This window comes from Paraeggerthella hominis (assembly GCF_021044775.1).
In the GTDB taxonomy this organism is placed as follows: Bacteria; Actinomycetota; Coriobacteriia; order Coriobacteriales; family Eggerthellaceae; genus Paraeggerthella; species Paraeggerthella hominis.
This window is the reverse complement of record NZ_JAJNOQ010000001.1, coordinates 1-57,671: the sequence shown is the minus strand read 5'-3', so window position 1 is coordinate 57,671 and position 57,671 is coordinate 1. Positions and strand designations below refer to the sequence as shown.

At 62.4% G+C, this 57,671-nt stretch carries 44 protein-coding genes and 1 pseudogene (1 of these 45 running past the window's edge); 22 read left to right on the top strand and 23 right to left on the bottom strand.

Annotated elements, in window-relative coordinates:
• Together LQE90_RS00225 and LQE90_RS00220 are read right to left on the bottom strand one after the other, a co-directional pair.
• On the bottom strand, window positions 1–17 hold the 5' portion of the coding sequence (locus LQE90_RS00225; RefSeq protein WP_225749106.1) for an MFS transporter. Its footprint begins 1,249 nt before the window's first position; 17 of the gene's 1,266 nt are visible here — the first part of the coding sequence; the start codon lies at window positions 15–17; its stop codon lies off the left edge, out of view.
• A 309-nt stretch (window positions 18–326) separates the two neighbouring features.
• On the bottom strand, window positions 327–1,481 hold the full coding sequence (locus tag LQE90_RS00220) for an acyl-CoA dehydrogenase family protein (protein WP_114566018.1): 1,155 nt from the start codon (window positions 1,479–1,481) through the stop codon (window positions 327–329).
• A gap of 485 nt (window positions 1,482–1,966) precedes the next feature.
• On the opposite strand from LQE90_RS00220, the gene LQE90_RS00215 reads away from it, so the two are divergent.
• Entirely contained in the window at window positions 1,967–3,277 is a 1,311-nt protein-coding gene (locus LQE90_RS00215; protein WP_216528455.1) for a CaiB/BaiF CoA transferase family protein, read from the top strand.
• A 287-nt stretch (window positions 3,278–3,564) separates the two neighbouring features.
• Here the strand turns inward: LQE90_RS00215 and LQE90_RS00210 are convergent, their stop codons facing one another.
• Complete coding sequence (locus LQE90_RS00210; RefSeq protein ID WP_216528454.1) at window positions 3,565–4,188, bottom strand: flavodoxin family protein; 624 nt, start codon at window positions 4,186–4,188, stop codon at window positions 3,565–3,567.
• Window positions 4,189–4,283: 95 nt separating this feature from the next.
• Window positions 4,284–5,162: an enoyl-CoA hydratase/isomerase family protein gene (locus LQE90_RS00205; RefSeq protein WP_114566015.1), complete on the bottom strand. Its 879-nt coding sequence runs from the start codon at window positions 5,160–5,162 to the stop codon at window positions 4,284–4,286.
• 640 nt (window positions 5,163–5,802) lie between these two features.
• Between LQE90_RS00205 and fadK the strand changes: the two genes are divergently transcribed.
• The gene (gene fadK, locus LQE90_RS00200; RefSeq protein ID WP_216528453.1) at window positions 5,803–7,431 is read left to right on the top strand and encodes a medium-chain fatty-acid--CoA ligase; all 1,629 of its coding nucleotides are present in this window, start codon (window positions 5,803–5,805) and stop codon (window positions 7,429–7,431) included.
• A 159-nt stretch (window positions 7,432–7,590) separates the two neighbouring features.
• Here fadK and LQE90_RS00195 read toward each other — a convergent pair whose 3' ends face one another.
• The 6 genes from LQE90_RS00195 to LQE90_RS00170 all read right to left on the bottom strand — a co-directional run bounded on the left by LQE90_RS00195 (window position 7,591) and on the right by LQE90_RS00170 (window position 14,454).
• Window positions 7,591–8,457 carry an MBL fold metallo-hydrolase gene (locus LQE90_RS00195; RefSeq protein ID WP_216528452.1) on the bottom strand — a complete coding sequence of 289 codons (867 nt, stop codon included), beginning with the start codon at window positions 8,455–8,457 and terminating at the stop codon, window positions 7,591–7,593.
• Window positions 8,442–9,278 (bottom strand): NUDIX hydrolase, encoded by an 837-nt coding sequence (locus LQE90_RS00190; protein WP_216528451.1) that lies wholly within the window; start codon window positions 9,276–9,278, stop codon window positions 8,442–8,444. Before LQE90_RS00190 ends, LQE90_RS00195 begins: the two co-directional genes overlap by 16 nt.
• Window positions 9,279–9,344: 66 nt before the next feature.
• The gene (locus LQE90_RS00185; RefSeq protein WP_216528450.1) at window positions 9,345–11,459 is read right to left on the bottom strand and encodes a heterodisulfide reductase-related iron-sulfur binding cluster; all 2,115 of its coding nucleotides are present in this window, start codon (window positions 11,457–11,459) and stop codon (window positions 9,345–9,347) included.
• A gap of 1 nt (window position 11,460) precedes the next feature.
• Window positions 11,461–12,453: an electron transfer flavoprotein subunit alpha/FixB family protein gene (locus LQE90_RS00180; protein ID WP_216528449.1), complete on the bottom strand. Its 993-nt coding sequence runs from the start codon at window positions 12,451–12,453 to the stop codon at window positions 11,461–11,463.
• An 18-nt stretch (window positions 12,454–12,471) separates the two neighbouring features.
• Window positions 12,472–13,263, bottom strand: coding sequence for an electron transfer flavoprotein subunit beta/FixA family protein (locus tag LQE90_RS00175; protein ID WP_216528448.1), 792 nt, complete (start codon window positions 13,261–13,263; stop codon window positions 12,472–12,474).
• A 51-nt stretch (window positions 13,264–13,314) separates the two neighbouring features.
• Window positions 13,315–14,454: an acyl-CoA dehydrogenase family protein gene (locus LQE90_RS00170; RefSeq protein ID WP_216528447.1), complete on the bottom strand. Its 1,140-nt coding sequence runs from the start codon at window positions 14,452–14,454 to the stop codon at window positions 13,315–13,317.
• Window positions 14,455–14,850: 396 nt separating this feature from the next.
• Between LQE90_RS00170 and LQE90_RS00165 the strand changes: the two genes are divergently transcribed.
• On the top strand, window positions 14,851–15,705 hold the full coding sequence (locus LQE90_RS00165; protein ID WP_216528446.1) for a phage tail protein: 855 nt from the start codon (window positions 14,851–14,853) through the stop codon (window positions 15,703–15,705).
• Between the two features lie 204 nt (window positions 15,706–15,909).
• Here LQE90_RS00165 and LQE90_RS00160 read toward each other — a convergent pair whose 3' ends face one another.
• Together LQE90_RS00160 and LQE90_RS00155 are read right to left on the bottom strand one after the other, a co-directional pair.
• Complete coding sequence (locus LQE90_RS00160) at window positions 15,910–17,094, bottom strand: acyl-CoA dehydrogenase family protein (protein WP_114566007.1); 1,185 nt, start codon at window positions 17,092–17,094, stop codon at window positions 15,910–15,912.
• Window positions 17,095–17,232: 138 nt separating this feature from the next.
• Window positions 17,233–19,314, bottom strand: coding sequence for an oxidoreductase (locus LQE90_RS00155; RefSeq protein WP_114566006.1), 2,082 nt, complete (start codon window positions 19,312–19,314; stop codon window positions 17,233–17,235).
• Window positions 19,315–19,659: 345 nt separating this feature from the next.
• On the opposite strand from LQE90_RS00155, the gene LQE90_RS00150 reads away from it, so the two are divergent.
• A complete protein-coding gene (locus LQE90_RS00150; protein WP_114566005.1) occupies window positions 19,660–20,313 on the top strand; it encodes a TetR/AcrR family transcriptional regulator C-terminal domain-containing protein in 654 nt (217 codons plus the stop codon).
• Between the two features lie 62 nt (window positions 20,314–20,375).
• On the opposite strand, the gene LQE90_RS00145 is transcribed toward LQE90_RS00150, so the two are convergent.
• The 6 genes from LQE90_RS00145 to LQE90_RS00120 all read right to left on the bottom strand — a co-directional run bounded on the left by LQE90_RS00145 (window position 20,376) and on the right by LQE90_RS00120 (window position 29,082).
• Entirely contained in the window at window positions 20,376–20,861 is a 486-nt protein-coding gene (locus LQE90_RS00145) for a PaaI family thioesterase (RefSeq protein ID WP_216528445.1), read from the bottom strand.
• A 518-nt stretch (window positions 20,862–21,379) separates the two neighbouring features.
• A complete protein-coding gene (locus LQE90_RS00140) occupies window positions 21,380–22,864 on the bottom strand; it encodes an aldehyde dehydrogenase family protein (RefSeq protein WP_114566003.1) in 1,485 nt (494 codons plus the stop codon).
• Window positions 22,865–23,226: 362 nt separating this feature from the next.
• A complete protein-coding gene (locus tag LQE90_RS00135; RefSeq protein ID WP_216528444.1) occupies window positions 23,227–24,756 on the bottom strand; it encodes a 2-isopropylmalate synthase in 1,530 nt (509 codons plus the stop codon).
• Between the two features lie 213 nt (window positions 24,757–24,969).
• Window positions 24,970–26,550 (bottom strand): phosphoglycerate dehydrogenase, encoded by a 1,581-nt coding sequence (serA, locus tag LQE90_RS00130; protein ID WP_216528443.1) that lies wholly within the window; start codon window positions 26,548–26,550, stop codon window positions 24,970–24,972.
• A 206-nt stretch (window positions 26,551–26,756) separates the two neighbouring features.
• A complete protein-coding gene (locus tag LQE90_RS00125) occupies window positions 26,757–27,197 on the bottom strand; it encodes a hypothetical protein (protein ID WP_216528442.1) in 441 nt (146 codons plus the stop codon).
• 76 nt (window positions 27,198–27,273) lie between these two features.
• The gene (locus LQE90_RS00120) at window positions 27,274–29,082 is read right to left on the bottom strand and encodes an InlB B-repeat-containing protein (RefSeq protein WP_216528441.1); all 1,809 of its coding nucleotides are present in this window, start codon (window positions 29,080–29,082) and stop codon (window positions 27,274–27,276) included.
• A 99-nt stretch (window positions 29,083–29,181) separates the two neighbouring features.
• Between LQE90_RS00120 and LQE90_RS00115 the strand changes: the two genes are divergently transcribed.
• The 3 genes from LQE90_RS00115 to LQE90_RS00105 all read left to right on the top strand — a co-directional run bounded on the left by LQE90_RS00115 (window position 29,182) and on the right by LQE90_RS00105 (window position 31,686).
• A complete protein-coding gene (locus LQE90_RS00115) occupies window positions 29,182–29,994 on the top strand; it encodes a LytR/AlgR family response regulator transcription factor (RefSeq protein WP_216528440.1) in 813 nt (270 codons plus the stop codon).
• 4 nt (window positions 29,995–29,998) lie between these two features.
• Window positions 29,999–31,294: a sensor histidine kinase gene (locus LQE90_RS00110; RefSeq protein ID WP_216528439.1), complete on the top strand. Its 1,296-nt coding sequence runs from the start codon at window positions 29,999–30,001 to the stop codon at window positions 31,292–31,294.
• 143 nt (window positions 31,295–31,437) lie between these two features.
• On the top strand, window positions 31,438–31,686 hold the full coding sequence (locus LQE90_RS00105; RefSeq protein ID WP_216528438.1) for a hypothetical protein: 249 nt from the start codon (window positions 31,438–31,440) through the stop codon (window positions 31,684–31,686).
• Between the two features lie 11 nt (window positions 31,687–31,697).
• Here the strand turns inward: LQE90_RS00105 and LQE90_RS00100 are convergent, their stop codons facing one another.
• Together LQE90_RS00100 and LQE90_RS00095 are read right to left on the bottom strand one after the other, a co-directional pair.
• The gene (locus tag LQE90_RS00100; protein WP_216528437.1) at window positions 31,698–32,039 is read right to left on the bottom strand and encodes an arsenate reductase family protein; all 342 of its coding nucleotides are present in this window, start codon (window positions 32,037–32,039) and stop codon (window positions 31,698–31,700) included.
• 5 nt (window positions 32,040–32,044) lie between these two features.
• Entirely contained in the window at window positions 32,045–34,000 is a 1,956-nt protein-coding gene (locus LQE90_RS00095) for a fructose-1,6-bisphosphatase (protein ID WP_216528436.1), read from the bottom strand.
• A 246-nt stretch (window positions 34,001–34,246) separates the two neighbouring features.
• Here LQE90_RS00095 and LQE90_RS00090 point away from each other — a divergent pair, with 246 nt between their 5' ends.
• The 5 genes from LQE90_RS00090 (at window position 34,247) to LQE90_RS00070 (ending at window position 43,240) form a co-directional block, all read left to right on the top strand.
• Window positions 34,247–34,621: an Hpt domain-containing protein gene (locus tag LQE90_RS00090; RefSeq protein ID WP_216528435.1), complete on the top strand. Its 375-nt coding sequence runs from the start codon at window positions 34,247–34,249 to the stop codon at window positions 34,619–34,621.
• Window positions 34,618–36,708, top strand: a complete 2,091-nt coding sequence (locus LQE90_RS00085) for a diguanylate cyclase (RefSeq protein ID WP_216528434.1) — start codon at window positions 34,618–34,620, stop codon at window positions 36,706–36,708. Before LQE90_RS00090 ends, LQE90_RS00085 begins: the two co-directional genes overlap by 4 nt.
• On the top strand, window positions 36,705–38,837 hold the full coding sequence (locus tag LQE90_RS00080) for an ATP-binding response regulator (RefSeq protein WP_216528433.1): 2,133 nt from the start codon (window positions 36,705–36,707) through the stop codon (window positions 38,835–38,837). The genes LQE90_RS00085 and LQE90_RS00080 overlap by 4 nt, the downstream gene beginning before the upstream one ends.
• Window positions 38,838–38,850: 13 nt before the next feature.
• Entirely contained in the window at window positions 38,851–40,698 is a 1,848-nt protein-coding gene (locus LQE90_RS00075; RefSeq protein ID WP_216528432.1) for an extracellular solute-binding protein, read from the top strand.
• A gap of 385 nt (window positions 40,699–41,083) precedes the next feature.
• Window positions 41,084–43,240, top strand: coding sequence for a Tex family protein (locus LQE90_RS00070; protein WP_216528431.1), 2,157 nt, complete (start codon window positions 41,084–41,086; stop codon window positions 43,238–43,240).
• 129 nt (window positions 43,241–43,369) lie between these two features.
• Here LQE90_RS00070 and LQE90_RS00065 read toward each other — a convergent pair whose 3' ends face one another.
• Window positions 43,370–45,283, bottom strand: a complete 1,914-nt coding sequence (locus LQE90_RS00065) for an SHIRT domain-containing protein (protein WP_216528430.1) — start codon at window positions 45,281–45,283, stop codon at window positions 43,370–43,372.
• Window positions 45,284–45,701: 418 nt separating this feature from the next.
• Here LQE90_RS00065 and LQE90_RS00060 point away from each other — a divergent pair, with 418 nt between their 5' ends.
• The 4 genes from LQE90_RS00060 (at window position 45,702) to LQE90_RS00045 (ending at window position 49,148) form a co-directional block, all read left to right on the top strand.
• On the top strand, window positions 45,702–46,484 hold the full coding sequence (locus tag LQE90_RS00060) for a ParA family protein (RefSeq protein WP_216528429.1): 783 nt from the start codon (window positions 45,702–45,704) through the stop codon (window positions 46,482–46,484).
• Entirely contained in the window at window positions 46,477–47,439 is a 963-nt protein-coding gene (locus LQE90_RS00055) for a ParB/RepB/Spo0J family partition protein (protein WP_231088139.1), read from the top strand. The genes LQE90_RS00060 and LQE90_RS00055 overlap by 8 nt, the downstream gene beginning before the upstream one ends.
• Window positions 47,427–48,617, top strand: coding sequence for a helix-turn-helix domain-containing protein (locus LQE90_RS00050; protein ID WP_216528427.1), 1,191 nt, complete (start codon window positions 47,427–47,429; stop codon window positions 48,615–48,617). Before LQE90_RS00055 ends, LQE90_RS00050 begins: the two co-directional genes overlap by 13 nt.
• A 321-nt stretch (window positions 48,618–48,938) precedes the next feature.
• On the top strand, window positions 48,939–49,148 hold the full coding sequence (locus tag LQE90_RS00045; RefSeq protein WP_176878425.1) for a hypothetical protein: 210 nt from the start codon (window positions 48,939–48,941) through the stop codon (window positions 49,146–49,148).
• A gap of 200 nt (window positions 49,149–49,348) precedes the next feature.
• On the opposite strand, the gene LQE90_RS00040 is transcribed toward LQE90_RS00045, so the two are convergent.
• Window positions 49,349–51,016, bottom strand: a complete 1,668-nt coding sequence (locus LQE90_RS00040; RefSeq protein ID WP_231088137.1) for an RNA-binding domain-containing protein — start codon at window positions 51,014–51,016, stop codon at window positions 49,349–49,351.
• A 673-nt stretch (window positions 51,017–51,689) separates the two neighbouring features.
• On the opposite strand from LQE90_RS00040, the gene LQE90_RS00035 reads away from it, so the two are divergent.
• The 6 genes from LQE90_RS00035 to LQE90_RS00010 all read left to right on the top strand — a co-directional run bounded on the left by LQE90_RS00035 (window position 51,690) and on the right by LQE90_RS00010 (window position 56,823).
• Window positions 51,690–52,403, top strand: coding sequence for a hypothetical protein (locus LQE90_RS00035; protein WP_216528425.1), 714 nt, complete (start codon window positions 51,690–51,692; stop codon window positions 52,401–52,403).
• Between the two features lie 312 nt (window positions 52,404–52,715).
• Complete coding sequence (locus LQE90_RS00030) at window positions 52,716–53,108, top strand: YraN family protein (RefSeq protein ID WP_216528424.1); 393 nt, start codon at window positions 52,716–52,718, stop codon at window positions 53,106–53,108.
• Between the two features lie 147 nt (window positions 53,109–53,255).
• Window positions 53,256–54,416 (top strand): hypothetical protein, encoded by a 1,161-nt coding sequence (locus LQE90_RS00025; RefSeq protein ID WP_216528423.1) that lies wholly within the window; start codon window positions 53,256–53,258, stop codon window positions 54,414–54,416.
• 267 nt (window positions 54,417–54,683) lie between these two features.
• Window positions 54,684–55,094 carry a hypothetical protein gene (locus LQE90_RS00020; protein ID WP_216528422.1) on the top strand — a complete coding sequence of 137 codons (411 nt, stop codon included), beginning with the start codon at window positions 54,684–54,686 and terminating at the stop codon, window positions 55,092–55,094.
• 11 nt (window positions 55,095–55,105) lie between these two features.
• Window positions 55,106–56,302 carry a relaxase/mobilization nuclease domain-containing protein gene (locus LQE90_RS00015; protein ID WP_216528421.1) on the top strand — a complete coding sequence of 399 codons (1,197 nt, stop codon included), beginning with the start codon at window positions 55,106–55,108 and terminating at the stop codon, window positions 56,300–56,302.
• On the top strand, window positions 56,299–56,823 hold the full coding sequence (locus LQE90_RS00010; protein WP_231088135.1) for a hypothetical protein: 525 nt from the start codon (window positions 56,299–56,301) through the stop codon (window positions 56,821–56,823). The genes LQE90_RS00015 and LQE90_RS00010 overlap by 4 nt, the downstream gene beginning before the upstream one ends.
• On the opposite strand, the pseudogene LQE90_RS00005 reads toward LQE90_RS00010, so the two are convergent.
• Window positions 56,820–57,542 (bottom strand): annotated as a pseudogene (locus LQE90_RS00005) (AAA family ATPase); the annotation flags it as partial. The gene LQE90_RS00010 and the pseudogene LQE90_RS00005 sit on opposite strands and share 4 nt — an antisense overlap.
• Between the last annotated feature and the right edge of the window lie 129 nt (window positions 57,543–57,671).

Below are 57,671 nucleotides of genomic sequence, written 5' to 3'. Positions count from 1 at the left end.
GTTGCTGTTGTACTCAATTTGATCCTCCTAAGAATGTCTGTCGCCCCTTTTCGTGAAATTGAGTCACACGAAAAGGAACGGCGCCCCTGAACCGATACTACACAGAGCTGGCTCTCTGGGCAGCATTGTCCCCCGTTCGCCGAAACGTGAGAATGGTCATACTTGAGAAACTGACCGAGGAAATGCTTCCTCAATGGACAATTGCCTATATTTGAGTAGATATTACATACAAAAAAGACCTGCAGAATCGAAAACGCATTCTGCAGGTCATTAAAACACAGGACAGGGATGCTCTTTGCGCCGCATCCCAACGCAAGAAATTTCCCTTAGTATTTGTCCAGAACAAGCGGTGCGGCAATGTACACCATGATCTGGTCCGTACCCTCTGCAATCTGGTTGCCGCGACAATCCTGCCAAATTTGACTGACGCGCGCATGCTCGGTATAGCCCATGCCGCCGAGTATCTGCATGGCGGAACTGGCCACGTCGGTTGCAGCCGCCGGGACGTAGCGCTTCATGAGCGCCACGGACAGCCGCTCGTCGTCTTCCCCGTTGTCCACGGCAAGACAGGCGCGATACAGCATGGAGCGCATGTTGTAGATGCTCACCTCCATGTCCACGAGCATCTGCTCGATCTGCTGGAACCGCCCGATCTGCACGCCGAACGCCTTGCGGCTGCGCGCGTGCTTGACCGCGTCCTCCATAGCCGCGCGCGCCATGCCCAAAGAGCCCGCGCACGTTGTCACGCGCCCGAACTCCAGCATGCGGAACAGCTGACGGAAGCCGGCGTGGCGTCCCGTCAGACGATATTCCGGCTGTAACTCGACGTTCTCGAACACCACCGTGGAAAACGGCAGCATCGACTGTCCTATCTTGTTCACCGGATATGCGCGGATGCCCTTCAGATCGCGCGGCACCAGCCAGAATGTAAGCGCAGGGTACTTGTCCGAGCCCTCCGCATCGCGGTCGATGGCCGCAACAAGGATGTAGGGCGCGTACTCCCCGTTGTTCACGAACGTCTTGCACCCGTTCAAAATCAAACGCCCGTCGACCGTGCGGTTGTACGTCTGCATGTTCATGGAGTCCGAACCGGCTTCCGGCTCGGAGATGGCAAGCGCGAACATAAGGCGGCCCGTCTTGCGGTAGTCGTCGACGATAGCGTCGAACTCGCTTTGCGCGGCGAACTCGCCCATGAGCGCCAAATTGAACAAGTCGATCTGGAACGGCAGCGTCGCGCCCGAGCAGCGCGAAAGCTCCTCGATGATAAGAGCTTGGGAGCACAAGCTGAACGCGCCGGGGCCGTCGCCGTCCGCAAGATCCTCCAACCCGAAATACAGGTCGACGAATCCCTTGACCACCTCATCGGGCAGTCCTTGGTCGCGGCGCCACTGATGCACCAGCTCGGGCTTGAAGCGCTCTTCGCCGAACGTCCGAAACGCCTCGACGAGCTTGCGCTGACCTTCCGTCAGGCTGAAGTCCACGATGGGATCCTTTCTCCTATATATAGGCAAGACGCTTTCGTGCGCCCTCGTTTCAAGGACACGTTTTGGCTCAAGCGCCCGATCTTCTCTAAAAAGTATAGCGGGCATCTGCCCCGCCGTTACCCCCAGTTTAGCGAATTCAACCATGTCAAACGGCAAAACGCTTCCTAACCGACAAAAACCCATGCCGTTTGCGATCATGGAGCAGTCCAAGACCGCAGTCGCTCGGCCCGTCGCAAACCGAAGCAGGCTAGCTTCGGGCTGAAGCATATAGAAGCACATCGCCCGGACGAATCAATAGATCTGTGTACGCAGAAGGCGCATCTGGTAAACAAATAGCGTTGCATGTGAGTATTTCCGGCAAATTTAATATTAATTGCAAAAGTCCATCAAGTATTAGCAATTGTCCATAGCAACAAAAACAAGAACATGTGAGTATAACGACAGGAGAAATCACCGACCGCAAAAGAAAGGAGAACCGTCGTATGACCGTCACTGAGAAACTCAATGGCTACGGCCCGCTCGCGGGCATCAAAGTGGTCGAGATGTGCACGTACGTCGCGGCTCCCGCAACTGTTCGAGTTCTGTCCGAAATGGGTGCCGAGATCATGAAGATCGAGTCGTTCGATGGCGACATCCAGCGCACTCAGGGCCCGGGCTTCGGCTGCGAGCTCACCGACACCGAGGATCCCACGATCGACCTCAACAACACGAACAAGAACTGGATCTCCCTCAACCTGAAGTCCGAGGAAGGCCTGGCCATCGCAAAGAAGATGATCGGCGAAGCTGACATCTTCATGAACAACATGCGCACGGCCGCCCTGGAGAAACTGGGCTTGGACTATCCCACGCTTTCCGAGCAGTTCCCGGGCCTGATCTGGGCTCAGATGCGCGGCTACGGCGAGCACGGCGAGTTCGCGCACGCTCCCGGATACGACGCGGTCTGCTGGGCTGCACGCGGCGGCGTTGCCGGTACCTTCTGCGAGAAGGGCACCTCTCCCGCCATCCCGCCTCAAGCGTTCGGCGATTACAACACGGCTATCATGATGGCCGCAGGCATCCTGGGCGCGCTTGTCAACAAGCTGCGCACCGGCAAGGGCGACAAGGTCGTCGTCAACCTGTACCACGCAGCCATCTGGGGCGGCAGCATCGGTATCTGCGCCCAGCAGTTCGGCGCCGACTATCCGAAGTCGCGCACGAACGTCCCCAACCCGTTCAACAACACGTACAAGACCGCTGACGACAAGTGGATCTACATCTGCCAGCCGCAGCACAACCGCTACTACAACGACATGATGAAGATCATTGGTCGCGACGACCTGGTCGACAGCCCGGACTTCGCCACCATCGAGAACATCAAGGCCAACAACCTGCAGCCCGATCTCATCAAGATCCTCGAAGAGGGCTTTGCGAAGAAGGAACTGGACGAGTGGCTGCCCATCCTGTCCGAGTGGCAGGTGCCGAGCCAGAAGGTCTTCCGCTTCACCGACATCATCAAGGACGAGGAAGCCTACGTCAACGACGCTATCCGCAAGGTCGAGTACAAGGCGTTCGGCGAGCATGCGCTGCCCACCACCCCGATTCGCTATGCGAGCTTCGGCGATCCCCCGGTAGTGCTGTCCAAGCCCATCGGCTACCACACCGCCGAGTACCTGCAGAAGTACGGCTACACCGACGAGCAGATCGCGGAACTGGAAGCAAACGGCGCTGTCAAGTGCTACCACGGCGAAGAGGTTCCCGACGTGGTCTTCAAGTCCCAGCGTCAGGTCGAGGGCAAGGTCGAGTGCAAGTTCTAAATCCTTGAATAGGGCATTGATTCAGAAAAAGGAGCCTTCGGGCTCCTTTTTCGCATTCGGGTGCGCAGATGCCATGATGTCAACGCATGGCCAGCTCCGTCGCATCGCTTGATCTCAACGCCAGTGTATTGTCGATCCAAAAACACGTTCTTCGGGCTGAAAACGTGTTTTTGGATCGACAATGACCGCCGCAGGCACGCAAAAGGGAGCCAACCGGGCTCCCTTTCAACCACTTGCGCCAAACTGCGCAGATCGCAGCCTGACGCAGGTTCGAACACCTGGCAGCGCTACGCTCCCAAGCGCTCCAGCAGCTCTACCATATCGCGTCCCAGCTGACGAGCGACATCGAAGGCCACCTGGTCGTCCTCGACGCGACGCCACTGAACGCGCCCCTTCTCGGCGTTGAAGCCAGCGTACTGGGTGGCGGCAGCTCCGGACCCAAGCACCGGACCTTCCGGGCGAGGATGCACCACGAGCATCTCCTGCGTAGCGAACCAGCGGTCCATGGTGGCAAGCGTCTCCTCCACGCCGCAATCGCTCAACCCGGCCGTAGCCACCATGCCGCCCACCTTGCCCTTGAAGGCGTTGGCCACCATGTGCTGAGGGCGCGTGCGCTCCATGAACGTCTTCATGCGAGCCGAAACGCTCGAGAAGTAGTCGGGAGAGGCCAGCACGATACCGTCCGCAGCCAAGAGCTTTTCCACAAGCGCCGCCATGTCGTCCCCCGAGAGCGCGCAAGCAGGCTTCGCAAGGCACGCGTTGCATCCCACGCAGTACTGAATATCCAAATCGGCAAGCTCCACAAGCTCAACCTGCGCGCCTGCCGCCGACGCCTCGTCAAGAACCGCCGCCAAGAGATGCGACGTGCCCTTTCCGCTTCGATGGCTTCCGTTTACACCGATGATTTTCATGCGATTCCCTTCTCCGCCTCGGTATAGGACAGTGCCCCCGCGCCAAAGGGCACGAGGGCACTGCAAAGCACTCGAACGTTGCGCTTGACGCGTTCTTACATGTTGTGGAACGCGTACTTGTCCGGGTTGTCCTTGACGTCCTGCTTGTTCTTCGGGTTCATCTTGAGGGTGCCCATGATGCCGTCGTTGGTGTTGGAGGCCAGCACCTGGTTGCGGTTCTCCATCTTGATGACGTTCTCGAAGCTGGTGCCGTCCAAGGAAGCCTGCAGGCATTCCTTCGTCAGACGCAGGCCGAACGGAGCCGTGGCATCGCACATCTGCTGAGCGAAGGCAACAGCCTCTTCAACCACGTCGTCGTCGGCAACGACCTTGTTCGCGAAGCCCCACTCGAGCAGCTTCTCGGCGCCGAAGCGGTTGGGGTTCATGAGGATCTCGCAAGCGCGAGCATAGCCCACGATCTTGGGCAGGAAGAACGCGCCGCCCATGTCGGTGCCGGTGTAGCCGATGGACAGGTAGCCAGCGTTCATCTTGTAGGACTCGCCCAGGAAGCGCATGTCGCATGCGCAGGAGATGGACAGGCCGCCGCCCACAGCGTAGCCCTTGAGCGCGCCGATGATGGGCTGCTCGCAACGACGCATGTTGATGATCTGGTCGGAGCACATGCGCTGCATGATGTAGAAGTCGCGCTGGATGCGGCCCATGTCCTCGGGCGGATCAAGAGCCAGGTCGTTGAGGTTGAAGCCGGCGCAGAAGGACTTGCCTTCGCCCGTCAAAACGATAGCGCGGCAATCCTTGTCCAGGCGAACCTTGATAAGGAAGTCGTTGAACTCGCTCATCTGCTTGTACGACATGGCATTGAGGTTGCCCGCGTCATTGAACGAGCAGATGTAAACCGGACCGCGCTTCTCGATCAGCAGTTTTTCGTACTCGTAGTCGAACTCCGGCAGATGATAGCTTTCCTGATATACGCTCATTGGTTTCAAGCCCCTTTCCCTGTGTTCCTCATTTTTACGTTTTGATCCATACGATTTTTTTAACGCACACAGGCTGGTACTATAGTCACATGCTACCCCGGCATACACCACGGACAATTCAATAGTATTGTTGATTTTGGAAGCCCTATTGGTAACACATTTCAAATAATGACCGGAATCTAAAGGGGATCTGCCGACGAAAGCGGTCGGGCGCCTGCTCTTCCCGCATTGCCACAGCACGCATCACGTCGGCCGAATCGGGCTCGTTCTCAATCGCGGGCGCGTCCATGCCGCCCGCCGCCCTGCTGGCAGGCCCCGCCGCTAACCGGACGCTCGCACCGCTCGCCTGGGATTATAGGCGCTCCCTATCGTTTCATAGGAACTACCGATAGGTCCCGAAGCATTTCACCGACAAATCATACCTTCAGCATCATACAATGGCCGCAACGCACATGATCCATGCAAAAGGCCGCACAAGCGCGGCATCGCAGTCCGCATCTCGAACACGAGGAGGCCACCCCGCACAGGCAAGTCATACACCATCGGCACTGAACCAGCTTCAACCCGCTTTGCTGCAAAACGCATCGACAGTTCAAGGGCATAGGCGGGCAAAAGTCGATCAGGAGAGGACATCAGGGGCATGATAACCGATCTAAAAATCAACGAGGATCGCAAGCGGCACTACTACGAGCAGGGGTATTGGACCGAGAAGACACTGGGGGATCTTTGGAGCGAGCGGGTGGCCAGCCATCCGGAACGCGAATACGTGTGCGACGACCAGGGCTCGCGCTACACGTACGGGGAGATTGACGACAAAGCATCGCGTCTGGCCGCATGGCTGGTCGAACAGGGTGTGCAGCCCGGAGACGTCGTGACGTTCCAAATGCCCACCTGGGCGGAATTCTGCATCGTCTACGTAGCGGCGCTCAAGGCAGGTGCGGTCATGCATCCGCTGCCCCGCAACTTCAACGACGCCGACCTGGTGTACGGCATGAACCTTGTCGAATCGAAGGCGTTCATCTGCCCGACGAGGGCCGGCAAGGTTGATTTCGAGCAGCAGATCCTGAGCATCGTCGACCAGATCCCCTCGCTCGGCCCGGTGGCGCTTGTCGACAAAGTGGAGCCCAAGCATTCCGATCTGCCTGCCTTGAGCGAGATCTGCTCGCAGTACGAGCCTTTGTCGAAGCGGCCGGCCATCACGTCCGACGACATCGCGTGCATCCTGTCCACCTCGGGGACCACGGGCAAGCCCAAAGCGGTTCTGTTCACGCACAACAACCTTATCTTCTCGGAAAGCTCTTTCGTGAAGGGCACCGAGCGCACTTCGGACGACGTCATGTTCATGGCCTCCCCGCTCAACCACGCCACCGGCTTCTACCACGGCCTTATCTCCCCCATGATCCTGGGCGGGCGCACGGTGCTGCAGCAGGATTTCCGCCCTGCTCAGGCCATCGAGCAGATGAACCGCGAGAAGTGTACGTGGTCGATGGGCGCAACGCCGTTCATCTACGACATGCTCAAGTGCATCGAGCACGAAGGCGGCCCGCAGATCGAAACGCTCGAGCTGTTCCTGTGCGGAGGCGCTCCGGTTCCCGGTTCGCTCGTGCAGTGCGCCGCCAACCACGGCGTCATGCTCTGCGAGGTCTACGGTTCCACGGAAAGCTGCCCGCACATCTTCGTTCCGCCTGCGGCTTGCCGCGAATGGAACGGGTCGTGGTCGGGAACGCCCTTCCCCGGCATCGAAGTGCGCATCGTGGACATGGACCGCAACGACGTGCCCTTGGGAGAGCAAGGCGAGGAGATTTCGCGTGGGCCCCATCAGTTCGTCGGCTACCTCAACGCGCCCGAGCGCACCGCCCGCGCCTTGGACGACGACGGCTGGTTCTACAGCGGCGATTTGGGATACATGGACGAACAGGGACGCATCCGCATCAACGGTCGCAAGAAGGAGATCATCATCCGCGGCGGCGAGAACATTTGCGCTCGCGAGATCGACGACGACCTGATCGGCTGCCCCGGCATCGGCGAAACGGCCACCATCGGCATGCCCGACGAACGCCTTGGCGAACGCATCTGCACCTTTGCCGTGCCCACCGACGACCGCCGTCCCACCGTGGCAGACGTGACGGCCTACCTGGCCGAGCGCCATGTCGCAAAGCGCCTGTGGCCCGAGCGCATGGAGTACATCGACGCCATCCCGAAGACGGCGACCGGCAAGGTGAAGCGCTTCGAGCTGGCACAGGAGCTTGCCAAGCGAATGCAAGCGTAAAGGTCGTTCGAAAACGGCTCTAAAGGCAGCTAAAAGGCCCCCGTACCAAGGAGCGCACAACGTGCGAGCTCCACGGTACGGGGCCTTTCGCGCTATCGAAGACCGAAGCGCGCGTCAACCGTTACGAACCTGATCGCATGACGGCGATGCGGGGCGCCCTCAAACACGGGTCGAGGAAGCAGCCTCTTCCTGCAAGTACGCGATCTGCGCTTGAACGTTGACGCGCGCAGCGGGATTCAGACGCGCGTCAACGTCGTCGTACACCGTTTCCAGAATACGATCGACATCGAACCCCGCTCCCTCCGCGACGATCCTCCTCACGCGATCGAGACGGCTCAGGCGGTGCGCCGTCTGCCGGTCGATCAAGCCCAAGGGATCGTCGATCGGCAATCCGTGAGCAGTCAGCAGCACGCGTATGCGCCGCGTTCGAACGATGCGCCTCAAGCACTCCAGGCTGGCCAGGTAGTCGGACAGCGTGCCGTCCGGCCAGCAGATGAGCGTGGAGCTCTGACGGAACACGTGATCGCCCGTCACAACGGACCCATCCTTGGGAAACACGAGCCCGATGGAGTCCTTCGAATGGCCCGGCAAAAACACCGCTTCGAGCGCAGGAGCATCTGCCCCCAGGTCAAGAGGCCCTTCCGAAAGTGTCTGGGCACGACGCCCGAGCAGGGGCGCCTTCGCCCGCCGAGCGAACTGCTGCGCGCCTTCGGCATGGTCGTAATGGTCGTGCGTAAGGACCACCGCCGCAACACGCAGCCCGTCCTCTTCACACGCGGCATGAACGGCATCGAGGTGCGCGGGCAGCGCAGGACCGGGATCGACCACGACGCACCCCGTGCAACCCGGTTCCGAAAGCACCCAGGTGTTGGTTCCCACGTACGTGAGCGGCGAAGGATTGTCGGCTAAAATGCAGCGCGCCCGCGCAGAGAAGCGCCCGCCGCGCCACGTAGCCCGATCGGCAGGCACGGTGCCCGGAGCGGGCCGGGGAAGCTCGCGCTCGCACGCAGCTACGGAAGCACGCATCGCAGCACCGCCCCTTCGGGTTCGCGCTTGCACGGCTCGAGCATGATGCGCCGAGCGCCATCGACGCCCGCCACGAAAGACTCGGGGCTTTCGGCGTACGCAAGATGGGATAAGTTGTACACCGTCGGAGGCACAAGGCGCATCTCGCCCCGAGCGCCTTTCTCCAGCGCGTCGACCGGATCAATCCAACCAGCGCCGTTCGCTTCGCTTGTACGGTCATCGGGAACCTGCCCCTGCGGAGCAAGCGCGGCGAAAAAGTACGTATCGTAGCGACGCGGCTCGAATTCGGGCGTCAGCCAATGGGAACGCAACCCTAGAAGATCGGCGCGCAGCACAAGTCCATGGCGAAGCAGAACCTCCGCGAACGACGACTCGTGCTCGGCAAGACGCTGCCGCTCTTCAGCCCATTCGGAGGTGCCCACCTGCTCCACCACGGCGCCGTGATCCCGTCCCGCCAGCAGCACGCCGCACTCCTCGAACACCTCGCGGGCCGCCGCCGTCACCACCCGCCGCGCCGTTTCCTCGTCTACGCCCATGCGCCGAGACCAGACGGCAGGCGAAGGACCCGCCCAAGGAAGGCGCTCGTCGGCATCGCGAGGGTCCACTCCCCCGCCGGGAAACACCACCGCATCGGGAACGAACGCCATGGTTTTCGCGCGGCGCAACATGAACACTTCGCGCGGGCCGCGCACCAGCATCACCGTGGCGGCAAGGCGCGGGGACGCGGGGTCAGCGCCCGACGCGACGTACGAGCGAAGCATCTCCGAAAGCGCTTCGCCCATCGGCACTTCCAGCAGTTCTCCTGAGCGCCACGCATTCACCGCGAACTCCTTCCCGCATACGCCCCGACGCCGCCGCAAGCAGAATGCGGCGGCGTCGACGACACGCTATATCAATCGAAGAGCCTCGGCAAGAAGCTCCGCCACGTCTCTTGCGGGAACGTCGGCGTCGCGTGCCGCCAACCCGTCCTCGAACATGGCAAGGCAGAACGGGCACGCCGTTGCCACCGCATCCGCGCCCGTAGCAAGCGCCTGGTCGGTTCGCATGGCGTTGATGCGCTGGCCCTCGCGTTCCTCGAGCCACATGCGCCCGCCGCCCGCGCCGCAGCAGAAGCTCTGTTCGCGTGTGCGCTCCATCTCCACCACACGCGCGCCGCTGGCGGTCACCAAGGCACGCGGCTCTTCGTACACGTCCGCATAGCGACCCAGATAGCACGAGTCGTGATAGGTGACGTACTCGAACGGCAGTCGCGAGCTCATGCCGGCGGTGCAGCCCAGCTTGCCCTCTCTCACCAGGCGCTCCAGCAGCTCGACGTGCCGCACCACCTCGAACGAGCCGCCCAGCTGCGGGTAGTCCCGCTCGATCACGTGCGCGCAGTGAGGGCACTGCACGATGATCTTCTTCGCTCCGTACGCCTTGAGCGTTTCGATGTTCTCGGTAGCCAGCTGATAGTACACGAACTCGTTGCCCAGGCGCCGCGCGGCATCGCCGCAGCATTTCTCTTCGTTTCCGATGACGGCGAAGCTCACGCCGGCATGCTGCAAGAGCGCCACCAGAGCGCGCGACACCTTGCGGTTGCGCGCATCGTACGCCCCAGCGCAACCGGGCCAGTACACGTACTCGGCATCCGGTACGTCGGCCAACGTCGGCACGTCCAGCCCCTCGGCCCAGGACAAGCGGCTCTGCCATCCCAAGCCCCACGGGTTTCCGTTGGTCTCCAAGCTGCGGAACGTCGAAGTCGCCTCGCTGGGAAACGCGCTTTCCATCGACACCTGGTACGTACGCATGCCGACCGTCTTCGGAACGTGTTCCAGAAGCGCCGGGCAAGCCTCCATGCACGCGCCGCACGTCGTGCACGACCAAAGCGCTTCAGGAGAAATCACATCGCCCACCAGCACCTTGTCCAGCACCGCCTGCTGCTGCTCGGTCGGCTCGAACGCGACCGCCGGAGCGCCGCCCTCCTTCGACCCCGATTCGGAACCCGCCACCTTCGCCTGCGCCGCCTCGGCTTTGCGCTGGGCGAGCACGATCGGCCCGCGTTCGCTCAGATGAGCATCGAGCGATTGCATGAGATCTTTCGGAGACAGCGGCTTTCCGCTTGCATGGGCGGGACACATAAGCTCGCAGCGCCCGCACCTGACGCACGCCTGCGCATCGAGCAGATCCTTCCAGGTAAAGTCCTCCAGCTTTCCAACGCCGAATTCCTCCAGGTCCTCGTCCTCCAGGTCGACGTAAGGCAGCGTGCCCTTCGGCTCCAAGGAACGGCAGTATACCGTGGCGGGCACCAGCAGCACGTGCGCCAGTTTGGAATACACCCAGTACGCCAGGATGCCGAAAGCCACGGCCATGTGGCCCCACCAGAGAACCCGGTGGACAAACGAGATCTGCTCTGCGCTCCAGGTGGCGAACAGCTGCGCGAACAGGTTTCCTATCGGCGAGAACGCCGCCCAAGGATCGCTCGTCCCCACGATGCGCAGACCTTCGACGAAGAAGCCCGATACGCCGATGACCAAAAGCCACACCAACACGACGATATCGGCCGGCTTCGTATCCAGCGAAGGGTTCGATCCTGAGACGCGGCGAACGATGCAGGCGACCATCGCGATGCAGAACGCAAGCCCTGCGACGTCGGTGGCGAAGGCCAGAAAGTACAGGTAGTAATCCCCTTTTGCTATATCAAGCCCCAGGTCAACCTGAGCTGCATAGGTAACGGTGGACACCGCCATAACGGCCATGCCCACGTACATCCCCAGGTGAGCCAGCTTGATGCCCGCCCCGCGCCCCTTGAGCACCGAAGCCTGCAGGACCGCATCGACGAACGCGCCTTTCAAGCGCTCGCGCGGATTGTCCGTCCGATCAGCCGGAAGCCCCACCTTCCATAAGCGGTAGCGCCGCCAGAAACAGTAAGCGGCTACGGCCAGCACCAGCAAAAAGCACGGGTACATGATCCATGGACCCTCGATGTTCCACAAAGCCTCGCGAGAGGGAACCGCCGCGTCCACGCTACGATGCCTTGCTGGCGCGGAACGCCTCGGTCAAAAGCGGAACGGCTTCGAACAGGTCGGCCACGATACCGTAATCGGCCACCTTGAAGATGTCCGCTTCGGGATCGCGGTTCACCGCCACGATGCACTTCGAACCCGCAGCTCCTGCCATGTGCTGGATGGAACCCGAAATGCCGCACGCGATGTAGAGCGAAGGCGCAACGGTCTTGCCCGTCTGCCCAACCTGGAACTGGATGTCGGTCCACCCCTCGTCGACCGCAGGCCGCGATGCGCCGACCGCGGCGCCCAGCACGTCGGCAAGCTCTTCGATCAGCGCGAATCCCTCTGCGCCCTTCGTGCCGCGCCCGCCCGACACCACCGTATCGGCCTCGGTCAGCTCCACGCGGCCCGACGCCCGGCGCACCACATCGGCCACCGTCTGGCGCACGTCGCCGAAGCCGTCCACCTGCTGCATGACAACGGAAGCCGTCCGCTGCTCGTCTGCCTCAAGGGGCTCGAACGCCTTCGGGCGCACGGTGGCCAGCATGGGGCGCGCATCGGCTGCGAAAACGACGTCGGCCTGTACCTTTCCCGAGTACGGCTCGCGCGTGAACGCGAAGCCCGCTTCCTCGTCGCGCGCGATCGCCACCACATCGGCCACAAAGCCGGTATTGAGCCGCTGAGCAAGCACGGGAGCCAGATCAAGTCCCGTCGCCCCCTCCGCGAACAGCACGGCATCGGGGCGTTGCTGCTCCGCCAACGCTTGAAGCGCCGACGCGTACGCATCGGTGGTGTACGTCGCCAACGCCGCATCGTCCAGCACGGCAATCGCATCGGCACCCGCATGGGCAAGGCAATCGAGCGAAGCATCGGCAAGCCCGCTGCCCAGAACCACGGCGGTCACGCTGCCATCGCCCTCGGCGGCCATCGAGCGCGCAGCTGCCAGCATTTCAAACGTCACGCGCGGAAACGAACCGTCTTTCGGCTCCGCGTAAACCCAGATTCCTGCCATCGGTGATCCCCTTTCGTCCTACAAGACCTTGGCTTCGCTAGCCAGCAAATCCATCGTGGCGCGAACCACCTCGGCAGTCGTTTCGCCTTCGACGATGCGCCCTCCCTGACGAGCGGGCTTCTCGCGATAGCGCAGCACGCGGGTCCGGGGCTCCACCTCAACCACTTCCGCCTGATCAACGCCTATATCGGCAAGCGTCCACACCGTGACGGGCTTCTTCTTCGACTGCATGATCGACCGAACGTTAGGATAGCGCGGCTCGGCCAGGCCCTGCTGCGCCGTCACCACGGCGGGCAAGGCAACGTCGACCAAGGCAACGCCGTCGTCGATCTCGCGCGTGGCGCGCACCGTTGCTCCCGCTACGTCAACCGTCAGCTCCGTGACCACCTGCACGCACGGCAGGCCGCGAAGCTCGGCAACGCGCGGCATGGTCTGTGCGCTCGACGTATCGGCCGACTTGCACCCGCCCAAGACCAGATCCACGGACAGGCGTTCAAGGGCGGCGGACAGCACGCGCGCCTTCGCCGCACCGTCCACGCCGGAAAGAGCCGGGTCGTCGATGAGGTACCCCGCATCCGCGCCCATGGACAGCGCATGGCGAACGGCGGGCATCGACTCGTCCCCGCCTACGCACACGACGAAGACCTCCCCGCCGTGCTCCTCTTTCAACTGCACCGCCCGCTCGACCGCGAACTCGCTATACGGATCGATAACGAGCGTCTGGCCCTCAGTCGACACGCGTCCCTCGGAATCGACACGCACCTCTGCCTCGGTGTCGACGGTTTGCTTGATGCAGACTGCAACGTTCATGGGCAGCCCCCCTTCGTAGTCATCGCGCTGCATGCGGCGGCGCAACGCTTCCTAATACTCCTTCAGAACCGATTTCGCAATAAGGGAACGCTGAACCTGGCTGGTTCCCTCGACGATGGTGAACGATTTTGCATCGCGGTAATAGCGCTCGACCGGGTAGTCCTTGCACAGGCCGTAGCCGCCGAAGATCTGCACCGCCGTTTCCGACGCCTTCACCGCCGCCTCGGAGCAGTACACCTTGGCCACCGAAGCGGTTTTCATCATGGTCTGGATGTCGCCGCCGAACGCGGACGACGCCTGGTCGAGCAGCAGACGCGAAGCCTCCAAGGATATTTCCATATCGGCCAGCATGAAGCGGATGGCCTGTAGATCGGCGATATGCTTGCCGAATTGGATGCGGTCCTTCGCGTACGCTGCCGCCGCCGCAAGCGATGCGGCCGTCACGCCCGTGGCAAGCGCGGCAACGGCCAAGCGACCGCGGTTGAGCGTGTGGTGAGCGATCTCGAAGCCGTCGCCCACGTTGCCCACCACGGTTTCGGGGCCCACGTGCATGTTCTCGAAGAACAGCTGCGACGTCACGGAACCGCGCAGCCCCATCTTGTCTTCTTTGCGGCCGATGATCAGGCCCGGCGTGTCCTTATGCACGATGAAGCACGAAGGCTTCGATTCGCCGTCCTCGTTGACGCGCGCGAACACGGTGAAGTAATCCCCCACGGCGCCGTTGGTGATGAATATCTTGCTGCCGTTGATCACGTAGCCGTCCCCGTCGGGCAGAGCCGTTGTCGCGATGGAGGAAATATCGGAGCCGGCATTGGGCTCGGTCAGCGCAAAGCAGATCTTGGCTTCGCCTGCGGCCAGCGCGGGAAGGATGGACTCCTTCTGCTCGTCGGTGCCGGAAAACACCAACGCGTCGGACCCGATAGCCGAGATAAGGATCATCAGCGCCACGGCCGGAGACTCCCGTGCAATGCGCTCGATCACCCGCACCCAGCAGTGCATGCTCACCTCGACGCCGCCGTGCTCCTCGCCGTACGCAAGCGCGAAAAGCCCCTGCTCCACGAACAGCTCGTAGATGTCCTCGGGGAACTCGTCCTCCTCGTCAATATCGGCAGCACGCTGCGACACGACGTCGACGCACAGATCGTCCACCATCGCGAGGATCATGCGCTCCTCTTGCGTTAGTTCGTACATGGGACCCCTTCCCTTATCGTGCTTTGATCGAGGATTGATAGCAGGAGGCCGCCGCATACAGGTCGAATCGCCCACAAGCGATTGCAACGGCGTATTCCTTTCCCACTGATTACTTTCATGATAGAGCGTCACCAAGGTATGCCTACGGTCAAAACAAACGGAATGAGCATCATTGCTGGCCAAAGATTTGGTTCTGTTCCTTCCTTGCGCATGCGCAGTCAAGTCCGATTGGGTAAGCTGCGAATTCTGCCCCGCTACGCATGCGCGAAAACTGCACACAGGAAAGTAAATGACCGGGTCGCATCAACCTCCGACGCGCTATCATCACACTGAGAGATCATTTGAATTGCGCCCGGAGAACGCAAGGCGCAAGCAAGCCCGCAAAGGAGAACCACTATGGCCGTCCAGCTTCGGCAGATCATCGAAGTGCCGTGCGAGATAGACGCGCTTTCTCGTCTTGACGTACTGCGCCAGCTGGACGACGACGCGTTGGCTGCGCTCAACGTCGATCCGTCCGAACTCGACGAACCCTCAACCGAGGAAGAGCCCGCATCGGGCGATCCGGACGAGGTGGCCGACGAGCCGTACGAGCCCGCGCTTTCCGAAGATGCCGCGCATCGCATCGACCGCGCCATCGCCGCCTGCCTAGCCGCATACGAACCGCGCGGAGCCTACAAGGTGTTCAACCCCGCTATCTGCACGCTGCCTCCCAAATACGTCGAGCCTGCCATCAAGCTGGTCGGCACCATGATGGTGTTCCACGGGCAAAGCTCCTACGAGAAGCTGCGTCGCGCCACGCACTGCGCGCTCATGGCCGCAACCATCGGGCCCGAACAGCCCGAAGCGCTGCCCGCAAACGCGGACGACCTCGATCGCGCCATCGCACGCGCATGCGCGCTGGCCTTGGTGGAGAGCACGGCCGACCACGTGAACGCCGACATCGTGAAAACCGCCCTGGACGAAGAGCTCTACACCGACGACCGGCTCTGCCCCGGCGTCGGCGACTTCCCGCTGGAATCCCGTTCGCAGTTCGTGTTCTACACGCAGTCCGAGCAGCGCCTGGGCTTGAAGCTGAACGCCGACGGAGCGTTCGACCCTCCCTTCAGCACGGTTGGCGTCGTGGGCATGTACGACCCCACGCAAAAGGGCCGCAGGCGCGCGTGCGGACGCTGCAAGTACCGCTCCTTTTGCTCCATTCGCGCCATCGGCATGAACTGCCACGGAAGCAAGGGATCTTTCAAGAACCTCTAAGCTCCTCTTCTTGCAACAACGAACGCCTCCCGCAAAGCCCTGCGCATGCAACGCGCAGGGCTTTGACGTCGCACCCCCCCCCATTCGCGCCCGCAATCGATCCGGAGCGCCCCTGTAAACGGCGAGAAGCCCCAGCTTGCACCGGGGCTTCCGCATCGCTTTCGGAAACGTCCCAGAAAAGACGATCCGACGGGTAGGTGGGACTTAGATCGTGTACAGGTGATCCGGATCCTCCACGGCCTTCGCGTACTCCTTGAGGATACCGCGACCGGAGATGTGCACCATGATCTCGACGGTGCCGCCACCGATCTGGAAGCCGCGGCAGTCGAGCATGAGGCGGGACACGCGGGTCTCGTCGGTGTAGCCCAGGCCGCCCATCAGCTGCAGAGCGCGCGAGCAGCAGTCGGTCATCGCGGGAGCACCGTAGCGCTTGAGCATGGCGGCGTCGTTGTTGACGGGGATGCCGTTGTCAAGCTTCCAGCAGGTGCGATACAGGAAGTTACGGGTGTTGGAGAGCTCGATCTGCATCTCGACGATGTGCTCCTGAACCAGCTGGAACGTCTTGATGCCCTTGCCGAACTGCAGACGCTCGTTGGTCCATGCGCAGGCGTCGTCCATGGCAGCCTGAGCCTCGCCCAGAAGCTCGGCCAGAAGCACGCAGCGCTCCCACTCGAAGTTCTTCATGAGCTGGTAGAAGCCCTTGCCCTTGATGCCCAGCAGCGCGCTTTCCTCGACCACGACGTCGTCGAAGTGGATCATCGAGAACGGCATGATCTGCATGCCGATCTTGTTGAGCGGCTCGATGGTCACGCCGGGAGCGTCGGAAGCCACCAGGTACATGGACATTTCCTTGTTGTCGCGGGACGGATCCTCGTCCTTGCAGACAACGATGAAGCCGCCGGAGTTCTCGCCCGAGGTCACCCAGGTCTTCGTGCCGTTGATGTGGATCTTGCCGTCGGCATCCTTGGTGGCGCAGGTTTCCATGCCCTGGTTGTCGGAACCGGCACCGGGCTCGGAGATGGCCAGGCAGTACGGAGGATAGCCGTTCTCCTTGTAGTAGTCGATAGCGTACTTGACCTGCTCGGGGTTACCGAACTCGCACATGTCGAACATGATGAGCAGGTTGGGAGCCATGGGGATATTGCCGCCAGCATGGTTGAGCTCTTCGATGATCATGGCCATGGTCACATGGTCGACCGGCTTTCCGCCGTACTCCGCGGGCAGGCCGTACATGCCCCAGCCGTCGTCAACCCAAGCCTTGGCAACCTCGGGAGCGATGCCGCGGTTCTTGTAACCGGCAGCGATGACTTCCTCGGTCAGGTGCTCCTTGCACCACTCGCGAATACCCTTCTTGATCTCGAGCTGTTCCGGGGTGTAGCTGAAATCCATGTTTCCTCCTTCAAAGGACGGTCTCTATTCAAAACACTTGCGTGCTTGAACCTTGGTAATCGGATGCCGCCGTTGCAGCAGACGGCATCCGCTTCCGGAGGCGCAGCGTCACCGCGCCTCCGGGTCGCGCCATAAGAACTACAGGGTCATCGACGCTGCGTAGCCGCCCTTGACAGCCTCGAGCGTACGGTAGACCTTGCCGGCCGGCGTGGTAGCGTCGCCGATGAGCTTGGCGTTCGGGAACACCTTGGCGATCTCGTCGTAGAGCTTGGTGTTCTGCTCGACGCCGAGCGACGTCAGAACGGTATCGCACTCGATAAGCTGCTCTTCGCCGGTCTCGACGTTCTGAACCTTCGCGCCCTTCTTCGTAACCTCGACCAGGCGGGTCAGCGGCATGAGCTTCACGCCCTTGGACTTCACCAAGTTGATGGTGGGGTTCTTGTCGATGATGCCGATGCCGTTGCCCATCTTCTTGGCTTCTTCGATGACCGTGATCTCACGGTTCTCGCACATCGCCTCGGCAACTTCCAAGCCGGCGAATCCGCCGCCCACGACCACGACGCGCTTGCCCACGATAGCGGTGGGGCCGGACGCCATGTTCAGGCCCATGCGCATGAAGCCCACGGTACCGCCCTGCGCCTTGATGGCCGCGACGGCAGCCTTCCACAGCATGCCCTTGCCCTCGGGAACCTTGCCGGAGCACATCTCTTTGATGTCCTCGGACTTCACGACGTTCTTGCCGTCGATGCCGGGAACGTCAAGGCTGATGATGCCGCCGCCGGGAGATACGATGACCTCGTCGGGGTTGAGAGCCTTCACCGTGTCGGCGTCCACGTAGGTGTTGAGCTTGACCTCGATGTTCGGATGCAGCTTCATCTCTTCGTTCCAGTAGGACACCAGCGGCTCGATCTTGGCGTTGAGCACCTGCGCCATGCCCAGCAGGCCGGCAACGCGATCGGACTTGTCGAGCACGGTCACCTTGTGGCCGCGGACGGCCGCAACGCGAGCAGCTTCCAGGCCACCGGGGCCAGCGCCAACGACGACAACGTGCTTCTGAGCCTCGGCCGGCTTCTCCTCGGGCAGGCCCACCTTGACGCCTTCCCACACGTTGGCATTGACGGAGCACTGGCACGGCTTGCCGATGAAGATGTTGTCAAGGCAGCGGCTGCACACGATGCAGGGGCGAACCTGCTCGGGATGGCCGGCGGCAACCTTGGCAGCCGTATCGGGATCGGCGATGAACTGGCGCGCCATGCCCACGGCGTCGCCGTAGCCCTGCGTGACAACCTTGTCGCACATGTCGAGCGTGTTGATGCGGGTGCCGGGGAAGACGGGCTTGTTCGTAACGGTCTTCACCTGCTTGGCAAGGTCGATGAACTCGCCTTCGGGAACGATCTGGTTCGCGACCGGGCGCGGAGCCTCGTGGAAGCCAGCCTGCACGCTCCAGGCGTCCACGCCGTGCTTCTCGACGATCGGGATGATCTCGAGGGTGTCCTCGATGCGGTTGCCGTTCGGCATCAAGTCGTCGGCGGAGATGCGCACCAGGATGGGCATGTCGTCGCCGCAGGTCTTGTGGATCTCGTCGACGATCTCGCAGAGGAAGCGAGCGCGGTTCTCGGCGCTTCCGCCGTACTCGTCGGTACGATGGTTGGAGTACTTGGACAAAAAGCGCATGACCATGTAGCCGATGCCGGCATGGATCTCGATGATGTCGATGCCGCTGTCCTTGGCGCGCTTGGCAGCTTCGCCGTACTGCTTCACCACGATGGCGATCTCTTCTTTGGTGTACTCGCGCTCGGGCATGCCCACGAACGGACCGCTGGGAACGTCCTTGGAGGGAGCGTAGGACAGCAGCGGATCGTCGCCGGAGGCGCGCCACTCGTAGCACAGCTGCAGCTGAGCGGCCACCTTGGAACCGTGCTTGTGGCAAACCTCGGCGATGCGCTGCCAACCGGGATTGAACTCGTCGGCCCAGATGCCGCATGCGCCCGTCGTGGTGTGGTACTTCGGCTCCGTGTTGAAGCAATCGCAGATGTACGCGCTGCCCACTTCGATCAGGCCCACGCCGCCCTTAGCGCGCTGCTCGTAGAAGTCCACCAAATCGTCCGAAATGTGATAGTTGTCGACCTTCTCGATCGTCATCGGCAGCATGACGAACCGGTTCCTCAGCTCGACGTTGCCGATCGAGAACGGCTCGAGCAGCTTCTGATACTTTGCCACGTTACAACCCCTTTCCGCTTTGCGTTTGCCAAGCGTTCATTCACGTGATACGCCAAGAGGGCGACTCGTCTTGCCCGACCTCTTGATCGTCATTGTACGCGCTGACTTTTAGGCTGACGATGGACAGATAGATTAGATTGTTGGTTATTCGGGGTGTTTAACCCAACATTGCTGGTACAAATTGCCCATTTAGTGGGCTTTTTAGGGCATAGTTATTCCAATTCTGGGGGTTTGCAAACTGCAAGCATGCACATTTTTTTTATTTTGTCCTAGAAATAGCCGGCAGCACACGCTATACTGCAAGCGTTCACCGCAGGCCGTACAATCCGAGAGCGAGGCAGCCCTATGAACGCGCTAAGCACGATGCTCCTCATCGCCGACACCTTCGTGGCGCTTTGCGACGAAATGCCCTTGAAGAAAGTGTCGATCAGCGACATCATCGAGCGCACTGGGAAGAACCGCAAAACGTTCTACTACCATTTCGAAAACAAAGAATGCCTCATCACGTGGATATTCCGCTACGATTTAGGCCAGGAGCTCAAGAAGCGCTTCCCCGAAAGCGCGCTGGTGTACGAAGAGAACTCGAACGACTCCATCTCCCGCTTCCCCTACTACATCCTGCAGAAATCCGGCGTTCGCTCGCTCGACCATTCCGAGTTCTTCGAATGCTTCGGCAACGTGCTGGAGGCCAAGCGACGCTTCTACACGCAAGCGCTCGTGGACAACAGCCCTTATTCGCTGCGCAACTACCTGTACAACCTGTACTTGCCCGCATTGCGCACGGACATCGACACCATTTTGTCGAACCGCTACCTTCCCAACGAGAACATCCAGTTCCTTGCCGAGTTCTACACCTGCGCGTTTCTGTACTACTACATCCGCAAGTGCGACCAGCCCACTGTCGAGCATTTAACCGGTCAGGCAGGCCCCTTCGCCAACATCATCCACAGCTCGCTTGAAATGCAGATCAAGGAAGCGCAGCTGCGACGCAACCTGTAGGCTTTCAGCGCCCCGAAGGAAGGCTGCGGATTGCGCGGCCTTCCTTCGGGGCGCTGTGCTTCTCATGCGAGAAACTTCGGCGGCAACGCGGCAGATTCCAGTTCGCGCACGGCCGCGCTCATAGGCTGAAGATGAGGTTCTACCAGAAGCTTCGAAGTTGCATGCGCCAGCAGCGCACCCTGCCCGTTGCGCACTTCAGCCTCGCAGAAGCACATGGTGCGACCTCGCTTGATAACGCGACCCGTCGCCGTAACGGGACCGACGCTCGAAGCCTTGAGGTTCGATACGTTGATGTCCATCGTCGTGCAGCCCTCGTCCTCTTCGAGCCATCCGTACACCGCCCAATACGCAGCGCAATCGAGCAGCGAGGCGTACGCGCCGCCATGGGCTCCGCCGAATGCGTTCATGTGCTTGCGCTGAAGGTCGCACGACGCGACGCACGACCCCTCGCCCAGCTCCACCAGCTTCACGTCAAGCAGCTCGAAGTAAGGAGAGCGGTTGATCAGCTCGATCACCGCGCTCGCGTGTTCCGGATTCATGGTAGCCATCGTTTTCGCCCTTCCCTTCCCATTGCCTGCGTTTCATGGTAGCGGCCCGCACCTACCGGCGACACGGACAAATCGCACACACCGTGAACGTTTGCGGAACCCCGCGAACAGAAGACGGCAAGCCAGCAACGGCGCCGCCGCCGCAGACCACGTGCGCACGAAAAATCGCGTTCGCTGGCAGGTTTTGACGGTTTGGGGTCGTCGAACCGGGCAAGACGCGCGCCCGCGAAAGGGCAATACCGCAGACCAAAGCTGTGACCTGGTAAAATAAAATACGATCCGAGCAGCGGCGCACGCAACGACAAGAGCGACAACCTCTAACCGTCAAAACCTGCCAGCGACGGCGGTTTTTCGCGCGCAAGCCGGCTTGCGAGGAAGCAAACGCGCGCCGAAAGCCCTCGTTCGCAGGAAGAGCGCGCCCGATCCGACCGCGCGCCAACCGTTGGCGCACCACGCAAAAGGGGCCCGACGCAATGCCGGACCCCTTCGAAGGTCGAAACGCGAACCGCTTGCAGCGCTTACTTCTGGGGATAGAAGCCGCTCGGCTCTTCGCCCAGGTTGATCATGATGTTCTTCGTTTGCGTGTAGTGCTCGAGCATCACCTTGTGGGTCTCGCGACCGATGCCGGACTGCTTGTAGCCGCCGAACGGCGCGCCCGACGGAATCTGGTTGTAGGTGTTCACCCACATGCGGCCCGTCTTCACGCCTCGGGCAACGCGGAACGCGCGGTTGATGTCGCGAGTCCACACGGCACCGCCCAGGCCGTAGACCGAGTCGTTGGCCATGTCGATAACCTCTTGCTCGTCCTTGAACTTGATGACCACGGCCACCGGCCCGAAGATCTCCTCCTGAGCCACGCGGCACGAGTTGTTCGGCACCTCCAGCAGCGTCGGCTTGAGGAACGCGCCCTTTGCCAGCTCGCCTTCCGTAGCTCGCTCGCCGCCCACGAGCACCTTGCCGCCCTCCTGCTTGGCGATCTCGACGTACTCCAGGATCTTGTTCATCTGGCGCTCGTCGATTTGGCTTCCCATCTGGGTGTCGTCTTCCCACGGCAAGCCAACACGCACGTTCTCGAACGCCTTGACGGCATCTTCGACAAACTTATCGTAGACGTCCTCGTGCACGAAGATTCGGCTGCCGGCGCAGCATACCTGACCCTGGTTGAACAGGATGCCCAGCTGCACGCCGTCGAGCATCATGTCCCACTTGCAATCGGGGAAGATGATGTTCGCGGACTTGCCGCCCAGTTCGAGCGTAGCCGGAATAAGGCGCTCGGCCGCCGCACGGGCGACGTCGCGACCGACCTCGGTGGAGCCGGTGAACGCCAGCTTGCTGATCTTGGGGTTGTCCAGAATGTACTGGCCGGACTTGGAGCCGCGGCCCGTCACCACGTTGAACACGCCGGCGGGAATGATGTCCTGGGTCAAGCGAGCCAGTTCGAGCACGGTCAACGACGTAGTAGAAGACGGCTTGAACACCGTGCAGTCGCCGGCAGCCAGCACCGGAGCAAGCTTCCAGGCGGCCATGAGGAAGGGGAAGTTCCACGGCACGATCTGGCCCACCACGCCGATAGGCTCGTGGACCACAAGCGACATCATGTTGCCCGGCAGCATGTCGGCCTCGCCCGTGTCGGCCAAAAGCACGCCGGCGAAGTAACGGAAGTGGTCGACGGAGTAAGCCACGTCGATGGCGCGCGTCTCGCGGATGGGCTTTCCGTTGTCAAGGGTTTCCAGCAGGGCGAAATGCTCTGCGTTCTCCTCGATGACGTCGGCTATCTTGTTCAGAATGATCGCGCGCTCGGCCTTGTCGGTCTTGCCCCAGGTCTCGAAAGCCTTCCATGCGGCGTCGACGGCGCGCTCGACGTCTTCTTTCGAAGCGTCGGCAATCGTGGAGAGCTTCTCTCCGTTTGCAGGGCAGTAGACATCGAGCGTCGCGGCGTCGGACGCGTCGGCCCACTGGCCCCCGATGTAGAGTTGATAGGATTCCTGAGCAGGATTGTTCATTTGTGCATCCTTTCTCTTGGAAGCGCATGCGATGCGTTCAGGATAGCGATTCACCTCGATCGCTTTCTCTAGCATACCCCGCGAGCAGCAGAACTGTCAGTCGTCTTCTCATGAAGAATCGTCAACGGTCCGTAAACGTGGGTGATCAGGTGTCAATTACAGGCGAACGGAAGCTGTTCCAAGACGAAAGGCGAAAAAACCGATCGGGAAGCCAGCCGCGGAAACCGGGAGTCCGGCGCGCAAGCGTCGCATCGAGCGCAACGCACCCCGGCGCGCCCCAGCAACGCGACGAGGGGTGCGCCAACCTTCGTCAGCGCACCCCTCGTCGGTCCTTGCCAGCAGCTTGCACGCAGCCGAAACGCTTACGCGCGCTGCTGCTTGTCCAAAAGCAGTCGGTTCAAGGCGTTCAGGTACGCCTTCGCCGACGAGACGATGATGTCGCCGTCCGCCCCGCGACCGGTATAGGCGTCCCCGCCCTCGGCCGTCACGCGCACGGTCACCTCGCCCAAGGCGTCGATGCCGCGCGTGACGGAGGTCACCGTGAACTCGGTCAGGTCGTTGCCCACCTGCACGATCTTGTCCACAGCCTTGAACGCGGCGTCGATGGGGCCGGTTCCGTACTCGCACACCGTGCGAACCTCGCCCTCGGCATCGCGCAGCGTGAGCGTTGCGGTCGGGGTGAGCGGGAAACCGCAGCTGATCTGGATGGCTTCGAGCGTGTACAGCGCGCGCTCGTTGCGATCGCGCTCGTTGATCAGGCTTTCCAGGTCTTCGTCGTAGACTTCCTTCTTCTTGTCGGCCAGGTTAAGGAACGCCTCGTACACCTGATCGAGCGCCTCGCCCTCGAAGTCGTAGCCCAGTTCCTCCAGGCGATGCTTGAGCGCCGCATGGCCCGAACGCGCCGTCAGCACGATCTGGCTCTGGCCCGCGCCCACGTCCACCGGATCGATGATCTCGTAGGTGTCACGCTTCTTCAGCACGCCGTCTTGGTGAATGCCCGAGGAGTGCGCGAACGCGTTCGCGCCCACGATAGCCTTGTTGGCCTGCACGTTCATGCCGGTGATGGACGACACCAAGCGGCTGGCCTTCACGAATTCGCGCGTGTTCACGTCGGTGTGCGCGTCCAGCTCTTCTTCGTGCATCCTGATGGCCATGACCACTTCCTCCATGGCCGTGTTGCCCGCACGCTCCCCCAGGCCGTTGATGGTGCACTCGACCTGGCGGGCGCCGTTTCTCACGCCGGCCATGGCAAGCGCCGTGGCCATGCCCAGATCGTTGTGGCAATGCACGGCGATCTTCACGTTCTCGATGCCGTTCACGCCGTCGACCAGGTACTTGATGCGCTGTCCGAACTCTTCGGGCAGCGAATAGCCCGTCGTGTCGGGGATGTTCACCACAGTGGCGCCCGCGCTCACGACGGCCTGTATCACGCGCACCAGGAAATCGTAGTCGGAACGGCCCGCGTCCTCGGCGTAGAACTGCACGTCCTCAACGTACTTTTTCGCGTACTTCACGCACTTGACCGCGCGCTCGATGCACTCTTCTTCGGTGATGCGCAGCTTGTCGCGCAAATGGCTCGGGCTCACGCCGATGCCCGTGTGAATGCGCGGGCGCTTGGCGTAGCGAAGCGCGTCGGCCGCCGAGTCGATGTCCTTCTCGACCGCGCGCGTCAAACCGCACACGACGGCCTGATCGCCCGCCAGCTCGGCGATGCGGCGGACGCTCTCGAAATCGCCCGGGCTCGAAATGGGGAAACCCGCCTCGATGACGTCGACGTTCAGACGTAGCAGCTGACGCGCGACCACCAGTTTCTCCTCGGTGTTCATGGATGCGCCCGGCGATTGCTCGCCGTCGCGCAGCGTGGTGTCGAAGATATCGATCTTGCGCGTCATGTGCTCATTCCTTCCCGTCATACGCCTGCCGCCCGCTTCGCCGAAAGGCGCCGCGGGCGGCAGGCTGCTCAAATTGGTTTGATAATCATAGCTAATTAAGCCAACCGATTCAATTGGGATTCTTCGAGCTCCGGTCAATTCCGGGAAACCGACCGTAAAGGGAGGCGAGCGGCGCTTCTCTGAAGCACCACTGCAACTTCCCCCCCCCCGATCTTACAGCTTGATGCACCAGAGGTTCTTGAGGTCGGCCAAGCCCGCGCGCAGCTTCGCCAGCACGTCCTCGTCGACCGAACCCTCCACGTTCATGTACGCAAGCGCGCAGCGCTCCTCCGACTTCGTGCCGATCTGCATCGTGGTGATGTTGATGCCCGCTTCGCCCAAGATGGTTCCGATGGTGCCCACGCGACCCGGCGCGTCTTCGTACTCGAACACGAGCGACTGCGACGCCGGGGCGATGTCCATCTTGTACCCCAAAAGCGACACCAGGCGCGCCGCCTGCGCCTCGCCGGCCAGCGTGCACGCAACCTCGGTGCCGTCGGCCACGATGGACACCGTGGAAGCGTACCCGGCGGCGTCAGCGTTCGACAGCGTATCGATGCGAATGCCGTGGCGCTTCGCTACGGCCTCGGCGTTCACCGGGGTGACCGTTGCCGTGTTCTGGTAGGACAGCAGCCCCTTGAGCATGCCGGCAACCAGAATGGACAGGTCGGCGTTCGCCAGCGCGCCCGCCGCCGTCAGCTTCAAGAACTGCGGAACCTCGCCGTGGATCTGGGACAACATGCTGCCCATCATCTGGCAGGCGGGAACGTAGGGTCCCACCGTGTCCATGACCTCGGGCGGCACGGGAGCCATGTTGAGCGCCGTGGGAACGATGGACCCCTCCAGGCCGGCCGCCACGTACTCGGCCGTCTGCACGCCCGCTCGCAACTGAGCCTCGAGCGTGCTCGCACCCAGATGCGGCGTGAGGATGGCGTTCTCGAACTCGTGCAGCGGGCTCTCGCGGCACGGCTCCGTTTCGTACACGTCAAGCCCCACCGCGCCGATTTTGCCCGCCGCCAGGAAATCGGCCAGCGAATCGACGTTGAAGATGCCGCCGCGCGCAGCGTTGACCAAGATGACGCCGTCTTTCATGGCGGCGTACTGCTCCGGCCCGAACATGCCGATGGTCTCTTTGGTCTTGGGCAGGTGAACCGTAATGAAATCGGCTAGCGGGACAATGGCGTTCACGTCGTCGTACAACGTCACGCCCAGCTGCTCGGCACGCTCCGGGCTGCAGTACGGATCGTACCCGATCAGCTTCATGCCGAACGCGCGGGCTCGCTCGGCGACCAAGCCGCCGATGCGGCCCAGGCCGAAGATGGCCAGCGTCTTCTCGTACAGCTCGACGCCCGTGAACTTGGCGCGCTCCCACACGCCCGCATGCATGGACGCGTTCGCAGGCGCGATGTTGCGCGCGCATGCCAACATGAGGGCCATGGTGTGCTCGGCGGCCGACACGATGTTCGACGTCGGCGCGTTGCATACGATGACGCCGCGCTCGGTTGCGGCCTCCACGTCGACGTTGTCCACGCCTACGCCCGCGCGCCCGATGATGCGCAGCTTGCCGCCAGCCTCGATCACCTCGCGCGTGACCTTCGTGGCCGACCGCACGATGAGCCCGTCGTACTCGGGAATGGCCGCAAGCAGCTCTTCGGGCGTCATTTTCAGCTTGACGTCGACCTCGATGCCCTTGTCGCGCAGCACCGCAAGGCCGGCTTCGGCCAGCTTCTCGGAAACCAGCACCTTCTTCGTCATAACGAACCCACCTTTTGATTCATGTAACAGTGTCGGAATGAAGATGCCCCGACCAGGCGCACATGCCTCGGCCGAACGGGCGGAACCATCATACGAAAAAACCGCCCGCGCGAAAGCACGAGCGGCGAAATAACCGATGAAATGCGAACTGCGGGGCTTATGCGGCCGCACGAACCGCATACGACCCCGCAGTTGAAAGTGATTTTCTACCAGCGCATTTCCTGATGCTTGATGTTGTTCGCAAGTATCACGCACGTAATAGGCAGAACCAAAGACACAACCGCGTTTACGATAGACGAAGCGTCCGCGCCGCCGAGAAACGTGCCTACCAGGTTGAGCGCGCCGAACACCACGCCCAGAACTGCCAAAACGAAAAACGCGCCGATCTTGCTGGGGTTGTTCGCCCCGCGCAACCCGAAAATACCGATGATCAGGTTGAAAGCGGACGACAAAAGCAAGCCGAACCCAACGATCATAGTCAATCCACCCGCAACGGCGGCATCGTCGTTTGCCGTATCGATACCCGATACGCCCAAAGCACCGCCTCCGGCCAGCAGCAACGCCCCCGATACAACCCCCAGGACGCCCAGCACAATCATGATGATCGAAATAACCTTGAGAACCTTCTGAGACCCGCTCTTTTCCATGTCATCCTCCATTTTCTTGGAAAGGACCCAAACAAGGCAACGCTTGCTGCCAGCAGATCCCTCGCTTCCTTCTTCGTTATTCGCTGCGCTTGCGTACACCAACCGCGCCCAGCGCAACGGCGCCGAACGCAACGCACGCGATCAAGGCCATAGCTATCATGTTCGACGTATCTCCCGTTTTAACCAACGTCTTAGGCTGAGCCTCAGCCGCCGACACGATCTTGCCGTCCTGCACGTCCTTTGGCACCGTCAAGGCGAAAGATGAAAGCTCGCCCACGCTGACCAGCACCTTCCCGTTCGCGCATTCGGCCGTCATCGTCTCCAAGGTCCCATCCGCCTTCAGATGGCGAACCGTGACCGTTTCCCCATCGTGCTTCCTATCCAAAGGGAACGACAGCCGCAACGCGCCCTCGTACGAGCCGCCCGTCAAGCGCACCTCGTACGCGGAAAGCACGTCGTGCCCCTCACGGCCGGCCTGCGCCAAAACCGCCTGGTACGCAGCGCCCGAGGACAAGGGCGCCACTTCGAGCACAGCGCCCTCGGTCAGCTTCCCACTCACCTGGACCAAGCTCTTTTCGTCCACGATGGTGCGGTCGACGTACACCGGCGCCAAAGCCGTCCACTTCGCGTACAACGTGGTATCGCAGGCAACCGTATCGCTTTCGAAATCCCACGGAACCGTCAATGCGGAATCCTTGCACCATCCGCCGAACGTCGCGCCGCTCTTTACCGGGTCGACCGGTTTGGCGACCTTCGATCCGGCCTTAACCGTTTGGGGTTCCACGGCGCTGCCGCCAGCAACGTCGAACGAAACGGTGCACACGGCCTCGGACGCAATATGAGTGGGAATCGGGTTCTTCTCGCCCATCAGCACAGGCAGGTTCCCAGAGGAAAACGTCCAAGCGCCCAGAGGAGCCGCCATGAACCCGAGTCCGTTTTGACGCTGCCACCACGATGCGTCGACGATGTCCGTTGCGGATGCATCCGCGCCGTCCTTCGTCTCGGCACCCTTCTCAGGCGCGATATCAGACGACCCAATGCCAACGCTCATGCCCGCAAACCCATAATTATTCGAAGCTGTAAATACGTTTTCATTTACAGCGTTGCCCCAGACGCGACCTGCCGACGAGGCACCGCTCGTCGCAATAACGGACGAACCGAGCGCGGCGCAATTCTTGATGGTATTCTCGCCCTGGTAGTTGTCCACGTTGCCCACGATGCCGCCGACCACCTCTTTCCCCTGCACCATGCCCGTGCTATAGGAATACGAGATATTGACACCCGTGCGCACGAAGCCCGCAATGCCGCCAATAGAGCTTGCCGATCCGGTCACGGAAGCCGTGCTGTAGCAATTCTCGATAAGCGCGCGGCCGGTAGCAGCGCCGACCAACCCGCCCACGGAGTCATTGCCGCTGACCGCACCCGAAACGAAGCAACGCGAAACGACGCCTCCCCGCAACTCCGACGCCAAAGCTCCAGCGTAGTTCCCCCCGGTCACAGCAACGTCCGCCAACCCCAGATTCACGATACGGCCCTTCACCATGCCGAACAACGACGCCTGCGAAGCGCCGCCGTTGACAACCAAGCCGGAGATCGTCCTCCCGCCTCCATCGAAGGTGCCGGAATACGTCCCGCAAGGAGCATCCCAAGCCTCAGCGAGATCGATGTTCGCCGTCAACTTGAAACTCGCGTTCGAGAGGGTGCCATCGTTCAGTCCGGCTCCCATCGCGCACAACTGGGCCTCGTTCTCGATCAGGTACGGATCGTCCTCCAACCCGGTGCCGCCGCCAAACGACGCAGCAGGTTCCGCCGCAAACGCCGTCACCGGCATCAAAGCAAGCAGCAGGATCGTCCCCGCAAACGCGCTCGCCCATCGCTTACCCATCGGCTTTCCTTTCGTTTAATTTCATGCATTTTGAAGGCGATCATGTCATATAATTCGATACGCAAACCGTTTTCTGCACAAACGGTAAGGTTTCCAAACATGAACGGATCAAGAAAACACGGTGACGTTTCCAGTTGCGTTCAACGACGATGCCCCAAGGAACTCGACACCGGCCAGAAAGGCAACACCGTGCGCATCGCACTCTGCGAAGACAACCCCAAAGACCTGGCGGTGCTCGCGAATTTGCTCGACAGATACCGTCGGGAAACGAAAGCCAGCCTCTCCCTCTCCGCTTACACCAGCGGCGTTGCATTATTCGACGACATGCGCAAAGAGGTTTTCGATTTGCTGCTGCTCGACGTCATGATGCCTTTCGTCGACGGCATGCAGATCGCTCGGGAAATTCGAGAGTTCGACGAAAACGTCAAGATTGCGTTTCTCACCTCGTCACCCGAATTCGCCGTTCAAAGCTACGAGGTTGACGCGTTCCATTACCTTCTGAAACCCGTAAGCTACGACAAGCTGTTCCCCATGCTCGACAAGCTGCGGCTGCGCATCGAAGAGCACGGCACGGGACTGGCCGTCAGGCTCAAGGGCGGAGCCGCCAGCATCCTGTTCGCGCGCATAGCCTATGTCGAAGTGCTCAATCGAACCGTGCGCTTTCACCTGACCGACAAGAGCGTGCGAGAAGTTGCCGGATCGCTGTCGGACTTCGAGCCGCAGCTTCTTAGCCGACCCGAATTCATCCGAGTCCACCGGGCGTTCATCGTCAATCTCGATCAGGTCCAAGAGCTTGAAAAGCTAAGCCTTCGCACGTTCTCGGACGAGTCGGTCCCCGTATCGCGCAGACTGTTCGGCGAGGTCAAAGCCGCCTACTTGAAGCGGTTGTTCGTGCAAGCCGGAATGGCGTAACGGCATGTCGCTCGTACCCGTATTCATCCTGCCCGTCTACGCCGTTGCCCTCATGTGGATATTGCTCGACGTGCAGCCCGCCAAGATCCCGCCGCAGCGCAAGAAGATCGCGATCGCATTCGCCCTCGGCACGATCATCGTCAACGTCGCCGTGTTCCTGCTGTTCGGGCGCACCGCCTACGCGCGCGCCTACGCCCTGATCATGCACGTCCCGATTCTTATCGCGTTCTCGATCGTCTCCCCGTATCGCGGCTGGAAAGTGGTGTTCGCGTTTCTCACCGCATTCGTGTCCTGCGCCGTCCCCGTTATCGCGGATTCGGTCGCGCGCTTATTCGGGGAAACCGGGCCCTGGACCGAGTTGGCCATCTTTGCCACAACATGCTCGCTGATGCTTCTTGTGGCCGCAAAGGGATTCCGCAACCTGCTCGCCTACGCGCTCAAGCACGGCGAACCCGGCGATTTTGCGCGCTTCTCCCTGATCCCGCTGACGTACGAACTGTACGCGTTCTCAACGCAGGGTGGCTTCTCCATCACGGACCTGCCCGCCGGGCTGAACGCGCACCTCATGCCCCTTGTGCTTACGGTACTGTCGTATTACCTGGTCTTTCGCGTATTCAAAAACACGCGCGAAAAACAGCTGCTCCTACAAGAGCAGCAAGCCGCCGTAGCACAGCTCGACCAGGCTAAGCTCGAGCTCAGCCGCTTACGCGAGACAACCGCGCAAACGGCAGCCTACCGCCACGATATGCGCCACCACCTTGCGCTTATCGGCAACTTGCTTGTTGAAGGCAACGCCGAAAAGCTCAAGGAGTATCTGGCGGAAATCGAAGCCGACCTTGACGACATCACTCCGCAGCGGTTCTGCAACGACGAAACGACGAACCTGATCCTGTCCTCGTTTTCCGCAAAGGCGCACCACCTTGGCGCATCGATGCAGGTAACGGCAAGCCTTTCCCGACACGCGCCGCTCAGCGACACGGAATGGTGCGCCCTGCTGTCGAATCTGCTGGAAAACGCCCTGATCGCGGTTTCGAACGTGCACGACGGTCGAAACCGCGAGGTTCGCCTGACAATTACGAGCACCGACGACCGCACGTTGCTGATTCTTGTAGAAAACCCCTGCTGCAAGGCTGTGACCATGGAAAACGACAAGCCGATAACGTCCGAACAAGGACACGGCCTCGGCATCAAAAGCGTGGACGGCATCGTAGGGAAGCATGGGGGCATGTCCCTGTACGAAACCGTCGGCGGCACGTTCGTCGCCCGCATCGCCATTCCCCTGGAGCAGCAGCCCGCATAGCGTCCCCGCGCGCACGGGACGCTCTTGCATCTCCTAAAAGTTAGTATAAACTAACTTTCAAACAAGCAACGTGAGCAGAAGGTGCGGGCCGCAGGGCGCTTCCACCCTACCCCATCTTCTCCAACGAGCATCGGAGCAGCGCCATGAAGGCCAAGGCATATTACGCGGTCCAAGACAGTCACGAAATGGGCATGGGGCAAAAGTTCGTGAAAACGTCGCCGGTACTGCACGAATTCAAAAGCGAGAAAGCGCGCGACGCCTGGGTGGAGCGGGCGACCGACCGTCGTCGCAAAGTGAACGCGAAAGAGAAAGAGGCCCTGCAGGCGCAGTCGCCCTTGCGAACCACGTCCCCGGTGCGCCACGCAACGCTCCCGAAGAAAAGCTGGGAATAGCAGCGTCGCGCCTATTCCCAGCTTCCCCACACGTCCGGAGCGTAGCCCACCGTGGCCTGCTTCCCGTTGCGCACCACCGGCTCCGCCACAACGTGCTGGTTCTCCAAAACCTTGTCGAACTTCTGGTAGGGGCTCAAATACGCCAGCAGCGCCACCAGATCGGCATCCTTCGCCTTCGGGTCCACCAGCTTGTCGATCCCGCCCACGGCGCGGCAGACCGACTCCAGCTCCCCTTTGCTCATGCCCTTTTCCTTCAAGTCGATGAACTGGAACTTCACGCGGCGTTCCTTGAAGTAGCGCTGGGCCTTCTTCGTATCGAAGCTCTTTTTCGTGCCGAATACCTGGATGTTCATGCTTCCTACTTCCCGCTCTCGGCGATCTCGCCGCAACGATACGCCGCCAACAGCAGCTCCAAGTCGGCGATCTGTTGCTTCAGCACCGCACCGGTGTCGGTGTCCGCCACCAAGGTGCGCTTCTCCACGCGCTCGACCACGCGGCGCGATGAATGAATGTCCAGCTCGTTCATCACGGCAGCGCGCATCGACTCAAGAGGCTCGTGCGCAGCCAGCACGAAGCCGTAGGAATTCGAGATCAACGTGTAGCCCGCGATGCCGGTGGTGGGCTGGTACGCCTTCGAGAAGCCGCCGTCGATGGTCAGCACGCGCCCGTTGCACTTCACCGGATCCTCGCCGTCCTTCACCTTGACCGGCACGTGCCCGCACACGATGCGCGAGGCGTCGGGGTCCAGCCCGAAGTCCTCGAAGATGCCCGCCAGCACGGCCTCGTCGTCCAGGTATGAGTAGAACGCGTTCTTAACCTCCTTGCGCGCGGCCTTGTCCGCGATCAGGTACAGCTCGAACGTGGCCATCTTGCTCTTCGCGAACAACGGCGACCCCTCGCCCAGCCACAGGTACCACATGAGGTCGCGCCCGCGCTTGCGCATGTCCGGATCGGGATCGAAGAAGCCCGCGCGCACCCAGCGCTCCATGGCGTCGTACAACGCCCGGCCCTTGTACGTGCGCCCGAACACGTCCACTTCCTTCAACGACCCGTCGGCGTTCAGGGGAACGCACGCGTGGAACAGCAAGCTGCCGTTGTACACCTTGTACAAGCTACCCGCCTCAAGGAAGAAGCGCATGTGGCGCTGCAGCTTCTCGCACCCGGCGAACGCCTGCTCAAGGCGCTGCACAACGTCCTCTTCCTCGGGAGTCAGGCGGTAGGGATCGGCCGGGTCCACCGTGGGAAACACGGTGTCGGTCAGCTCGTACTCCACGCCGTCGAGCATCACGGTGCCGCGTTCGTAGTCGATTTTGTCGAGCAGCTTGCGATCCTCCAGACCGAAGTCCGGGTTCTCGTCGATCAGCTTTCCCTCCACCTTGAACTGGATGATGGCCATCGCTTTTTGGATTTTGACGTTCATTTCCAACTCTTGGGGCGAAAGGTCGGGGTTTCCCTTGAGCCCGAACGCGATGCAGGGATCGTCGCGATACGCGTCGAGCGCGAACGACGCAAGGGGCAGTATGTTGATGCCGTAGGCGTCCTCGAGGATCGACAGGTTGCCGTAGCGCGCGCAGTTGCGCACCACGTGCGCGATGCAGCCCCGCTGCCCCAGCGCCGCGCCCATCCACACGATATCGTGGTTGCCCCACTGGATGTCGAGCGAATGGTATTCCATAAGGGTATCCATGATGATATGGGGATACGGACCGCGATCGTAGATGTCGCCGACGATGTGCAGATGATCGATGGCAAGCCGCTGGATGAGCTGGCACAGCGCCTCGATGAGCGCGCCGCCGCGATCCGTGCGGATGACGGCGTCGATGATGGCGGCGTAGTACGCCTGCTTGTCCACCCCGTGGCGGTTCTCCGTCATCAGCTCTTCGATGATGTAGGCGAAATCCTTCGGCAGCGCCTTGCGCACCCTCGAGCGCGTGTACTTGCGCGCCGCACGCTTGCACACGGCCACCAGCCGCGGCACCATGACGCCGTACCATGCCTCGGGGTCGTCCACCTGGGACAAGACCAGCTCCATCTTCTCGCGCGGGTAGTAGATGAGCGTCGCGAGGGAGCGCTTCTCCTCCTTGCTCAGCTCGTCGCCGAACACGTCGTCGATCTTGAGACGGATGGAGCCGGATCCGTTGCGCAGGATGTGCGAGAACGCCTCGTACTCGCCGTGGATGTCGGATGCGAAAAACTCAGTGCCCTTCGGAAGGTTCAGGATGGCGCTGAGGTTGATGATCTCGGCCGAAGCCTTGGCGGCTGTGGGAAACGATCGGGAGAGAAGTTCCAGGTAGCGCTTTTCCGTCACATCCATAGCTGATCTCCTTGAGAGGTACGGCAACACGTTAACCGCTCTATAGTATCAGCAATTCGCCGCAACGGGCTGGCCAGCGGGCAAGCGGCGCGATAACTCGACGGGGCTGCACTTCCCCGCAGCGCGGCGGCGCGTGTTTTCCGTCCACGGCGATTCCGTCCAAATTGTGCCCGTTGCGCCGATCGTTTTACGGTAAAGTAATCTTTGCTTTTACGTAATCAATCGACACGAGAGCAGACGAGCGCGATGACGGTGCAACGCTTTTACGCGCTATTGGGCGCGGATTACGCCGAGGCCATCCGAAGGATCGGCAACGATGACCGCATACGGAAGTATCTGGGCATACTGCAACGCGACGATTCCATGGACGTTCTTCAGCGCGCGCTTTCGGAAAACGACGCCGATACGGCCTTTCGCGCTGCCCACACCATCAAGGGATCGGCGCTCAACCTGGGGCTTACCCGCCTGACCGACTGCTCGTCAAGGCTCACCGAGGCCCTGCGCCCGAAAACGATAGACGGCGCCGTTGCGCCCTTGGCCGAAGAGACGGCGCGGGCGTACCGGGAGACGATGGCCCGCATCGGCGATCTGCCTGCCCAGCCGGAAACGGAACGGCCATGAAAGAGCGCAGCCTGATCCTTATCGTGGACGACTCCGAGCTGAACCGCTCCATGCTGGCCGACATCCTCTGCGACGAATACGAAATACTCGAAGCGCGCAACGGCCGCGAGGCCATCGCGCTGTTCCAAGAGCACGAGCACGAAATATCCCTCGTGCTGCTTGACATCGTGATGCCGGAAATGGACGGCTTCGAAGCGCTGGCCGTCATGGGCAAAAGAAGGTGGCTCGAGCACGTCCCGGTCATCATCATCTCCGCGGAAAGCGCATCCACCTACATCGACAGCGCCTACGACCTGGGCGCAACCGAGTACATCAGCCGGCCCTTCGACCCCAAGGCGGTCCAACGGCGCGTGGACAACACCGTTTTGCTGTACTCCAAGCAAAAGATGCTCGAGAACATGGTCACCGAGCAGATGCTCGAAAAAGAGAAGGGCAACCTGATCATGGTCGACCTTCTCAGCCATATCGTGGAATTCCGAAACGGCGAAAGCGGCATGCACGTGCTCAACATCCGCTCCATCACGAAAATGCTGCTCGAGCAGCTCTGCCGCATTTCGGATCAGCACGCGCGCATACAGCCCAAGATCCCGCTCATCGCCAACGCTTCGGCGCTGCACGACATCGGCAAGATCTCCGTCGACGAGAAGATCCTCAACAAGCCCGGAAAGCTGACGGAGGAAGAATGGGCCGTGATGAAGACCCACGGCGTTGCCGGGGCGAACATATTGGAAAGCACGCGCTACTACCCGGACGAAGAACTGGTCCGGGTGGCGCGCGACATCTGCCGCTGGCACCACGAGCGCTACGACGGCAAGGGCTATCCCGACGGCCTCGCGGGCGACGAGATTCCCATCGAGGCGCAGGTGGTGGCGCTCGCTGACGTGTACGACGCCTTGACGCACAAGCGCGTCTACAAAGACGCCATCTCGCACGACGAAACCATGCGCATGATCTTCAACGGCGAATGCGGCGCGTTCAACCCGTTGCTGCTGCAATGCCTGGCCGACATCGGCCCGCAGCTGAAACGAGAGCTGAAGCTCAAGTCGCTGGGGAACGTCTCCAAAGAGGAGATGCTCGACATCACGCGCGCCATGGTGCAAACCGCCAACGTATCCAGCCGCACGCTGGCGCTGCTCGAGCAGGAGCGCATCAAGTACCAGTTCTTCGCCGACCTGTCCCGCGAAATCCAGTTCGAATACGCCGCGCACACCGACGTCCTGACGCTTTCCGAATGGGGCGCGTCGCAGCTTGGCCTTCCCAGCATCATCGAGAACCCGCTTGAAAACAGCAAGCTGCTCCAGGTCGTCGCGCAAGAAAACCTAGAGCAGCTGCGCAACCTGATCGTCTCGGCTTCGCCGGAAAGCCCCAACGTGAGCGCCCATTACCTGCTGCACACAGACAGCGGGCAGCGGTGGCACAAGCTGCTGGCCCGTCCCCTTTGGCTGGGAAACGATGCCGAGGTATTAACGGGATTCATCGGAAAATGCGTGGACGTCCACGAAGAGCGGATGAACCTGGATCGGCTCATCTGGCAAGCAAGCACCGACGCGCTCACCGGCCTGCTCCACCGCAAGGCCGCCAAAAGCGCCGTGCAGAACGCGCTCGACGAAGCGGCTTCGCGGAAAAACTTCGTGCTCATGCTGTTCGACCTGGACTTCTTCAAAAGCGCGAACGACCGCTACGGGCATCTGTTCGGCGACGACCTTTTGCAGGAGACGGCGCGGCGCGTGCTGAGCGCCGTGCGCGATGCGGGCATCACCGCCCGCATCGGCGGCGACGAGTTCCTGGTGTTCGTCGAGGCCTCCGACCCTGCGGCGGCCGTCGATCGAATCTTCAGCTCGCTTGGGAACCCGTACCGAGGCCATCCCATGACCGTCAGCATGGGAGCCGCTCGCGCGCCGCAGAACGGCACGCGGTTCGAAGACTTGTTCTATTGCGCCGACCAGGCATTGTACGCAGCGAAGCAGCAGGGCCGCAACCGCTACCGCTTTTACGACGAGTCCATGTCCGCAATGCTGTCCGTGCTTTCGGAAATACCCGGTTCGGACACCGAGGAGGCGGCGGCCGGACAGGATCGAGCCCGATGAGACGAACGCGAAAACCGCGAACCGCATCCGCTCAGGCACCGGCTTGGCTCAAGGCAGCATCCGCTGCCCTTTTGGCTTTGCTGCTCTGCGCAACCTTTGCTTTCGCGCGCGCCTACACGGACCTCAGCAACTCCATCCATCGGGAGCGCGTCGAATCCGTGCAGCAGATCAGCAGCCTGATATCGAAGAAGCTCAACCTGCTGAAAGAACGCCATGAAGAAGAAACCGCCACGGCCGCACGGTTCCTGTCGCACTCAGGTGCGACTTCGATGGCTCAGGTAGACGAGCTGCTGGACCACTCGGACGAGTTCCACCTGCTGTCGGAGGACGGACGATGCCTTGCCTTGGACGGAAGCGCCATCGTCGTGTCAAGCTCCATGCTGTCCGAGGACATCGGCACTTGGACGGAAGTGCGCTCCGAATTCTGCACGGTCCAGAGCAAGGGCGATTTCTGGGTGTTCGCAGCACCGGTCGAGAACGTTTCCATCGACGGAGTCGAGATCGCGGGCCTTCTGAAGGTGGTCGACTCCCAGCAGTACGCAGACGTTGCCATCCTGCCCGTGTTCAACGGACAGGGCGCCTCGTACGTGGTCGACACGAACGGCGTCATCCTTTTGCGCCCTTCCGAGTCGCAGGCTAACGAACACTTCAAAAGCCACAATTTCCTGCGCATCCTAACCAACGACGGCGTGGACCCCGCCCTGGTGGAGAAACTGCAGAAAGCGCTCCTGAACTGCGAAGAAGAGCAGGTGCTCGTGAAGCTGCAAGACGACACGTGGCTTCTACAGACGTTTCCCGACAACGAAGGCCGCAACATCGTGATGGCCATCCCCGTATCGATAACCGCGCAGGCCACGTTCGCCAGCATGAAAAGCGTCATCGCCTTGGTGGTGCTCATCGTGGCGTCGATCGCGGCGCTTTCGCTGCTGTGGCTCTACCACCTGGTGAGCAAAAGCCAGATGGCGAAGATCGAAAGCGCGCGAGCCAGCCTCAAGAGCGACTTCCTTACCAAGATGTCCCACGATATTCGCACGCCGCTCAACGCCATCGTGGGCTCCAACGAGCTTGCCCTGCGCTCCCTTGACGACCCGGCAACCGCGGCCGGACATCTTGAGCGCTCCAAGAAGTCGGGCGAATACCTCATCGACATCATCAACGACATGTTGGACATGAATCGCCTTGACGGCGGAAAGATGACCCTGGCCCACGAGCCTTTCCTGCTTTCCGATGTGCTGGACTCGGTCATCGCGCTGCAAAGCGGGCCCGCCGAGGAGAAAGGCGTGACGCTGCGCGAGGCGCCGCGCGCGCTTTCGCACACAAGCTTCGTAGGCGATGCGACCAGAATCAAGCAGTGCCTGGTGAACCTGGTATCGAACGCCGTCAAATTCACTCCGGAACACGGAGACGTCGCCCTGTCCTGCGAGGAGGTCTCTCAGGACGGTCCGACCTCGCGCGTGCGGTTCATCGTGCGCGACAGCGGCGCCGGCATGAGCGAAGCGTTCATGAAGCGCTTGTTCGAGCCCTTCGAGCAGGAGCGGTCGTCCCTCACCTCGGCCCAAGTAGGCAGCGGCCTGGGGCTTGCCATCGTGCACAGCTTGGTGGAGCTTATGGGCGGCACCGTCGAGGCAAGCAGTACGCCGGGGAAAGGATCGACGTTCATCATGGACATCCCCTTGGAAAGGGCCGCGACCGTTGTTTCAAGACCCGCGAGCGAGCAATCCCAAGAAAACCTGCGCGCCCTCTGCCGGGGCAAGCGCGTGCTTCTGGCCGAGGACAACGAAATGAACCGAGAGATCATCGTCGATCTGCTCTCGGACTTCAGCGTGGAAGTCGATACCGTTCGCAACGGCGCCGAAGCCGTCGAAGCGGTGACGTCCTCGGCGCCGGGACGCTACGCGCTGGTGCTCATGGACATCCAGATGCCCGTCATGACCGGCCTCGAGGCTGCCTCCGCCATCCGCGCAAGCGAGCACCCCGACGCCGCAACCATTCCCATCGTGGCCCTTTCGGCGGGCGCGTTCGAGGAGGACGTGCAGAACTCGCTTCGCCATGGGATGCAGGATCATTTGGCGAAGCCCCTGAACCTCGAAGACATCGAAAACGCGTTTCGCACGTACCTGAACCGGTAAGGAGAGCACCAGCATGCGCATTCGAAAGGCAGTCGCAACCCTGACGACCGCAGCCCTGCTTCTAGGACTTGCAGCTTGCAGCCAGCCGTCCGCGCCCGAGCAGAGCGTCGGCGCCCAGAACGAGATCGTCTCCTACCAGCCGGTGGAGCCGGGCAAGACGGTCGTCACCATCGGCCGCTACACCGTTTTCAACGACGGCCCGCTCAAGGCGGCTTTGGAAGAGAGATTCCCGGACGTTCAGATTGTCACGGTCAACGCCGCCGGCACGAACACGATCAGGTCCTACGTGGAGGAACAGGGCAAGCACGAGGACTTGCCCGACCTTGTGTTCAGCGCCATGCGCATGGGCAACAGCGAGTACGCGTACGACCTTTCCTCCGAAAGCTTCACCAGCCGCTACAACCTGTCGTCCCTTGAAACGCTGGACGCCGAGGGGGCGCTGCGGCAACTGCCCATCAACAACACCGTCAAAGGCATCTTCTACAACAAGACGCTCTTCGAGAAGCACGGCTGGCAGATCCCCGCAACGCGCGAAGAGCTGTTCGAGCTGTGCGACGCCATATCCGCCGAGGGCATTCGCCCCTTCGTCCCCTGCCTGAAATACTCGGTGCAGGAGGTGGGACTGGGGCTTTCGAATCGCGAAGTGCTCGGCACCGGGCAAAAGCGCGCGCAGTACGAAGCCGTGGTCAAAGGGGAAGCCTCGTGCGAAGGGCTGCTGGAGCCGTACTACGGCGTGCTGAAGGAGCTGTACGATCGCGGCATCGTGGTAGAAAGCGACTTCACGTCCAGCCTTACGAAAAACCGTCAAGCCCTGTACGCAGGCGAGATAGCCATGATCCCCGCCGAGCTGGGCATGTACGGGCTGTACGAAGAAGAAAACCCGGATTGCGAGATCGACTTCATCGGCTATCCCACCGACACGCCGAACGAGCGTTGGGTCCAAATGGTGTCCGGCACCAATTTAGCCATCTCGCAGCGTTCCATGGACGACCCGAGCAAGCGGCAAATCCTGCTGGACATCGTTGACTACCTGAGCACCAACGAGGGTCAGGACGCGCTGTTCCAGTGCTTCACCGGCATCAGCGGCGTCAAGTCGTACCAAGAGAACATCCGCAGCGAGTTCTGGGACGTTAAGAACTGCATCGACAAGGGGCAGGTGTACTTCGCGGATCAATTCGGGCAGACGTCGGACTTCGAGACTGCTTTCGAGTGGATGCGCGGGTCGATGACCATGGACGAGATCATCGCCGCCACCGACGCCTTCGAACCGAACAGGCCGACCGACCCCGTAAAGAGCGCCGTTGTCGGAAACGCCGCGGAAAACTTCACCTCGCTCGAAACCAGCATGCTCATGGCCGACGCCATGCGCGAGGCAACGGGGGCCGACGCAGCCCTGCTCTTGCACGGCACCTACTTCAAGGGCAACTCGGGGAAACTCTACCAGGGACCCATTGATCTGGCGGATCGCTTCAACCTGCGCAGCGTATCCAAAAGCGATGCCCTGACCACCTACGAGATCACGGGCACCAACCTGAAGAAGCTCATGGAGCACCCGCTAACCGACGGCGACGAGATCAACGCCCTGTACGCGTGCTCGGGCCTGCGCATGGAGTACGCCCCCTGGCGCGACAAGGACGGCAACGTGCTGAGCCTGACTATGGCCGACGGCGCCCCGATCGAAGACGACGCCCGCTACACGATTGCAGCCTGGGCAACCACGATAGACGATTCCTACGTTTCCTCTATCGTGCAAGAGCATTCCGACCGGGGAACCTGCGCTGACCTCATGACCGAGTACCTGGCCGAGGCGGGCGCCGTATCCCCCGCCAAAGACGGTCGCATCGTGTTGAACTGGGAATAGGTCGACGTCAGCCGGGCGGCGGTTGCGCGGCGCTCGGCTGACGTCTTTGCGGCAGCGACGCCTCCGGTTGCGCGGCGCACTGCGACGAACGCTTCCGGCTGCGCGTCGCCCGGCTGATGCTTCCGCCGCGGTGCCGCGCGCTGTCAAAACGAGCGAGTTTTGCTGATCCTCAAACCAGGATAAAGACCCATGACAACTTCGTGAACTGGGATGATGCAAAACGCCTTCAAGAAGCGACGTGCTCAAAGGCGAAAAACCGCCGCAAAACTCGATCGTTTTGACAGCGCGCGCCGATCCCTGCATCCGGAAACGCGGACATCCCGGACGGCAACGTTCGCGTATAATGGCAAGCCCGATTTCAAGCCGGAACACAGGAGCGCATTCCATGTCGAACATCCATACCACGCTCGCACGCGAGCTGGGGCTTTCCGCGGCGCAGGTTGCAGCCGTCATCGCCCTCGTCGACGAGGGCAACACCATTCCGTTCATCGCCCGCTACCGCAAGGAAGCCACCGGCGGCATGGACGACGCCCAGCTGCGCGCCTTCGACGAGCGCCTTTCCTACCTGCGCGCCCTCGAGGCTCGCAAGGACGAAGTGCTGCGCGCCATCGACGAGCAGGGCAAGCTCACGCCCGAACTGCGTGCGAAGATCGAAGACGCCGCGATCATGCAGCGCGTGGAGGACCTGTACAAGCCGTACAGGAAAAAGCGCGCCACCCGCGCGTCGAAAGCGCGCGATGCCGGGCTGGAACCGCTCGCCCTGCTCATCTTGGCGCAGGGACGCTCGGACAAGAGCCCGCTCGCCCTTGCCGCCGGGCTCGTGAACGCCGAAGCCGGCTTCCCCACGGCCGAAGCCGCGCTGCAGGGCGCTCGCGATATCGTTGCCGAGACGATAGCCGACGACGCCGAGCATACCGCCGTGCTGCGCAGCTTCACCCAACGCACCGGCGCGTTGGCCGTCGAAGCAACCGACGCACAGGAAAAAACCGTCTACGAGTCGTACTACGATTTCTCGGAGCCGCTCTCGCGCATCCCCAACCACCGCGTGCTCGCCGTGAACCGCGGCGAAAAAGAGGGCAAGCTGCGCGTGAAGGTGCGCGTTCAGGCAGACGCCGCGGTGGAGCAGCTGGAACGTCGCGTGATCACGCGCCCGCAAAGCCCCTTCGCCGACGTGCTGCGCGAAGCCGTTGCCGACGGCTACAAACGCCTGATGGCGCCCGCCCTCGATCGCGAGATGCGCAGCCTTCTTACCGAGCGCGCGCAGACCGACGCCATCCGCGTGTTCGCCAAGAACACCGAGAACCTTCTGCAGCAGCGCCCCGTTCGCGGCGCGCGCGTCCTTGCGCTCGACCCCGGCTACCGCACCGGCTGCAAAGTGGCGGTGCTCGACGAGTACGGCAAGCTGCTCGACTACACGACGGTCTACCCCACGCCGCCGCGCTCGCAGGTGAAGGAGGCGCAGGCCGCACTCGAAAGCCTGGTCAAGAAGCACCGCGTGAACGTGGTGGCCATCGGCAACGGCACCGGCAGCCGCGAGACCGAGGACGCCGTGGCCGACCTTCTAGCGCGACTGGACCAGCCCGTGCAGTACACCATCGTGAACGAAGCCGGGGCCTCGGTATACTCTGCGTCGCAGTTGGCCAGCGAGGAGTACCCCGACCTCGACGTGACCACGCGCGGCGCCATGAGCCTGGGGCGTCGCCTGCAAGACCCCCTAGCCGAGCTGGTGAAGATTCCGCCCCAGGCCATCGGCGTGGGCCAATACCAGCACGACCTGGACCAGGCGGCGCTCGGACGCGCGCTGGGCGACGTGGTGGAGCGCGTCGTAAACCGGGTAGGCGTCGACCTCAATACGGCAAGCGCGAGTCTTTTGGGCTACGTGTCGGGCGTGAACGCCACCGTGGCGAAGAACATCGTGGCCTACCGGGAAGAGCACGGCGCCTTCGCCGATCGCCGCGAACTGAAGAAGGTACCGAAGCTGGGCGCGAAAGCCTTCCAGAACTGCGCGGGATTCCTGCGCATCGCGAACGGCGCGAACCCGCTCGACGCCACGAGCGTCCATCCCGAAAGCTACCCCGTGGCGCGCGAGCTTTTGAAGCGCGCACAGATGAAGCCGGAAGCGCTCGCCCAAGGCGGAGTACCCGATATCGCAAGCCGTCTGGGCAACGTGGCGGGTCTTTCCGAAGAGCTGGGCGTCGGCCTTCCCACGCTTAAAGACATAGTGGCCGAGCTGGAGAAACCGGGCCGCGACCCCCGCGACGACGCGCCACCGGTGGTGTTCGACCGCACCGTGCGGGACTTCGACGACCTGTCCGTCGGCATGGAGCTGACCGGCACCGTGCGCAACGTGGTGGACTTCGGCGCATTCGTCGACATCGGCGTGAAGCAAGACGGACTCGTCCACATTTCCAAGCTGTCCGACCGCTTCGTCAAGCACCCGAGCGAGGTCGTGTCCGTTGGCGACACGGTAACCGTCTGGGTGACCGGCATCGACAAAGATCGCGGCAAGATATCGCTTTCGATGGCGAAGGGAAAGGCGTAGCGTCCTCGCAAGCGCTCGCAGCGCGAAGCAACGGCAGCGACGCCCCTTCGCGGCGCACGCGGCATCGGGGCGGGCACGCACCTGCGCACCCGCCCCGATCGCCCGCTCTTGAAACTACTTAGCAGGCTGTTACTTTCCCGACCGCCTCTTTCCCACGGCAATGGCAGCGGCAAGAATCACCACGCCCGCCAGGAAGGCCGCGCCCGCGAACGCAGCGACGGCCGCCAAGCTCGAGTCGCCCGTAACGGGAAGCGCCTTTGCCTGGGCCTTTACGGGTTCGGGCATCGGCTTGGGCTGCTGCCCCGAGGTCCCGGGCTCAACCGGCGCAACTGGATCGACCGGGTCGACTGGATCGACCGGGTTGACCGGATCCGGCGGGTCGGTCGGGTCCGGCGGGTCGACCGGCACGGGATCGGCTGCGAATTCCCAATACCCCACGAACTCGCCGTCGGCGTCGTCAACCAGATGCGACTCCTTATCCCAGGAGCGGAACGCCCATTTCCCGCCTTCGACCTGGATCTCGGTCTGAAGCAGCTCTTCGGGGAACACGCGGACGCCCGTCTCCAGGCCCTCGAGCGGCACAGGCAGAAGCGCCAGCACGTCCGCAGGCAGCTCCTTGCCTTCCGTCATGCTTTCGAAGCGATACGAAACCTGGTAGGTTCGCGCCACGAAGGCTATTCGCATCGAGGGGCTGTCGATTCGGGGAATGTTCTGCTTGATCGCGCTCACCTTCACCACGCCGTCGATGTAGCCGCCCAGTGTAATCGGCTCGCCCGCAGACTCGACCGCGTACGCCGTCTCCTTCGAAACGAAGAAGGGACGTCCCGGCGCCGTAAGCACCATCGGCTCGAGCACCTGCGAAGCCGAAGCGTTCAGAAGGTTCGCCGGATTTCCGTCGCGGCGAACCGTGACCCGGACGATGAACGTGGACTTGCCCTGGCGATCGAACGAGAACACCGAGGTGGGGCTTCCCTGCACCAGCGAATCGTCTATCCGGGCAAGCACGTTGTAGTTTTCGTCGAGCACATACGAAGGCTTGAACTGGTAGCTGGTAAACGACACGTTCTCCAAAACGTCGGGCATGCCGATGCGCTCGTCAAGCACCACGTGCAGATCGACGTGCGTGTACGACGCGCCCTGCTTCGGGCCGTCCGACCAGGTTCCGCTGTTGGTCATGATGCCGCCGGGATTCCTGAACACCATGTGCGCGAGCACCTTGTTGAAGCCGAATTCCGGGCGCACCGCAACCCCGTATCCCGGCGCCGACGGATCCAGCATCACGGTTGCCGCTTTGTCCGCCTGGTCGACGCCGAACCCGGATTGCTCGATAATCTCGCCCTCCACGGTGTCGGAAGCGCTCATACCGCGGTTCATGTCGATATAGCCCGCGCTGTTCAGCGCATCGAACCCGCCCGCGAAAATGGCGTACAGACGGCGCGGCTCGGACAGGCCCTCGGGAAACGCCGCGGACACCGGCTCCCCTTCGTAGAAAAGACGTCCCTGCGCGTTAGCCACGTAATCCGGCACGTCCGACCAGCCGATGAAGTACTTCTTGAAAACCCAGCTTCCCATATCGTACAAACCGAAGTTGCCCAGCGGCTCGTCGCCGCTCGTAAACACCTTGGACTGCACGCCCTCTCCGGCAACTTCCATGTCGAACTCCACGATGCCGTTGAAATCGGGCTGTTCCGCAGGCGCCGCATCGCGCGCATCTACCGGACGCTCCCCCGCCGTCCCCGATTCGGGCGCCACGGGATTTTCCTCGTCGATCGATATGGAAAGCGGCTCGGCGATCGGCGGCGGCAACTCGGCGCCCGCCGGCGCTTCAGGCGCTGACGCCGGCGCGCCGTCGACGGAAGAGCCTTCCTCGTCGCGGTCCTCCGATAAGCCGGCATCGCTCGAAGCCGCCTCGGGCGCAGCATCCCGAACCTCCGCCCCCGCCAAGCTGCCGTCGGGCGCCGCGAACGCGAAGCTACCCGGCATCGCAACGCCCGCAACCAGCCCGACGGCAACGACAAGGCGAAGCACGCTGTCTCGTAGCATTTCAACTCCCTTCGTCCTGATGACTCAAGTTGAAGCGCAAAGCCCGCATCCTGCCAGCCCGAAAACCCTCCGTCACGACGCGCAGACTAGAAGCTTCCCAATGTTTTGGCTGGCACGTTCCGCTAACTTCTCTTGCAAATCCATTTTCTAAATAATCCCACGTCAGAGGGATTTTCTCTATTCATGCACCCTCAGTGGGATGGGTTTGCGAAACGGGAGAAACACTGGAAATTCCAGTCCAGTTCCCGCGCTTTCCAACCGCGTATTCCGCATGGGGACGACCGTTCCCGAAAGAGATACGCGAACGCGCGGACGGTCGGCCGAAGGCCGCAGGGCGACAAGGCCCCGCTCCCGACTGCGATTCCGAAACCTCCTGACCTCCCGAGACGCGGCAGCGCCGCAGATGGGAGGAAGCAAGATGACATGCAGGACGATTGCCGTCGCCAACCAGAAGGGAGGGACGGCCAAGACCGCCACGGCGCTGAGCCTGGGGGTCGCGCTCGCCAGGACGGGGAGCCGGGTGCTTCTCGTCGACGCCGATCCCCAGGGAGACCTGACGAAGTCCCTCGGATGGAGGGACCCGGACTCGCTTGAGACGACCCTCGCCACCCACCTTTCCTCCGCGATAGCGGGCTCGGACGACGACCCCACGGCGGGGATGCTCCGCCACCGCGAGGGCGTCGACCTCATGCCCTCCAACATCGAGCTCGCCGCCATGGAGATGGCGGTGTTCATGGCGATGTCCCGCGAGCGGATGATGGGCGCCTGGCTCGCGCCCATCAAGGCGGACTACGACTACGTCATCGTCGACTGCGCGCCCACCCTGGGAATAATCCCCATCAACGCACTGGCCGCCGCGGACAGCGTCCTCATCCCGGTCTCCGCCGAGTACCTCCCGGCATCCGGCATGACCGGCCTCCTGAAGACCGTGGCGCGGGTCAGGAGGCAGATAAACCCCGGCCTCTCCGTGGAGGGCATCCTCGTCACGCTCTACGACTCCCGCAACAACCTCGCCAGGGACGTGGAACGCACCGTCAGAGGCCAGTACGGGAAGGCGTACCGCGTCTTCGAGACCGTGGTGCCCCGCGCCGTTTCCGCCGCGGAGGCGGCCGCTGCGGGTGAAAGCGTATTCGCATACGACCCCGATGGCAAGGTCGCCGCGTCGTTCTCCCGCCTCGCGGAGGAGGTGCGCCGTGGCTAGGAGGAGGGCGGCGGTGCCGCTGCCGAGCATCGACGACCTGTTCACGTCCCAGGAGGAGCGCGACTCCGCGGCGGCCGGATCCGTGGAGCCGATCCCCCTCGGCCTCATCGACCCGTTCCCGAACCATCCGTTCCGAGTCGCCGACGACGAGGAGATGGAGGCGCTCGCCGAGAGCGTCGCGGAGAACGGCGTGCTCGTCCCCCTGACCGTGGTTCCCGGGGAGGGCGGCAGGTACACGCTCGTGAGCGGGCACCGCCGCAAGCGAGCCGCCGAGCTCGCCGGCCTCGCGGAGGCTCCGTGCATCGTGAGGGAGATGACGGAGGACGAGGCCGTCATCGCCATGGTCGACTCCAACCTGCAGCGCGAGAGCATCCTTCCGAGCGAGCGCGCCTTCGCGTACTCCATGAGGCTCGATGCGATGCGGCGCCAGGGAGAGCGCACCGACCTGACTTGTGCGCAAAATGCGCACAAGTTGAAGGGCAGGAAGTCCAGGGACGTACTCGCCGAGGAGCTCGGCGTGAGCAAGGACAAGGTGAGGCGCTATATCAGGCTCACCCACCTCGTCCCGGGGATACTCGACCTCGTGGACGAAGGGCGCATGCGGATGCTCCCCGCCGTCGAGGTCAGCTACCTCTCGCGGCGCGAGCAGGAGACGCTCCTCGACGCGATGCGGGAGAACGCCTGCACCCCGTCCCACTCGCAGGCCCTGAAGATGAAGCGCTTTTCGCAGGAGGGCGAGCTCGGCGAGGCCCTCATCCGCTCGATCATGGAGGAGGAGAAGCCGAACCAGGTCGAGTCGTTCAGGATCCCGAAGAGGAGCATCGCGCGGTTCTTCAGGCCGTCGGCGAGCCGCGAGGAGGTCGAGGCCCGCGTCGTGCGCGCCCTCGAGCTGCTCGAGCAGGCCGAGCGCAAGCGCGCCGCCTGGGGGAAGGGAGGGAACCCGTGGGCAATGTGATCCACAGGGGCAAGGGCTCCTTCACCCACGTCGAGAACACGGTGTTCTTCGACCGCGAGCTGTCGCTCAAGGCGAAGGGCATCTACTGCCAGATCCGCTCGCTCGAGGGCAATCCCGAATGGGTCTTCACCATCCGGGGGTTCGCCTCGCTCGTGAAGGACGGCGTCGACTCGGTGTCGGCCGGCATCAGGGAGCTCGAGTCGGCGGGCTACATTATCCGCGCCCGCAAGCGCGGGGAGGCGGGCAGGTTCCTCAAGGCCGAGGAGGCCACCTGGATCACGCTCGACGACCCCGCGATGCACGACGCCGTGGCCGAGGAGCTGCGCGCGGAGGGTTTCGCGATCCTCTCCGAGTTCGTCCGCAAGGACCGCGCCCTGAAGGCGCGCGATGCCGCGGAGGAAGGCTGCGGCGCCGAGAAAGCCCAGGTTGTCCCCAGAACGGGAAAATCCGTATCTGGTCCGGCCACATCCGGGAAAGCCACATCCGGAAAACCCAGATCTGGAGAACCCGGCGCTATTAATTACTCATGGGATAAAGCCCCTGAATCCAATCAACAGCCCCTCTCCTCCTCCCCGCGGGAAGCCGGGGGCGAGGGAGGCGGCGGCTTCGAGCCCTACAGGAGAGGCGAGTTCCCCGAGGAGTTCGAGAGGCTCTGCGCGATGTCGATCAAGCCCGTCGCCTCCCTCAGGTTCAAGAGGTCCTGCCTCGCAGTTTGGGAGAAGAGGGTCGCTGAGGGCTACCTGCCAGGCCAGATCGCGGACGCCTACGCCGCATACGCCGAGAGCTACCGCGCCCGCAACGGCGAGGACGGCCGGCTCGCGAAGAACCTGGCGAGGTGGCTCGAGGGCGACGACGGCCTGCCCGTGTGGTCGGACGAACCCATACCTCCGGACGCCCTGGGCTGCGACGGGGAGCCCCTCGACATGGAGGGCCTCGCGAAGGCGGACCCGGGGTTCGCGAAGCTCTGGCGCAGGGTCGCCGCGCGGCGCAGCGTGATCCTGTCGCTGCTCTACGACCGCAAGCCCGGGGCGTCGAGGGAGGAGTTCGAGGCGGAATGCGAGGCAGACGAGGCGCTCGCAAGGCACATGGAGGCGTGCGAGGAGCGCTACGGGCGCTACCTCGCCCTGTGCGACTCGATGGAGGGCGGCGGAGCCGCGGGAAGGAGGGCCGCGTCGTGAGGATCGCCGTGCGCTTCGCCCGATGGCTCTTCAGGACCGTATTCAGGTTCATGTAAAAGCCCCGCCGGCCGCCTCCCGACCGTGGGCCGGAACAGCGCCCGCCTCGCGGATTTTCCGTAGGGACGGGAGGGCTGCGCTTATAATGAGACGGTCACGCTAACTGAATATTCGTACGCCAAATACCGGACAGAGGGGCATCTGCCGTTTTGGGTATTTGGCGTACATTTCCCGACAGCGTGACAACTGAGGTGGATGCCTCTCTCTCTTCATGCCCCTGAGGCCTCCTTCCCTCGGTGACGAGCGCCTAGGAAAGGACGCCCTATGAAAGGCACCCCGTTGAACACCCTACCCAAAGAATCCGTCGACGCAATCGTGCGCTCGACCGAGCGTATCGAAGGCGCGGCGTCGATCCTCGCGATGCTCGAGGAGAAGGCGGACGGAGGGCGCGTGACCCCGTCGGAGATAGCCGCCGTGAGATGCGTGCTCGAGAGCTGCGCGGCGGAACTGGATGGCGCCTGGGCAGAGGCGTGAAAACGAGAATCTTTCCCTGCGGCCTAAACGCCGCTTTTCCGGTCTCTGCAGGATTTCCGCGCGGCGGCCTCACGGATGCTCGACGGAACCGTTCCGGATAATTTGACGAATGCGAAACCACGCCTCAACTGCGGTTATCTGTTTCTTTGGGGATAAATAGCCGGATAAATCTGGATTAATCCGGATAAATCGGACGGCAGTTATCCAAGGCTCCATCCCCGCTTGTCGCCCTTGGGCTCGTAGCGGATCTCCTGCTCACGACTCAGCTGGGCGAGGAGGTTCTTGACCTTGTTCCGCTTCTGATCCTCGGTAAGCTCGGTCGAGAGCGCTGGGAAGACGACGACGTCGATCTGCGCCCGGCTCGCCAGGCCCTGCTTCCTCAGATAGTCGGTGATGAGAGCGCGGCAGTATTCGTCAGACTGCCCTCGCGCTTGGATGTAATCCGCCTGGGTTCCCGTCGCCTTCGCCACGGATGCCGCCACACGCAGATGGGGTCTCCGGCCCTCGATCAGCTTCTTGTTGCGAAGTCGCCGAAGCGCCGCGTCCGAAATCGGGCGGCCCTTTTGCACGCGGTCAAGCGCCAGAACGTCCCCGAACGGCAAGGAGCTGCTCTGCATGAGGAGCTTAGTGTATCCCTCGTCGACGACACGCCCGAAAATAGTAAGCTTCACTTCCTCCGGATTGGTGAGATCGTAGTCAGGGAGCGGGAGGTAGCGGTTCGCCTGGGAGCGGTTCATTCGCTCGATTCCGTATCCGAGATGGTCGATCATGTTCAGCTGGGTCATGGCCTGCACCAGCGCGGGATTCCTGTAATGGCGCGGCATATGGCCCGCGAGGGCGTAGTCGTCGGGATTTCCTTCAAAGAACGTTCCGACGCTGGTGAACTCGAGCTTGTCGGGGTATTCGACGACGCTGATTCTCGAATACTTGGAGTAGTCCTGGTGGGCGATGCAGTTGTGGATGGCCTCCAAGACGCTTCCCTGGTCGTACTTCTCCACCTCGCGTTGGATGAGCTCGTCGGGGGGAAGAAGGCGTATCTTGATGTTCCGGATGCGCGAGTACAGCTGGGTGGTGGCGAGAATGAAGGGAATCGTGAAATGCTCGTATGCCGTCTCCTGTCCGACCAGCTTCCAGGTCAGCTCCGCCATAAGAGGATTGAGCAGGTATGCGGACTCCGGCTTTCCCAGGAGCAGTATGCACGCGCGCGTTATCCCTCTTTTCGTCATAAGGCCGACATGCTTGAGGAACTGCTCGTCGCTCCAGCCTTCGATCGCCTCGGTCGGGATGCGCGAGGAGTTTTTCTCAGCGAACGCCCTGCGAGCGACCGCCATCGCCTCTTGGGAGAGGTCAGAAATCTCTGCGTCCTCAACGATTTGCGCCGTCCAGTCAAGCAGATGCCCCTGGCTGCGAATCGCATCGAGCTTGCCGATGGAGAGGTTGGTGAGGTTCTCGCCGGCGCGGGCGTACCAGTACCCCTTCCAGGCAATCGGCATGCCCTTCGGGGCGGCGGGGATCTCGAGCATCACGACGCGCCCGTTCGCATGGTCCACCACTCGGACGCTTCGAAACGTCATGCTGGGGTCGGTATCGTCGTTGATTTGCTTTTTTAGTCCGTCGAGGCGATTCGAATCCGTCCGGTAGCCCGTGCCGACGACCTCCCTCGTCTTGTTCCTCACCCCGAGCACAAGCCACGCCGACGGCTCGTCGGAGAGGTTCGCCTCGTTGCTCAATGCCGAGACGTAGCGGCCTATCTTGTCGGTGTCGAAATCGCTGCTCGCCTCCTTGAACTCGATGGTCTCGTCTTCCCAGTTCCGAATGAGGGACTCCAGCAGCGCAAGGTTGCTCTCGTTGGACGTCGGTTTCGCCATGCTTCTCTCCAAGGGCTCGGTAGCCAGCCACCCCTAACACGGCGGTCTTCATCAGAAGCGTCTTCGGCAAGGTGCCTGGCAGACTGGTTTCGAATGCGTTTATCGATCGTATTTTACCAACATCGATCGGCTTTCCCTCCGCTGCCCGCAAAAGAGGACGGAGGAAGCTCGAGGAGTCCGGCGGCTCCGTCCCGAGAAGGATGGCCGTCGTTCCGTCGCCCTCCTCTCTCAGCCAAACGAGAAAGCCCATGCCAGCCGGGGTCGATGGGCAAGCCGGACCAGAGCCGTACCATCCCCGGCTCGAGACGCTGAAAGTCCGCCGACACGTTGAGTCCCTGCGGAGCTGAGACGGCTTACGTCCGCGTAAACGAACTCAGCACGCCAAGGCGGAACGGCGGCAGCAGCGCGACGCTCGCCGAGCCTCTCCTCTCGTCGGGACATCGCGCCTTCGCCACCGACCCCTCCTTCAGCCCCGCCCCGCACAGCCCCGTCGGGCGCCATGCGGCCGCAAAGCTCTCCGCTGGCGCAAGGGTCGCGGAAAACCTTCCTCCTGCGTCGGAAGCTCGGGCCTCCGGTTTCCCCTTCCTCCCTTGCGCCCGGAAGCGCCTTGCGGGCTGAGGCCGCCAACGGGGCTCGGCACAGGGCGGAGCCAGGAAAGCGAAGGAGGTCCCGGATGGGAAACAGGGCGATCATCACCACGCAAGAAAGGAAGATCGGGCTCTACCTGCACTGGAACGGCGGCCGCGACACCGTCGAGCCTCTGCTTCGGTACTGCGAGCTCCAAGGCTACCGCCCGCCCAGCTCCGACAACTACGGGTGGGCCCGCATCTGCCAGGTCGTCGGCAACTTCTTCGGCGGCACGCTGTCGGTCGGCATCGGCCCCTACACCGAAGACGCGGGCATGGACCCCGGGGACAACGGCATCTACGTCATCGAGGGCTGGAGGATTGCCGAGCGCCTCACGACGGAGTACGGGGAGGACTGGAAGCCCGCCGGCGTCCGCGGCGTGGAGCCGTGCGAGGAGCAGCGCTCCTACGACTTCGATGAGATGCTCCACGCCTTCGACGAGTCCATGCCGGAGGACCTGCGCCTCGGCGAGCTCCTCGACTCCGTCGAGGTGCCGGTGGGCGAGCTCGAGGTCGGCGACGAGGTGTGGCTTCGCGAGCACGAGAGCGGCTGGAAGGCCTACCCCGTGGTCGGCTTCGGGCAGCCCGCCGGCAACGCGATAGCCGTCCGGATGGAGACGCCCGACGGGCAGGTCGGCGTCACGTACCCCGACCTGCCCTACGTCGCGCGCTACGACCACGGCGGCGACTTCTCCTGGAACTCCAACAACTACGTGCACGGGGAGACCGCCCGCATCAGGCCCCGTCGCGAAACGGCCTAGCGAAGCCCGGCCCGTCTGCTCCTGCCGGCGGGCCCCGGACGCATCGGCTCTCTTGCCCGCCTCGAGCATTCGCTTCCGCCCTCCTCCCCGCCGCAGCTCCTCCCCGCCTCGACCCTCCATCCTCGCCGCCGGCCCCTGCGGGCGCAAGGGCCGCGAAAACTTTTCGCGCCAAGGTGCGATCGGACTACGCGCGAAAACTCGAGGCCCCTCCGGGGTTTCGCTCGTCTCCCTTGCGCCCGCAGGGGCAGTCGGCGGGAAACGGGTCACGAGGCGGGGCGAAAGGGGCTCCGCCGAACGACGAAGGAGGTCGAAATGAAGGATCTGAAGGAACGCGCAATCAAGGCAACGAAGCTCTTCCTCGAGCGCCGCGGCTACGAGGTCGTCGAAACGGGCTGGGAATGCCCGGCGGGCGCGATCGACGTGGTGGCGATGGAGGACGATATCCTCGTGTTCGTTGAAGTGTCGGCGAGAACCGCCGACGAGGGCGGCTTCCCGGAGGGCAGCGGCCTCGAGGGGCGCGAGCGCCGCGAGACGGCCGCCATCGCGTACCTGGCGGAGCATGAGGACGTCGACCGCCCCGTCCGCTTCGATGACGTGAGTCTGGTGGTCTTCGGCGAGGGCAAGGCCTTCCTCCGCCACCACATCAACGCTCTCTCCGACGCGGTTCCCGTTGCCGGCAGCTCGCTTCCCTCGGAGGTCGCCTGAGACCTCCTGGCCCCTCCGAGGGGCGCCCCCGGCCTTCGGGCCGGGGGCTCCGACACCGCGGGGGTGAGTGGTCAGACCCTCCGGTCGGGATGCCGCGAATCTCGACCGCGCGCATTTTCCGCGTTGCTTCCCGGAAGGAATGGTAACTTGCGTAGAGAGGCGAAACGGAAGGGGAAGCAGGTGGCGGAGCTTCGCGAAAACGCCGCGGGATTCTCGGAGGCGATGGCGGTCCTTGCCGGCATCAAGATTTGCAGGGAGCCCTGGCGCATCTACTACGACGAAACGGAGAACTGCCGGTCCATCGCGTACAGGAACGGCGCGATAGCGGATGCGCGGACAGTGGAGAGGCCATTCATCCTCGGCGGAATCGCCATCCTCGGCGAGGGGGTCGAAGACGAGCTGTCGGCACGCATCGAATCCTTCGCTCCCCGAAGCGGCGAGATGAAGGCGAGGACGGTGCTCGGCGGCAGCGACGATTTCGCAAGGGTCCTTCGCGGGAGGGGAACCACGCGCTTCCTCGAATCGCTCGATCGGCCCGGGATCGCCGTCCACTACCACTCGCAAGACAACCTCTATTATGCAATCGTGGACATCGTTGACTCCATGATCGCCGTTTCGGGGCACGAGCATATGTCTGTGGTTCATAGGAAGCTGAAGAACGCCCTCTACCTATGCGCCAGAATCGACCCCGTCGGCTTTCTAGAGAATCTCGCCGCGTTCGGCTTCCCCAACGTGCCTCCAGGAGAGGTCCGCCCTTTCTGCGAATTCATAGAGAATTCCCTTCTCGATTTCCTGGAAACCCGTTCGGAGCCCCTCTCCTTCGAAGATAGCTTTTCCATAGAAGCACTCCGCCAGATGGCAAGAACGTCGTCGAGAAGCGAATCCCTCGCGCTCCTGAGGGACAACCCGCCCGATACGCTGGTAGAAGGGTTCTCCAATCACTATCAGCAGGTCTGCCTCTTCTTCCCCGAGGCATTCCATTGCTTCGATGCGGAAACGCATGTCTCCATGGATATTGTCGACGGGGACAACTACGACTTCGTGGATTCAGAGTCGAACTTGTTCGTGCAGCTTTCGGACGTTTGGGTGGGACTCCTGTCGCGCTGCTTCAGGTTCCTCGGCAAGTGGGCCGACGATCGAAACCCGGACGTCTTCGCCCACAACCCGATCGCGCTGGAGAATCTTAAAACCATCCGAAGGCTAATCGACAGGGCTGCCGACCTGCACCCCGCGCTCGTATCATCGCTGGAGGCCGATTGCGTTCTCGGGAAAAGATTCGAGGCTTTCGACGCGTTGTGCGGGTCGTGAGATCCGTACGCTTCCGAAGCAAAGCAAGAGGCCTATTCCGTGTACACAGTCCCCAGAATAGCTCTTGGCCGCCCCGCCCGGCGCCGGTCCCGAAGCCCTCGGAGGAGGGCCGGGACGCGTCCCCTCCTTCGGAACGGAACGTCCCGGACCGGGGCGGCGGGAGCGCAGCCCGCCTGCGGCTCGGCTACGCTCCATGCGGGGGATACCCCGCGCCCCTCGGGCGTCGGCCCGCCCCCGGTCCCGAGGTTCGAGGAGGCGAGCCGGAAGATGGAAAGGCACCCGAATCAGCTTCACGTGCGCATGTCCGACCGAGAGATGGAGTCCGCTAAAGGTCTCGCCCGCGAGCTCGACATGACGGTCTCCGACCTCGTCCGAGTCCTCCTGCAGCTGCCTGCGGAGGAGGCGCGAGGCGGGGCGGGGCTCGTCGTGATCGACCGCACGACGGCGGCGCGGCTCTCCCGCGAGATGACGCGCTGGGGGCACCACTACAACCAGGCGGTCCACGCGCTCAACGCCATCGCGTACTATCTGAGGGCGAACGACATGGAGACCTCGGAGGTGGTCGAGGAGCTCTCCCGGGCGGAGCGCAAGCTCGCCGAAATGCAGCCCGGGGTCGAGTCGCTGAGGCGGGCGGTGGCGGAGCTCTCCGGAAGCGTCATCGCCGGGCTGTGGAGGTGAGGGGCGTGCCCATGCTCAAGGCGATATCGGGGCACACCTCGACCAGGGGGATCAGGCGGTACCTGACGAAGGAGGGCCGCGCGCTCGCCGAGGATTACATCAACCTCGAACCTTCTGCGCCGGGGAGGCCGTTCGACTGGGCCGAGGCGATGGACAGGACCCGGCGCCTGTACGGCAACGACTCCGCTTGGCGAGGGCGGCGCGCCCGCACCTACAAGCACTACGTCGTCTCCCCGGATCCCAAGGACCGCGTCTCGCTCGACGGACTGCGCGCCCTCGCGACCGGATGGGCAAGGGAGTGCTTCCCGGACCACGAGGTCGCCATCGTCTACCACGACGACAACGCAGGAGGTATCCCGCACGCCCACGTCGTCGTCAACAACACGAACCTCGAGACGGGCCGCAGGCTCCAGGACCCGGACCCGAAGGCGCTCGCGAGGTCCTTGCAGAGGGCAGCCGAGAGCCTCGGCATGTCGCCGCTGGAGGCGGTTCCGTGTCCGGGCGTCGCCGCCCGGGCGGAGCGCCGGCATCCGAGGCCCGCCGCCAGAACGCGCCGCGAGGAATATGTCGGACGCGCCGAAAAGGAGCTCTCCGACCGCGGGGAGTACTCGTGGGTCGCCGACATACGGGCCAGGGTGAAGGTGGCGCGCTCAGTGGCGAGGAGCGAGACGGAGTTCAGGAGCCTCCTCGGATCGTTGCGCGTCACGGTGTCGGAGAACTCCCCCCACGCGCCGAGGCGAGACTGGGTGTACGCGTTCGCCGACCGGCCGTCACGCAGGGTGGGCGGAGAGAGGCTGGGGCTGTCCTACAGCCGGGAGAGGCTGGAGCCCGTCCTACGAGCGGGAGGAATCCGCAGAATAGCGGACGCCGGGGAGAGGGCGATAGCCGCAGCCGCCCGAAGCGCCGTAGAGCTGGGGGACCTCGAGGAGCTCAGGACCCTATCCGAGGCCGTGGCGCTCGTCGAGTCGTCGAGGGCGATGTGCGCCGCCGACCTCGACCGCCTGGCGGAGGACGGCCGAAACGCCGAGCTCGCGGCTTACGCGCGCCGCATCGGGATTCTCCCCGAGAAGCGCCCCGAGCCCCGGCTCGGCGCCAGACCTTCGAAGCCCGGGCGCAGAAGGGCGGCGGCGGACCGTGAATCTGGCGGGGACGATTCCGCGGCAGCGGCGCGAAGCGCGGAAAGGCAGGAGAGGGGCGAGCAGAGATGATCTTGAAGGCGTACTACTCAGGAGGCCGCATCGATGTCTTCGACACCGACCACCATGTCGATGCGATACCGCAGAGAGGAAACCTCCTCACCAACTACACGCTCGACCTCTCGGACGTCGCAGGAGACGGCCTCTGGCTGCGTTCCTACTATCACGAGGCGGCGGATTCCTATCGGGAGGAGCCGGGGCCGACGGGCCTTCCCGTGGCCCGAAGGCGCGATGGGTGGAGCTTTCTCGTCGCTGACGCCGACGACTTGGATCGTCTCAACCGTCTGACAGTTGATGGGGAGACGGTCCTCGCGCGGGTCGCCGGCGAACTCGTAGATGTCGTCGCCCTTGCATGGGCATACGACGCCTCGGAAGAATACCCCTCCCTAGTGCTCTCCGCCCTCCGGTCCCCCGATCTCGTCTCGCCTGAAGGAGGAGACAACATGTTGGAAGCGATAGGGGTCCCCTCGTCCGTCCTCCCCAAAATAGCTGTTTGCGACACGCGGCGCTCAGCTCCCGAACCGAGGTTTTAGGCGGTTGAGCTCTCCGCCTCGCCTTCGGGGACGAACCTCTTCCTCCACTCGACAATGTGAGCTTCAATATCTCTTTTGGGGACTTTGTGATGGGCGAGCTGCTTGGCGACATGGTCTCCATCTAGGTAATCGAGAATGACAAACACGCATTGGGCGATTGCCATTTTCTCCTGGTAGCTATACCGGTCGAATGCAATTGGCGGATTGAGGGCGTCGAGGCATTCTTTCAGATGGCTCTCGTCATTCAGGGCTAGTCGGTACATTACGCTTGAAAGAAGCCTGCTCGCAGGACCAAACCTAATCGCGAGATCCTTATCGCGCGAAAGCATATCTATTCCGATGCCGTAGTTGAACGAACTGTAGCCCTCCAGAATTCTCCTGAGGATGTTCCCGATAACGTAGGACTCGCTCTCGTCCTCCTGGTCGGAAATGGCGAAGTCGTAGGCGCGCTTGAGGAGGACCGAGTAGCGGCTTTTCTGTATCTGAAGATCTTGCGTCGTCTCTCCGCGGAGCTCAAGGTAATCCGTGGCGAAGTGGTTAGGCGTGTCTTTGAGCGATTTCCCCAAATCGTCGAAAGTGTGCTTCAGCTCTGTCGCGATGCCGATGTCGTGAGTCATCACCGTGATCCGGCTGTCCGGGTTTGACTCAAGGATATGTGCCGCCCTGTCTCTTATTAGGGAGCAAATACCGACTCGGTTCTCCATGTCGAAACTTGAAACAGGGTCATCTACGTTGTGTTAGACCACTTTGGATAAGTGTCCTGCACGCAGTACACGCGACGGGGCCCCGGTTGCGACAATTCCATCATCAGGAGAGATGGAGGTTGCAATGGAAGACGTGCTCACCCA

Coding starts and splice junctions, on each gene's coding strand:
- LQE90_RS00215 (WP_216528455.1), top strand. CDS start 1,967: ATGACCGTCACTGAGAAACTCAATGGCTACGGCCCGCTCGCGGGCATC.
- LQE90_RS00210 (WP_216528454.1), bottom strand. CDS start 4,188: ATGAAAATCATCGGTGTAAACGGAAGCCATCGAAGCGGAAAGGGCACG.
- LQE90_RS00205 (WP_114566015.1), bottom strand. CDS start 5,162: ATGAGCGTATATCAGGAAAGCTATCATCTGCCGGAGTTCGACTACGAG.
- fadK (WP_216528453.1), top strand. CDS start 5,803: ATGATAACCGATCTAAAAATCAACGAGGATCGCAAGCGGCACTACTAC.
- LQE90_RS00195 (WP_216528452.1), bottom strand. CDS start 8,457: ATGCGTGCTTCCGTAGCTGCGTGCGAGCGCGAGCTTCCCCGGCCCGCT.
- LQE90_RS00180 (WP_216528449.1), bottom strand. CDS start 12,453: ATGGCAGGAATCTGGGTTTACGCGGAGCCGAAAGACGGTTCGTTTCCG.
- LQE90_RS00175 (WP_216528448.1), bottom strand. CDS start 13,263: ATGAACGTTGCAGTCTGCATCAAGCAAACCGTCGACACCGAGGCAGAG.
- LQE90_RS00170 (WP_216528447.1), bottom strand. CDS start 14,454: ATGTACGAACTAACGCAAGAGGAGCGCATGATCCTCGCGATGGTGGAC.
- LQE90_RS00165 (WP_216528446.1), top strand. CDS start 14,851: ATGGCCGTCCAGCTTCGGCAGATCATCGAAGTGCCGTGCGAGATAGAC.
- LQE90_RS00160 (WP_114566007.1), bottom strand. CDS start 17,094: ATGGATTTCAGCTACACCCCGGAACAGCTCGAGATCAAGAAGGGTATT.
- LQE90_RS00150 (WP_114566005.1), top strand. CDS start 19,660: ATGAACGCGCTAAGCACGATGCTCCTCATCGCCGACACCTTCGTGGCG.
- LQE90_RS00145 (WP_216528445.1), bottom strand. CDS start 20,861: ATGGCTACCATGAATCCGGAACACGCGAGCGCGGTGATCGAGCTGATC.
- LQE90_RS00140 (WP_114566003.1), bottom strand. CDS start 22,864: ATGAACAATCCTGCTCAGGAATCCTATCAACTCTACATCGGGGGCCAG.
- LQE90_RS00135 (WP_216528444.1), bottom strand. CDS start 24,756: ATGACGCGCAAGATCGATATCTTCGACACCACGCTGCGCGACGGCGAG.
- serA (WP_216528443.1), bottom strand. CDS start 26,550: ATGACGAAGAAGGTGCTGGTTTCCGAGAAGCTGGCCGAAGCCGGCCTT.
- LQE90_RS00125 (WP_216528442.1), bottom strand. CDS start 27,197: ATGGAAAAGAGCGGGTCTCAGAAGGTTCTCAAGGTTATTTCGATCATC.
- LQE90_RS00120 (WP_216528441.1), bottom strand. CDS start 29,082: ATGGGTAAGCGATGGGCGAGCGCGTTTGCGGGGACGATCCTGCTGCTT.
- LQE90_RS00115 (WP_216528440.1), top strand. CDS start 29,182: ATGAACGGATCAAGAAAACACGGTGACGTTTCCAGTTGCGTTCAACGA.
- LQE90_RS00110 (WP_216528439.1), top strand. CDS start 29,999: ATGTCGCTCGTACCCGTATTCATCCTGCCCGTCTACGCCGTTGCCCTC.
- LQE90_RS00105 (WP_216528438.1), top strand. CDS start 31,438: ATGAAGGCCAAGGCATATTACGCGGTCCAAGACAGTCACGAAATGGGC.
- LQE90_RS00100 (WP_216528437.1), bottom strand. CDS start 32,039: ATGAACATCCAGGTATTCGGCACGAAAAAGAGCTTCGATACGAAGAAG.
- LQE90_RS00095 (WP_216528436.1), bottom strand. CDS start 34,000: ATGGATGTGACGGAAAAGCGCTACCTGGAACTTCTCTCCCGATCGTTT.
- LQE90_RS00090 (WP_216528435.1), top strand. CDS start 34,247: ATGACGGTGCAACGCTTTTACGCGCTATTGGGCGCGGATTACGCCGAG.
- LQE90_RS00085 (WP_216528434.1), top strand. CDS start 34,618: ATGAAAGAGCGCAGCCTGATCCTTATCGTGGACGACTCCGAGCTGAAC.
- LQE90_RS00080 (WP_216528433.1), top strand. CDS start 36,705: ATGAGACGAACGCGAAAACCGCGAACCGCATCCGCTCAGGCACCGGCT.
- LQE90_RS00075 (WP_216528432.1), top strand. CDS start 38,851: ATGCGCATTCGAAAGGCAGTCGCAACCCTGACGACCGCAGCCCTGCTT.
- LQE90_RS00070 (WP_216528431.1), top strand. CDS start 41,084: ATGTCGAACATCCATACCACGCTCGCACGCGAGCTGGGGCTTTCCGCG.
- LQE90_RS00065 (WP_216528430.1), bottom strand. CDS start 45,283: ATGCTACGAGACAGCGTGCTTCGCCTTGTCGTTGCCGTCGGGCTGGTT.
- LQE90_RS00060 (WP_216528429.1), top strand. CDS start 45,702: ATGACATGCAGGACGATTGCCGTCGCCAACCAGAAGGGAGGGACGGCC.
- LQE90_RS00045 (WP_176878425.1), top strand. CDS start 48,939: ATGAAAGGCACCCCGTTGAACACCCTACCCAAAGAATCCGTCGACGCA.
- LQE90_RS00040 (WP_231088137.1), bottom strand. CDS start 51,016: ATGGCGAAACCGACGTCCAACGAGAGCAACCTTGCGCTGCTGGAGTCC.
- LQE90_RS00035 (WP_216528425.1), top strand. CDS start 51,690: ATGGGAAACAGGGCGATCATCACCACGCAAGAAAGGAAGATCGGGCTC.
- LQE90_RS00030 (WP_216528424.1), top strand. CDS start 52,716: ATGAAGGATCTGAAGGAACGCGCAATCAAGGCAACGAAGCTCTTCCTC.
- LQE90_RS00020 (WP_216528422.1), top strand. CDS start 54,684: ATGGAAAGGCACCCGAATCAGCTTCACGTGCGCATGTCCGACCGAGAG.
- LQE90_RS00015 (WP_216528421.1), top strand. CDS start 55,106: ATGCTCAAGGCGATATCGGGGCACACCTCGACCAGGGGGATCAGGCGG.
- LQE90_RS00010 (WP_231088135.1), top strand. CDS start 56,299: ATGATCTTGAAGGCGTACTACTCAGGAGGCCGCATCGATGTCTTCGAC.